Origin of the sequence: Corallococcus llansteffanensis (genome assembly GCF_003612055.1) — a bacterium.
GTDB lineage: Bacteria > Myxococcota > Myxococcia > Myxococcales > Myxococcaceae > Corallococcus > Corallococcus llansteffanensis.
The window spans coordinates 1-44,255 of sequence record NZ_RAWB01000012.1 but is presented as its reverse complement, the minus strand read 5'-3'; the positions used below and the strand labels follow the sequence as shown (position 1 = coordinate 44,255).

Sequence of the window (44,255 nt, the reverse complement as noted above, 5' to 3'; positions counted from 1 at the left end):
GCCTCCGCCAGCGCCTGGCCGCACAGCACGCAGGTGGCCGAGCGTGGCGGGTTGTAGCCGTCACAGTTCGGGCAGACCACCGGGAGCGCGGACAGCAGGAGCTGAGACATGGGCGGGGCGCCAATCTAGGGGGGCGTGAAACGTCGGGTCAATGAAAGCCGGCGGGGCTGGAGGCCCGCGCCCCGGGCTCCAACGCCCGTGAAGGAAGTGCGATGTTCCAGGGTAACGTTGCCCCTGCTGTTTGGGGCAGTTACGATTGCCACCGCCTCGATGATTCGCCTGAACGACATCTTGCAGCGGGTTGCGTCGTACCACCCGGACCCCGACCTGGACATCATCAAGAAGGCGTACGTCTACTCGGCCAAGGTCCACCAGGGGCAGCTCCGGAAGTCCGGTGAGCCCTACCTGATTCATCCCCTGGAGGTGGCGGGCATCCTCGCGGAGCTCAAGCTGGACGAGGCGTCCATCGTCACCGGTCTGCTCCACGACACCATCGAGGACACGCTCGCCACGGCGGAGGAGCTCACGGAGCTGTTCGGGCCGGAGGTCGCCCAGCTCGTGGACGGCGTGACGAAGCTGTCCAAGTTCTCCGCGTCCGCGACGCTCTCCCAGGAGGAGAAGCAGGCGGAGAACTTCCGCAAGATGATCATCGCGATGGCGCAGGACATCCGCGTCATCCTCGTGAAGCTGGCGGACCGCACGCACAACATGCGGACGCTGGATCACATGTCCGAGGAGAAGCAGGCCCGCATCGGACAGGAGACGCTGGACATCTACGCGCCCCTGGCCAACCGGCTGGGCATCTCCTGGATCAAGACGGAGCTGGAGGACCTGTCCTTCCGCTACGTGAAGCCGCAGGAGTTCTTCGCGCTGGAGGAGCAGCTCAACAAGCGCAAGAAGGAGCGCGAGGCGTACATCGAGGACACCTGCGACCTGATGCGCGCCAAGCTCCAGGAGCGCGGCCTCAAGGGCGACGTCAGCGGCCGCTTCAAGCACGTCTACAGCATCTGGAAGAAGATCAAGTCGCAGGGCATCGACTTCGATCAGATCCACGACATCATCGCCTTCCGCATCATCGCGCCCGCGGTGCCCGCCTGCTACGAGGCGCTGGGCATGGTGCACCAGATGTGGAAGCCGGTGCCGGGGCGCTTCAAGGACTTCATCGCCATCCCCAAGCCCAACATGTACCAGTCCCTGCACACCACGGTGATTGGTCCGTTGAGCGAGCGCGTGGAGGTGCAGATCCGCACCGCGGAGATGCACAAGATCGCCGAAGAGGGCATCGCGGCGCACTGGGCCTACAAAGAGGGCCGCGCGCCCATCTCCAAGGACGACGAGAAGTTCGCCTGGCTGCGCCAGCTCATGGAGTGGCAGCAGGACCTCAAGGACCCCAAGGAGTTCCTGGAGACGGTGAAGGTGGACCTCTTCACCGACGAGGTCTTCGTCTTCACCCCCAAGGGCGACGTGCGCAGCCTGCCGCGCGGCGCGACGCCGGTGGACTTCGCGTACGCCATCCACTCGGACGTGGGCGGCCGGTGCGTGGGCGCCAAGGTGAACGGGAAGATCGTCCCGCTGCGCTACAAGCTGAAGAACGGCGACACGGTGGAGGTCCTCACCAGCCCCCAGGCGCACCCGTCCAAGGACTGGCTCACCTTCGTCAAGACGAGCCGCGCACAGCAGCGCATCCGTGGCTTCATCAAGCAGCAGCAGCGGGACAAGAGCCTGCAGCTGGGCCGCGAACTGGTGGAGCGCGAGTTCAAGCGCTTCCAGCTCAACTTCAACAAGCAGATGAAGTCCGGCGAGCTCAAGAAGGTCGCCGAGGAGCTGGGCTTCCGCGTCGAGGAAGACCTGCTGGTGGCCATTGGCTACGGCAAGGTGACGCCACAGCAGCTGGTGCAGCGCATCGTGCCGCAGGACAAGCTGGCGCAGGCGGAGCCGCACCCGCGCCCCACGGACGGCAACGGGACAGGCAACGGCAACGGCGGCGGGACGGGCAGCAACACGTCCATGCTGCCGGGCCTGTCGCGCATGACGGACCTGGCCAAGCGGCTGGTGGGCCGCAACAGCCGCAGCGGCGTCCAGATTGGCGGCGTGGACGACGTGCTGGTGCGCTTCGGGCGCTGTTGCAACCCCGTTCCCGGGGACCCCATCGCGGGGTTCATCACCCGGGGCCGGGGCGTGACGGTGCACACGGTGGGGTGTGAGAAGGCGCTGGCCACGGACCCCGAGCGACGCGTGGACGTGTCCTGGGACGTGAAGGGGGACTTCAAGCGGCCCGTCACGCTGCGGGTGCTGACGGCGGACCGGCCGGGCCTGCTGGCGGACATCACCCACACGTTCTCCAAGAAGAGCGTCAACATCTCCCAGGCGAACTGCCGGGCCACCGGCGATGACCGGGCGGTGAACACCTTCGAGGTCACCATCTCCGACCTCAAGCAGCTCACGGACCTGATGCGCTCCATCGAGCGTCTCACCGGCGTCTACTCCGTCGAGCGAATCTAACTTCAGGCCGGATGTGCTACAGCGCGCGGCGGACCCGCGGCCCCTGGTGCCCCCAGGGCCGCCTCACCCGAGGTGTGCTGCATGGCGCGCAAGGCAATCCACTCCGACGACGCCCCCAAGGCCATTGGCCCTTACTCCCAGGCGGTGCAGGTGGACGCCGGGAAGCTGACGTTCCTGTCCGGCCAGATTCCGCTGGATCCCAAGACGATGGAGATCGTCCCCGGTGACGTCGTCGCGCAGGCCGAGCGCGTGATGGAGAACCTCAAGGCCGTGCTCGCCGCGAGCGGCCTGGACTTCTCCCACGTCGTGCGCTGCACCATCTTCCTCACCGACCTGGGTGACTTCGCCAAGGTGAACGAAGTCTACGGCCGCTCCTTCACCGGGGCCCCGCCGGCCCGCGCCACCGTGCAGGTGTCCGCGCTGCCGCGCGGCTCCAAGGTGGAGATCGACGCCATCGCCGTCTCCTGAGGTTCCCGACGTCGGGGACGCAAGGCCCCTGGAAACACGAAGGCCGTCGGTTCCCGCTGAGGGAGCCGACGGCCTCGGTGCTTTCAGACGACGGTGGAGCGGGGGCGGACTACTTCGCGTCCGCCGCCATCACCACGCCGGCCTTCTTCAGCTCCTCGTCGATGACCTTCTTGAAGGCATCGAAGGGCTGGGCGCCCACGAGGGTGCGACCGTTGATGAAGAAGGTGGGGGTGCCGTTCGCGCCCAGGGCGGAGCCGGCGGCCATGTCCGCTTCGATCTGCGCGTCGAACTTGTTGCTGTCCAGGGCGGACTTGAACTTCGCCATGTCCAGCTTCAGCTCCTGCGCGTACTTCTCCAGGGACGCGCGATCCAACGCGCGCTGGTTGGCGAAGAGCTTGTCGTGCATCTCCCAGAACTTGCCCTGCTCGTGCGCGGCCATGGAGGCCTGCGCGGCGAGCTTCGCGTGCTGGTGGAAGGACAGGGGCTGGTGCTTGAAGGCCACCTTCACCTTGCCCTTGTACTCCTTCTCCACCTGCTCGAGGGTCGGCACCGCGCGGCTGCAGAACGGGCACTCGAAGTCGGACCAGGCGACGATGGTCACGGGCGCCTTGGCGGGACCGCGCACCGGGGCGTTGCCCACGTCCACCTTCTGCACGGCCGGCTCGGCGGGGGCCGCGGGAGCGGCAGGCGCGGCGTTCACGTTGTCCTGGTTCAGCTTCGCGTAGAGGTCCTCCGCCTTCGTCCCGGCGGCGAGCGCCTTGTCGGCCTTGGCGATCTCCTCGTCGATGATGGGCTTGAAGGCCTCGAAGGGCTGCGCGCCCGACAGGAAGCGGCCGTTGATGAAGAAGGCCGGCGTGCCGTTGGCGCCCACCGCGGAGCCGGCGGCCATGTCGGCCTCCATCTGCGCGTTGAACTTGTTGCCATCCACCGCCGCCTTGAAGCGGTTCATGTCCAGCTTCAGCTCCTCGGCGTACTTGTCCAGGGAGGCGCGATCCAGCGCGCGCTGGTTGGCGAAGAGCTTGTCGTGCATCTCCCAGAACTTGCCCTGCTCGTGCGCGGCCAGCGCGGCCTGCGCGGCGTCCTTCGCGTGCGAGTGCATGGGCAGCGGCTGCTGGCGGAAGACCACGCGCACGTCCTTGCCGTAGGTCTCCTTGATGCGGTTGATGGTCGGCACCGCGCGGCTGCAGAACGGGCACTCGAAGTCGGACCACTCCACGATGGTGACCTTCGCGGTCGCCGGGCCGAAGGACGGGGCGTTCGCGGGGATCTCAATCTTCTTCGCGGTGGCCTGGGGCTCCTGGCCCTGGGGGGCGCGCGACGGGGCGCGCTCGACGCCCTTCTCGATGGTGCGCGCGTACACCTGGGAGGGGGCCACGCCGCTCTTCACGAGGCCCTCGGCCTTGGAAAGCTCCTCGTCGATGAGGCCCTTGAAGTTCTCGATGGGCTGCGCGCCCGACAGGAAGCGGCCGTTGATGAAGAAGGCCGGCGTGCCGTTGGCGCCCAGCTGCGTCGCCAGGGTCTGATCCTTGGAGATGGTGTCGGACAGGCGCGACTCCGCCATGTCCGCCTTCCACTTCGCCACATCCAGGCCGATCTGCTTCGCGTAGGACTCCAGGCTCTCCGCGTCCAGCTTCTTGTTGTTGGCGAAGAGCAGGTCGTGCATGTCCCAGTACTTGCCCTGCTCACCGGCCGCGAGCGCCGCGAGGGACGCGGGCTTGGCGTGCGGGTGGAAGGACAGCGGGTTCTGGCGCATCACCACGCGCAGCTTGCTGCCGTAGTCCTTCTGGAGCTGCACGACGGTGTTGTGCGCGCGGCTGCAGAACGGGCACTCGTAGTCGGAGAACTCCACGATGGTGACGAGCGCGTTGACGCTGCCCTTCACCGGGGCGCCTTCGACGGGCACCTTGAAGACGGTGGGGTCCACCTGGCGCGCCGGCTTGGCGGCCTGAGCTACGGTGGGGGTGTTGCCGGGGGTGGTGGCTTTCGAGCCGCTGGCGGCACGGCCGCCAACGAACCCGAGCACCAGGCCCACCAACAGGGCCACGATGACATTGGGCTTCATGGGTTGGGAATGCTCCTGCGCCATAGGTCCGACTCCGGGGGCCCAAGCGGGTGTCTGGGTAGGGAAAGGGCGGGGTACTTAACAGAGGGATTTCCAGACACGCAAGCCGCTACGACAGCCTGCGTCCGCCGCATCCAGAGGCCCCGAAGGGGCGGACAACGACGCGGTGTGGATCGAAATTCCCTCTCAAGGCGTGTCCACGGTCGTCCGGCGCGCATGTCAGGATGCGAGGCCATGGAAGCCGGTGTGCGAGTGGATACGTCCGGGGCGCTGTGCCCGGTGCCCATCCTGGAGATCGCCAAGGCGATGCGGCGGCTGGCGCCCGGGACGCTGGTGGAGCTGGTGTCCACCGACCGCGGGCTGGAGGCGGACCTGCCCGCGTGGTGCGAGGCCACCGGGAACGTGCTCGTGCGCCTGGAGCGCCAGGGCGCCCACTACGTGGGCTGGGTGCGCAAGGCGGGGTAAGCGCTCGTAGGCCAGAGGCCTACAAGCCCTGAAAGGCCAGAGGCCTACAGCAGCTGCAGGACGCGGTCCTCCAGGCGGCGGCCCCGGCTGACGCCGAGGATCAGCACCTGGTGCTGGAGGAGGTGGCCGACGGTGCGGCTGATGACCTCTTCGGCCTTCTGGGCCTGACCGTCGAAGCGCACGCGCAGCACGTCCGGGCCTTCCATGCGCGCGTCGGTGACGCCGGGCAGGGCGTTGATCTCCGGGATGATGACGTCGCCCCGGGCGATCTGGACGCGGAACTCGGCGCCCTGACCGGTGAGCTCGGCCATGGTGCCGGCCTGCGCGAGCGAGCCCTTGTCGAGGATGGCGGCCGCGTCGCACAGCTCCTCCAGCTCCTGGAGGTTGTGGCTGGAGACGACGACGGTCTGCGTGCCCTTCATGTCCTTGATGAGCTGACGCACCTGCGCGGCGATGCGCGGGTCGAGCCCCGCGGTGGGCTCGTCCAGGAGCACGAGGGGCGGGCGGCCCATGAGCGCCTGGGCCATGGCGGCCCGCTTGGCCATGCCGTGGCTGAGCGCCTGCGTCTGGACCTTCCAGGCCTCCATCAGCCCTACCTTCTCCAGGGCGCCGCGCGCCTCGTGTTCGGGCTGGGGCAGGGCGGACAGGCGGGCCCAGTACGTGAGCAGCGCGCCCACCTCCCAGCCCGGCGGCAGCACCGCGTCCTGGGGCAGCGCGCCCACGCGGCCCTTGAGGGCGCCGGGCGTGGTGGGCGACACGCCCATCACCTGGAGCGAGCCCTCGGTCGGGTAGAGGTAGCCGCACATCATGGAGAAGGTGGTCGTCTTGCCGGCGCCGTTGGGGCCGATGAGGCCGAACACGTCGCCCTGTCGCACCTGGAGGCTCACCGCGTTGACGGCGACCTTGGGGCCGAAGTGCTTGGAGACGCGGGTCAGTTCGATGGCCAGCTCGCTCACAGGTCCCTCGTGCGCAGGACGCCGTAGGCGCCCACCAGGAAGATGGCCGCGAAGGCGGCATAGGCCGCTCCGCTCGCGGCGAACTCGGCGAGCCTCGGGTGCAGCAGGTTGCCCGAGTAGTTGGACGGGGACAGGTAGCGCAGGAAGCGCAAGGGGTTGGTGTCGCTCGAGGCGCGCGCCACGGAGTCCATCAGCCAGAAGACGAACAGCAGGATGAAGTTGAAGACGAGGCTCACGGCCGGGCTGCGGAAGAGGCTGGAGCACAGGGTGGTGAGGGCCACGTACGAGACCGAGAAGACGATCGTGGCAATCCAGAACTTCAGCAGGTTGAGCACCAGCACCCCGAAGCCGAAGTCGGGGTTGAGGATGCGCGCGTAGATGAAGATGGCCAGGTCGATGACCAGCACCAGCGCCAGCAGCAGCGTGGCCTGGGAGAGGAACTTGCCCATCAGCACCGACGAGCGGCGCGCCCGCACGGTGAGGTAGCGGATGGAGCGCGGGCCCACCTCGCCGCTCACCTGGTCGAAGCCCATCAGCGCGATGTAGGCCGGCAGGAAGAAGAGGGAGATCTTGAAGACGACGAGCACCACGATGGGCACCTGCGCCAGGGCCTCCATCATCGCGGTGTCGTTGCTGGTGAGGAAGCCCAGCACCCCGCGGTGCAACTCGTCCGCTGCGCGCGCGGTGGCCTCCGCGTCGGCGCCGACCTCCTGCAGCTTGACGTTCACCTGGCCCTGCAGCTCGCGGGTCACGAAGCCCACCACGAGCAGCACCAGCGCGGAGAACATGCTGTAGAGGCCGAGCAGCACGAGCGCGCGCCCGCTGCGCACGGCCCTGCGCAGCTCCGCCGCCCAGATCACCACCATCTCTTTAGGTCCGTCCAAGGTGCACAGGACCCTACTGGACCTCCAGGCCCCTTCCCAGGTTTCTCCCCGACATAGCGAGCAGTCGAGGGAGCAGGCCGTGGACAGCGAGCCCTCAGCGACTAGGATTCGACGGCTTGCTCCCTGCCCCCCCAAGGAGAGCCCCGTAGCATGACGATTCGCCGCTTCCTCGCCGCCCTGCCGCTGCTCCCTCTCACGATGTTGCTGGGCGCGTCGGCGCCGAGCCCCGACGCGGGCTCTGCTCCGTCGGTGACGACTCCCGCCGCGCTTTCCGACGCGGACGCCCAGACGCTGGCGACGGCCGTGGAGGCGGTGGGCACCGACGCGGGCCCCGTGGGGGCCCGGGCACTGGTGGAGCGGGTGGAGGCCGAGGCCGCCCCCGCGCCCCCGCCGGAGGAGGCACGCCCCGTGGATGCTCGCGCGCTGGCGGAGGCGCTCACGGCGAAGGGAGACCTCACGTTCGAGCCCGGCATGGTGCCGCCGCAGCCGGTGCCGTCGCGGGAGAAGGCGCCGCCGTTCGGCAAGCTGCAGGGCCTGCCCCGCGCGCAGGACCTGGTGGCGCGCGCGAAGCTGGAGGGCGGCAAGCTGGTGGTGAAGGGCGGCAAGAGCGCGCCGGATCAGGTGCTCACCATCGACCCGGGCCTCCAGGCGTCGCTCACGAAGATCATGCAGAACTACCAGGTGCCCTACGGCGCCGCGGTGGTGCTGGAGCCCTCCACGGGCCGCGTCCTCGCGATGGCGGAGCATTCCGAGGCGAAGCCGGAGCTGCGCGGGCTGCCCGTGCGCGCGGTGTTCCCCGCCGCGAGCATCTTCAAGATCGTCACCGGCAGCGCGCTCCTGGAGGCCGGCGTGTCCCCCGACACGGAGGCGTGCTTCCACGGCGGCAAGCGCAGCCTGTCGGAGCGGCAGCTGGAGGACAGCGACCGCGACGGCGCCTGCTATTCGCTCGCGCTGGCCATGGGCAAGAGCGCCAACGTCATCTTCGCGAAGATGACGAACAAGCACCTGAGCGCAGACACCCTCAAGCGGATGGCGGCGCGCATGCGCTTCAACCGTGAGATCCCCTTCGCCCAGCCCCTGGACGTGTCGCTGGCGTACATCCCGGAGGACGGCTTCGCGCTGGCCAACACCGGCGCGGGCTTCGGGGACGTGTACCTGTCGCCGCTGCACGGCGCGCTCCTGGCCGCGGTGGCCGCCAACGAGGGCCGCTGGGTGGATCCGGTGCTGGTGGAGCCCGAGTCCTTCATGCCGCTGCCGGAGCCGGAGCCCGTGCTCACCCCCACCACCGCGCACGCCCTCACGCGCATGCTGGAGGAGACCGTCACCCACGGCACCGCGCGCCACGTCTTCCGCGAGCGCGGCTTCCAGGTGCAGGACGCCGTGGGCAAGACGGGCACGCTCGCGGACCGCGAGCCCTTCCGCGACTACTCGTGGTTCGTGGGCTTCGCGCCCAAGGACAACCCGCGCGTCGCCGTGGCCGCGCTCATCGTCAACGAGCCCAAGTGGCGCATCCGCGGCTCCTACCTGGGCCGCGAGGCCCTGCGCCTGGCCCTGGAGCGCATCCCCGCGCCCGTGGAAGTGACGGCCCCGGCCGGCGCCGCCGGCAAGCACTGAGGCTCCGGGCGGAAGCGGCTCTCAGGACGCTCAGGACAGGGGACGCGAGGTGAGCTTCACGAGCCCCGTGTCCACGAAGCCCTGGAAGAACTTCAGCGCTTCCAGCTCCTGCAGCGGCGAGACGTGCACGATGGCCGCCACGTCCCGCTTCCCGTCGATGCGCGACAGCAGGTAGCGCTCCGGGGACGTCAGGGGCAGCGTCTTCAGGTGCGGCGCCGACACCAGCAGCGCCGGCACCCTCGAGGGCTCCATCAGCGCCTTGCGCAGCTCCGACAGCAGCCGGGCCTCCGCGTCGCGCAGCAGCTTCTGGGTGTGCTCGGACGGGGCAATCTCATGCGCCCGGCGGGCCAGCGCCTCGCCGTCGCGCAGGTTGCCCGCGTCGAGGAAGAGCTGGGCGGCCTGGAGCACCTCGTCCGACGAGGACTCGGAGCCGATGACACCCCCGGCCTCGTCGTCGTCGTCCTCTTCCACCACCACCACGGTGGGCGCACCGCGCTCCGGCGCGGGCAGGGGGGCCTCGTCCGACACCTTCACCGCGTCCTGCCGGTAGAGCGCGTAGAGGCGCTGGTAGAGGAAGAAGTCGGTGGCGTGCAGCGCCAGCGCGATGCCGTCGATGCTGTGCCCCTCGCGCGCGAGCTGGACGATGCGGTCGTCCATGCTGCCCGCCTTGAGGCCCGTCAGCTTGCGCTCGTTGATCTCCAGCCGCACCCCGCCGGAGGGGAACACCGCGCGGATGGCCTGCCACGCCGTCTCGCGGAACTCGCCCTCGCGGTGCACGTCCAGCAGATCCACGCTGACGTCCAGGCCCTCCAGCTCCGGGGCGTCGTCCGTGGCGCGGAAGTCGAAGCCGCCTTCCTCCCAGGTGAAGGCGTCCAGCAACATCTCCCGGAACTTGTGGGAGAGCGTGGTGCGCACGGTGGCCTCCGTCACCGACCCCGTCATGATGAGGATCTTCCCCAGGAGGATGTGCGTCTCCGCCTGGGTGGCGAACGCCCGGTCCAGCTGGTCCTCTGTCAGGTGCCCCATGTTGATGAGGAACTGACCGAAGTACTCGCGCGGCTGGTTGGAGCTGGCGGTGATGACGTGCCCGTCGCGCAGGAGCAATTGCTTGCGCACGTCTCCCCGCTCCACGTTCAGGGTGCCGGTGGCCCGGCGATTCCCGAGGTGGACGACCAGGTCCTTGAGGGGCATCGTCGAAAAATCACCAGACACGCCGCGCATCGAGCGCCCATCCTGCAACGCATGCGTGTTGATATCTACTCGAAACCCAGTTGCTCCCTCTGTGAGAAGGCGCTCGCCGTGGTGGAGGAAGTGCGGGCGCGACTGCCCTTCGAGCTCTACATCACGGACATCCGCCAGAGCCCTGAGTTGTTCGAGACCTGGCGCTACGACATCCCGGTCGTCCTCATCGAGGGCGTGCCCGTCTTCAAGCACCGCGTGGATCCCGGCGAGTTGGAGGTCCGCCTGCGTGGGGTGATGAATGGCACACCCATTGCTAAAACCGTGGGCCAGGATGGGTAACAAAGTGCCCTTCTTCAAGAATTCCGGGGGGATACGAAGGGCACGGAAGTAACGGGGCTGTAAATCTGGGCGGTCGGGAGGAGCGGTGGGGAAGAAAATGCTGGAAAGGAGGGCACGGCGGTGAGCTTGAAGCGGAAGCGGACAGGAAAGTCGGGCCAGCCTCCTACGGTGTTGCTGGTGGAGCCGCGGGCGGAGGACCTGGAGCGCACCCGGGCGCTCCTGGGCGAGGCAGGCTTCCGCGTGGTGCCGCTGACGCGCTTCGACGCGGCGGTGCCGCTCTTCGAGGTGATCCGCCCGGACGCGGTGCTGCTCGCCGCGCAACCGCCGGACTACGGCGCGGTGCAGACGGCGCGGCGGCTGCGGCAGGTGAGCCGGGGCACGGTGCCGATGATGTACCTGGTGGATTCGCACGACCGGGACGCCTGGCGCTTCTGCGTGGAGAAGGGGCAGTGCGTGGACGTGGTGGCGCGCACGGTGGACGGCGCGGAGCTGTCCATGAAGCTGCATGCGCAGATGAGGCTCAAGCAGGCCGTGGAGCGCGCGGCGGCGGGTGAGGAGGCCGGCACGGCGCTGGCGCTCCATGATCCGGTGACGGGGCTCTACAACCGGCCCTTCCTGCTGGCCCTCATCGGGCTGGAGGCCCGCCGCACCGAGCGCTACGGGGGCAGCTTCTCCGTGGTGGCGGCGGAGGTGAGCGGGTGGAACGCGGTGCGCAAGGAGCACGGCAAGGCGATGGCGGAGCGGCTGCTCGTCTACAGCGCGGTGGTGCTGGGGCAGACGGTGCGCGAGGCGGACGCGGTGGCGCGGGTGGGGGACAGTGAGTTCGCCATGCTGCTGCCGGGGACGCCCGCGGAGTCGGTGCCCGAGGTGCTGTCGCGGGTGGAGGCCCGGTTCGAAGCGGCGAGGTTCCAGATGGAGGGTCGCGTGGTGCGCACGGCGCTGGAGCTGGGAGCGGTGAGCTTCCCGGACACGGTGGGGGCTCCCACCCAGTTGCTGAGCGCGGCACTGCAGACCTTGAGGCGTACACGCGAGATTCGGCGGGCGGCCGGTCCGGCCCGGCTGTTGTCGGTTTGATGCTGATCACGAGGGTTTGATGCACAGGGCGAGCGGAGGCGTGGGGATGGATCGGATCGCGGTGCTGGTGGTGGATGACGAAGAGTCGGTGCGCACGTTCCTGTCCGAGCTGTTGGGCAGCTCGGGTTACCAGGTGCGCTGTGCGTCGAGTGGCTCGCAGGCCCTGGAGATGCTCTCCGGAGGCTCCTTCGACGCGGTCCTCCTGGACGTGGTGATGCCGGAGATGAGCGGCCTGGAGGTGTTGCGCCGCTACCGGGGCAACGGCGGCAACGCCCCGGTCATCGTGCTGAGCGCGCTGTCCGGCGCGGACGACGCGGTGCGGGCCCTGAAGATGGGCGCCTCCGACTATCTGGCGAAGCCCTTTGGCAACGACGAGCTGCAGGACGTGCTCGCGCGGGCCCTGGGGACCCGCGTGCCGGAGCGGCAGATCACCGCGCCCGCGCCCCGCGTGGTGCTGACGCAGGCGGAGGCCGCGGCGGAAGCCCGCGTGCTCATCTCCACGTCGCCGGCCATGCGCCGGGCCCGCGCGCTGGTGGAGCGCATCGCGGACACGGACGTGCCGGTGCTGCTGCTGGGCGAGTCCGGCACGGGCAAGGAGGTGATCGCGCGGGAGATCCATGCGCGCAGCCAGCGCCATGGCCGTCCCTTCATCAAGGTGAACTGCGCGGCGCTGCCGGGTGAGTTGCTGGAGAGCGAGCTGTTCGGCCACGAGCGCGGCGCCTTCACGGGTGCCACGGCGGAGAAGCCGGGCAAGTTCGAGCTGGCGGACCAGGGCACCATCTTCCTGGACGAGATTGGCGAGATGGCCATCCGCCTCCAGGCGAAGCTGCTCCAGGTGCTGCAGGACGAGGAGTTCTTCCGCGTCGGTGGCAAGAAGAGCGTCCGCGTGGACAGCCGCGTGGTGGTGGCGACGAACCGCGACCTGGAGAAGGAGATCGCGCTCGGCAACTTCCGCGAGGACCTCTACTACCGCCTCAACGTCGTGGCCATCCGCCTGCCGCCCCTGCGCGAGCGCCGCGAGGACGTGGTGCCGCTCACCGACCACTTCCTGCGCAAGTACGGCAAGGGCTTCATGTCGGGTGTCTCCGAGCTGCCCACCGAGGTCCTCCACGCCTTCACCGACTACGAGTGGCCGGGCAACGTGCGCGAGCTGGAGAACATGGTTCGCCGCCTGTGCGTGCTGAAGGACCCGACGCTGGTGCTGGATGAAATCCGCGGCGGTGGCCGGACGCCCGCGAGCGCCCCGTCGCTGCCCACGTCCTTCGGCGGTGATGACTTCAGCCCTCCGCCGTCGCGCCACCATCACCACGAGGAGTCCGCGCGCGTCTTCGCGTCCCCTCCGTCGCAGTCGCATGGCGCTTCCTCGAACTCGGGCGTGCAGGTGCTGGAGATGCCCGCGCGCGGCACCTCGATGACGCCCGCGCCGGTGGCCCTGGTGTCGGACGCCAACCCGTTCAACGCGGTGGCGCCGCCTCCGCAGCGCTACGCCAACCCGTTCGACGCGCCGCAGCCGCCGCCTCCGCCGCCTCCGACCGGGGAGCTGTCGCTCAAGGACATTGGCAAGCACGCCGCGATGCTCGCCGAGCGCGAGGCCATCCTGGCCATGCTCCAGCGCACCGCGTGGAACAAGCGCCGCGCCGCCGGCAAGCTGCGCATCAGCTACAAGGCGCTGCTCTACAAGATCAAGGAGTGCGGCATCATCGATCCGCGCGCGAGCGCTGAGTTCTAGCGCCCCGCCTCCTGCCTCATCGCGAAGCACCACGGCCCTTCTTCCGGATGACGGAAGGAGGGCCGTTTGCTTGCGCGCGACGGGGGTTGCCCGGTATCGCGTGGGCCATGATCGCTCCGCTCGTCCTGCTTGGCTGTGGTTACACGCTCACCCGGTGGGCCCTCGTGGAAGCCCGGTCCGGGCGCGAGGTGATCGCCACCACGCGGGAGGCCTCGCGCCGCGCGCTGCTGGAGGGCGCGGGCGTGCGGGTGCTGCCGCTCGAGGACGCGCTGTCGCGGACCGAAGGGGCGCACGTCGTCGACTCCGTGCCTCCGGACGCCGGGCTGGATGCGCACTTCGCGCAGGTGCTGTCGCGGGCGCGGCCCGCCCGGCTCGTCTACCTGTCATCCACGGGCGTGTATGGCGCCGCGCGGGGGCGGGTGGATGAGACGACGCCCGTGGACCCGACTTCGGTCGCCGCGCGGGCCCGGCTGGAAGCGGAGGCTCGCTTCCTGCCGCTGGGCGCGAGCGTGCTGCGCATCGCGGGCATCTACGGTCCGGGGCGCGGCACCTCGGGCCGGTTGAAGGCGGGCACGCTGCGCATTCCTGAGTCGGGTGGAGGAAGGCTGTCCCGCGTCCACGTGGATGACCTGGTGGACGCCGTGCGCGTGGTGCTCGAACGGGGCGCTCCGGGCCAGGTGTACTGCGTGGCCGACCGGCGGCCCGCGACGCAGGAGGAGACGGCGGTCTGGCTCAGCCAGCACCTGGGCCTCCCCATGCCGCCCCGCGTTCCACTGGAGTCGCTCCACGAGTCCCTGCGCGGGGACCGGGCCATCCTCGCCGCGAAGCTGGAGGCGCTGGGCTGGACGCCGCGCTACCCGGACTTCACGACCGGCTTCATCGCCGCCCTGGAGGAAGAGGCGCGGGGGTGACACTCCTCCCAAAGCGCGGTGTTGGGTTGCTCGTGCGACGAGGAGACCCACGTGGACGACACCTTGCGACCGGAGGATGACCTGACGCCCCACGCCCGCCTGCCTGGCTGGCGACTGGAGCGATTCCTCCTGGGGGAGCTGTCGTCGCAAGACCGCGCGGAGGTGGAGGCGCTGCTGGCTCGGGACCCCGACGCCCGGGCGTGGCTGGACGCGCTGCGCGCCGACACCCGCCGCATCCTGGAAACGTATCCGCCCACCCGGGTCGCGGCCGAGGTCGAGCGCCGCCGCCGGGGACAGGCCCGGAAGCACCAGACGGCTCCGCCATCGCACGCGTGGGCGGATGGGGGCCGGTGGTTCGCGCTCGGGACCCCCGTGGCGGCGATGCTGGCGGTGCTCGTGTGGGACGCGTCGCGTGGGCTTCCCCAGGACTTCGTGTCAGCGCCTCCCGTTGCGTCCGTGCTGGGGGAGACGGTGCGCATCAAGGGCGATGCCCGACTGCGGATCCATCGCCAGGGGACAGGGGAGGCGGAGCTGCTCTCCGACGGCGCCTTCGCCCGGGCAGGGGATGTGTTGCAGTTGAGCTACCTCGCGGCGGATCAGGCGCATGGGGTGGTGGTGTCGCTCGATGGACGCGGGGTCGTGACGCTGCACTTCCCGGTGCATCCCGGCGACTCCACCGCGCTCCAGCCCGGCGGCGCGGTGCCCCTGTCCCAGGCCTATGCGCTGGACGATGCGCCCGGCTTCGAGCGCTTCATCCTCGTGACCGGGGACCGCCCCCTCGATGTCGCCGCCATCCTGGAGGCCGCGCGGCGTCTGGCATTGCACGGCGCCCGGGACGCACGACTGGAGGTGCCAGATGCCTTGCGGCAGGCCTCCGTCACGCTTCGCAAGACACCGTAGGTCGGGGTGCCCTCAGAGGCCGGACGCCTCCGCGCGCAGCAGCTGCTGCAGGTCGAGCTCCGACCAGTCCAGCTCCTGCTCCACCTGCTGGAACGCGGCATCCCCGATGGTTCCATTCGCGCGCAGCTCGAGCAGGCGCTGGCGTTCGGCGGACATCGCGGTGCGCACCAGGTCCGCGTCGGCGGAAGGGGGACCCCATGGCGCCGTCACGCTATCCGGGCGGGAACCAGAGCCTTCGCCCGCGTGGCCCTCCAACACCTGCTTCGCCCGCCGCAGTTGAAGCTCGTAGCGCCGCCGCACGAGCGTAGCCATCTCCGTGCCGGACGACGAGGTCTCCATCGCCTCCAGCGCCGCGCGCAGCATCGCGACCCGGGCGACCCTCACCTCGTGTTCGACCTCGTCGTCGTCGCCCAGCTCCAGGCGCGACATCAGCGGCCGCAGCGTCATGCCCTGCAACACGAGCGTGCCCAGCACCACCGCGAAGGCGGTGAAGAGGATGAGGTCGCGGTAGGGGAAGGGGGCGACGCCCTCGCCACCCGTCGGCAGCGCGAGGGCCGCCGCGAGCGTCACGATGCCCCGCATCCCGCACCACCCCACCAGCATGGAGGCATGCGGCGAGAGCGAGACCGCGTTGGCGCCTTCCGGGGACGCCGCGGCCCCAGGCTTTCGCCGCCACCGGCGGATCGCCGTGATGCCCATCACCCAGGCGATGCGCGCGACAATCGCGGTGACGGTCACCACCGCCGCGATCCCGGTGTAGTCCAGCCAGGTGGGCCGGTCGAACCGCGCGACGATGGACTTGAGCTGGAAGCCCACCAGGATGAAGGCGAGCACGTTCAACACGAACACGGCCACCTCCCACACCGCGTACGTCGGGATGCGGATCCGCGCGGGGACGAGGCTGGACGCGGTCCGCGAGGCCGTCATCGCGTAGACGACCGTGGTGAGGATGCCGGACAGGTGCAGCCGCTCCGCGAGGATCCACACGGCGAACGTGCTGCCGAACTGCACGATGGCGGCCGTGGCCACGTCGTCGATGAACCTGTTCGCGAAGAGGGTGAACCGCGCGAGCACGTACCCGAGCAGCACGCTGCCCACCGTGACGACGAGCAGCATCGGCACCGCGCCCCAGCCCACGATGCCGCCCGCGGCCGTGGCCCCCAGCGCGAGCCGGTAGATGAGCAGCGCGCTCGCGTCGTTGAACAGGCTCTCCCCTTCGAGGATGACGAGCAGCCGGTGCGGGGGCCGCAGCTGCGTCAGCACCGCCGTGGCCGCCGCCGCGTCCGGAGGCGCGACGATGGCGCCCAGCGCGATGGCCGCGGCCCACGGCATGGCCGGCACCATCCAACGCACCGCCACCGCCACCGCGATGACCGTGAGCACCACGGCGCCCAGGGCGAGGCTGGCCACGGGGCGCCAGTTCGCGCGCAGGTCTCGCGGTGAGGCGTCGAACGCCGCGTCCAGCAGCACCGGCGCGACGAAGAGCGTGAGCGCCAGCTCCGGATCCAGCACCAGCTCCGGCGTCCCCGGCACGAGCGCCAGCACGGCCCCCGCGAGCGCCACCATGGCCGGATAGGGCGTGCCAATCCGCCGCGACAGCGCGGCCAGCCCCGCGCCGCCCAGCAGCAGAGCGATGACGATCTCGAAGACGTGCATGGTGCTCCCGGTGGGAGGTGCCCTGGAACCAGCGGCGTAGCGCAGGACGGCGGGGTCCGGACAGGGGCAAACGCGATGGATGCCATCAGCAGGGGAGGGGACGCGTCTTTGCAGGGCGGACACCCCCGGTGACAGGCTTGCGCCTTTCGGGCCGCGTGCGGACGCGCGGCCCGCAACCCTGTCCCCTGGGGGATCGATGTCCAGGTCGTTGTTGTTCGCGGCGTTCAACGAGGGCGTCCACCGTTCCATGGCCGGCGACCACGAGGCCGCGCTCCAGTCCTTCGAACAGGTCCTCGCCGTGGATCCGCGTCACTTCCCCGCGCTCACCGCGAAGGCGTTCGCCCTCAAGCAACTGGGGCGGACGGAAGAGGCGCTGAAGGGCTTCCAGCGCGCCATCGAGCTGGACCCCTCCGCGGCGGACCCCCACCGCGAGGCCGCGCTGTGCCAGCTGGCGCTGGGGGAGCCCGAGGCTGCCGCCCTCCTGATGGAGCGTGCGGTCCAGATCAACCCCACCCCCGGCTACCGCGAGGCCGCCGCCATCGAGGTCTACCACCTGGGTAACGCGCTCCTGACTCAGGGCCGGCGGCCGGACAAGGCCCGCTACCGGCTGGCCCGACAGACCTTCGAGCTGGCGCTCGAGCTGTCCCCCGCCTACGTCGAGGTCGCCAGGGCCCTGTCGGACGTGTGGGAGCACCTGGGCGACCCTACCCAGCAGGGGCATTACGCCCTGCTGGCGACCCGGCTGCGGCCCGCCTCCTCCTGAGCTTGTTCCGCATAATTTTCCAATAAAAGCGGAGGGAATGGGCGCATCGACGGTGTTGAATGCCGAGCGGTCGCCCTTCTTCAGGAGAACCCTTCGCATGATCGTGATGCTCGAGCCGGATTCCCCGGAATCCGTCGTGAACGCCGTCCTCCACCTCGCTTCGCAGTACGAGGGCGTCACCCCCCGCGCGCACGTGGTCCAGGGTGCGGAGTCCACCATCACGGAGCTGTACCTGCTGGGCTCCACCGCGCAGGTTCCGCTGGAGCCCTTCCAGCAGTTGCCCGGCGTGCGCCAGGTGGTGCGCGTGTCGCAGAAGTACCGGATCATCGGCCGGCACGGCGGTCAGCGCACCACGGCGGGCTTCGAATACAACGGCGTCACCTTCGACGACCGCTCGGTGAACATCTTCGCGGGCCTGTGCGCGGTGGACTCGCTGGAGAGCGTGGATTCGATGATGGCGGCGCTCGCGCGCTGCGGCATCAACACCACGCGCATGGGCGCGTACAAGCCGCGCACCAACCCCTATGAGTTCCAGGGCCTGGGCGCCAAGTGCCTGCCGTGGGTGTTCGAGTCCGCGGGCAAGCACGGCATCAAGGTCGTCGCGATGGAGGTGACGAACCCGCGCCACATCGACGAGATCAACGACGCGCTCAAGCAGGCGGGCAACCCCACGGGCGTCATGCTCCAGGTGGGCACGCGCAACGCGCAGAACTTCGAGCTGCTCAAGAGCATTGGCCAGCAGCGCGCCTTCCCGGTGCTCTTCAAGCGCGGCATGGGCATCACGCTGGAGGAGTCCCTCAACGCGTGCGAGTACGTGGCGAGCGAGGGCAACCCGAAGATCGTCTTCTGCCTGCGCGGCGTGAAGACGCACCTGGGCGACCCGCACCGCAACATGGTGGACTTCGCGCACGTGCCCGTGGTGCGCAGGCTCACCCGCATGCCGGTGTGCGTGGATCCGTCGCACGCCATCGGGCGCGCGGAGGCCCCGCCGGACGGGCTGCCGGACATCTTCCACGCCATCGGGCAGGGGCTCATCGCGGGCGCGTCCATGGTGCTGGTGGACTTCCACCCGCACCCGGAGATCGCCCTGTGCGACGGACCCCAGGCGCTGCGCCTGGAGCAGCTGGGCGCGCTGCAGCGCTACACGACCATCGTGCGCGGCGCGTACATGGAGGCCGTGAAGAACGGCGACGGGCTGGGCACGAAGGCCGCGGCCGCGCAGGTCAGTCGCTGACCGTGTAGCTGCCGAGGACCTGGAGCGACGTGGATGCGCTCCGGGCCTCGTCCAGGGCGGCGCGCACGTCGGGCACGTCCTGCGCGCCGTCCACGTCCAGGCACCAGCGGTAGTCCCAGGCGCGGACGCCGCCGGGGCGTGACTCCAGCCGCGCGACGTTGACGCCTCGCGCGGCGAAGGCCCCCAGCACGACCGCGAGCGAGCCGGGCCCGTCGTTCAGGGTGAGCACGAGCGAGGTCTTCCACCGCGTGCCGGGCCGTGACGGCAGGGCCGGGCCCACGGCGAGGAAGCGGGTGGCGTTGTCCGGCGAGTCCTCGATGCCCTCCGCGACGACCGCGAGGCCGTAGAGGTCCGCCGCGGCCCGGCTGGCGATGGCCGCCGTGCCCGCCGGGGCCTCCTCGCCCACGCGCCGCGCCGCCACCGCGGTGTTCACCTCCGGCACTGGCTGCAGGTGGTGCCTGCGCAGCCAGCCCGCGCACTGCGCCAGCGCCTGGGGATGGGACAGCGCGCGGGTGAGGCTGTCGAGCGAACTGCCCGGTGGGGCCAGCAGGCAGTGGCGCACGCGCAGGCGCAGCTCACCGGACAGGCGCGGGGTGAACTCCAGCACCAGGTCCACCACCTCCGCCACCGGTCCCGCGAGCGCGCTCTCCATGGGGACGACGCCGCCGTCCACGCGACCCTCGGCCACCGCCTCGAAGACGGCGCGGAAGGTGGGGCAGGGGACCAGCACCGCCGAGGCGCCGAAGAAGGCGCGCGCGGCCTCGTCTCCGTACGCGCCGCGCTCGCCCTGGAAGGCGATGCGGGGGGCGTCGTCAGCCATCGATGGGCTCCGCGCGCGGGTACGTGCCCAGCACGCGCAACGACGAGGTGAGCGGGCGCAGATCCTCCAGCGCCGCCGTCACCGCCGCGGACGCGGCATGGCCCTCCACGTCCAGGTAGAAGCGGTACTGCCACGGCGCGCCGGGGATGGGGCGCGACTCCAGCTTGGAGAGGTTCACCCCGCGCTGCGTGAGCCGTTGCAGCACCTGGCCCAGCGCGCCCGGGCGGTGCTCCAGCACCACCATCAGGGACGTCTTGCAGGGCACGTCCGGCGCGAGCGGCGTGGGCTGGCGCCCCACCTCCACGAAGCGCGTGAAGTCCGCGCCGGGCTGCAGGTCGCTGGCGAGCACCACGAGGCCGAAGCGGTTCGCCGCAGACTCGCTGGCGATGGCGGCCACCGTCACGTCGTTGCGGTCCGCCACCGTGCGGGCGGCGACGCCGGTGTCAGGCCCCAGCACCGCGCGCGCCCAGGGCACGTGCGTGCGCAGGTAGTCCTCGCACTGCGCCAGCGCCTGGGGATGCGACAGCACCTCGCGCAGGTCCTCCAGCTTCGCGCCCTTCACGCCCAGGAGCCGGTGGTCCACCTGGCTCACCACTTCGCCGGTGATGACGCCATCGCCGGCGGCGAGCACGTCGTAGGTCTCGTTCATGCTGCCCGCGGTGGTGTTCTCGATGGGCAGCAGCAGCAGGTCCTGCTCGCCGCGCTTCAAGGCCTCCACCGCGTGCCGCGCGGAGTCGAAGCCCGTGAGGAGCACGCCGCCCGGACGTTGGGCGTAGCGCTGGCGCGCGGCGAGGTGGCTGTAGGAGCCCTCGACGCCCAGGTACCCCACGCGCAGCGGTGTGGTGTCCAGCCGGGTGACCAGCGCCTGCTGGCGGGCCACGGACATGTCCAGGATGACGCGGTAGAGGCGCTCCACCTCGTGGGGATCGAGGCCCCGCTCCGCTGCCCGCCCGCGCAGCTTGCGCAGGAGCAGGTCCTCGCGCTGCGGGTCCCGGAAGGGCCAGGCCGTCGCCAGCTTGGCGCGGGCCACGTCGTCCGCCAGGGCCATGCGCCGCTGGAGCGCGTCCAGGATGTCCTCGTCGACGCGCTCGAGCGCCGTCCGCAGGGTGTCCAGGTCGGGGATGTCCGTCATCGCGAGAAGATAACAATTCGCGTCAGGGAGCGGACCACCTGCGTCACACCCCCAGCAGGCGGGTGGCCTGATCCGCGACCTTCGTCCAGGTGCATGCACGGCCTCGAAGTCGCACGGCTCGTGATGCGAGACGAGTGGCGTGGATTTCGAGACGTCTGGCGTGGATCCGCTGATCCGAGGTCACCCGTAGAGGGACGGAAGACCAACGAGTAACGGGATAATCGTACTTTACGTGATGCTTGTGCGGTTAGACGCGTTGGCCCATAGTTCACCCCGGGTCAAGGAAGTGGGGGACAGGGTGTCAGTGAACGGAAAGTTTCATGTCACGGTCGAGGGTCGCGAGGCAGTCTCCTCCGGCACGCGAGACCCGGAAATCGGGACATGAGGGGAGCGGAAGCAGGTCTGCGGCAAGTTCCATCCCCCCATCCATCCGCACATTCCAGGAGATCATGGTGACGGCTCAAAACGACCCCCCCGAGAAGGCGCACAGTGCCGCCACTGTGACCGAGCCGCCTGCCGTGACGACTCGCCGCACCCCGTGCTGCACGACGGGGACCCGCGACCGGCTGTGCGACATCGCCATCGCCTACGCCCAGCAGAAGGGGCTGAGCGCCCGTGAGAGCGAGGTCTTCACGCGCTTCGTCTCGAAGGGGCGGACCAGCAAGGAGATCGCGGCCGAGCTCGGCATCGCCTACCCGACCGTGAAGCTCTACTGGACGCGCATCTACCGCAAGCTCAACTGCGATGACGCGGTGGGCGCGCTCGTCGCCTTCGTGCGCGAGATGACCGTGCACCTGCAGTGCAAGAACTGTGGCTCGGACGCGGTCATCCTGTAGGCCGGGCGGCTGGCTCAGACGCGCGTCCAGTTGGAAGTGTGCTGCGCGCCCAGCGTGAAGCGCGTGGCGGCGTGCTTCAGGTGCTCCTGGTAGACGGCCGTCTCCGGCCGCTCCAGGTACTCCGCGAAGGGGCACGAGAGCTGGGTGAGGAACAGGGCCCCCGGCTCCGTGCTCAGCACGGAGTGGTAGGCGGAGAAGCCCACCACCTGGCCGTGGCCGCGCACGGTGGGGAACAGGCTGTCGCGGCGCCACGCGTGGTAGTCCTGCAGCGCCGCCGGAGCAATCTCACTGCGCATGAGCTGCAGGTGCTCCGCGTCCGGCACGGGGGAGGAGACCTTCACCACGTCGCGCAGCTCGTGGAGCTGCCGGCGGTAGTCCACGGACAGCCGGGGCCGCACCACGGCCTCGACCTCCCGCCAGGCCGCATCCCCCAGGAGGTCGCCCAGCCCGGACGGATCCGGGAGGGCGACGAACTCCATCAGCCGGTCCCCCGCCTCGTGCCGGTAGACGGCGCGCGGGAAGCGCGCGTCGGTGGGCCGGGGCTGGCGCAGGACGGAGACCACGTCCGGGACGTCCCGGACCTCCAGCTTCATGTAGTTCAGCAGCAGGTACCGCGCGGGCCCTGGTCCACTCATGACACGTGCTCCGTTCTTCGGGGATGGGGACTCAAGGGGCTCAGGCGGCCCTGCTGGCAGCGGGACGCAAGGCGGGGAACAGCTCGTCCACGAGCGCCTGGATGCTGGCGCCCTGCAGCAGCTTGGCGAGTGGCACCGGCACGCCCAGCGCGGGCTCCAGCCGGTTGACCAGGTTCACCGACACGAGCGAGTCCAAGCCGAAGCCCACGAGCGGTGCATCCGTGGCGATGGGCTCGTCGGCGCCGAGCACGTCCGTCACCTGCTTGCGCACCACCTCCACGATGACGTCGCGGCGCTCGGCCTCCGACGCGGCCTGGATGCGCTGCCGGAGCAGGCGCGGATCCTCTCCCGCCCGCTGCGTCCGGCGCTTCTGCGTGCCGCCCTTGCCCAGCGACGAGTAGAGCGCCGGGGCGCCGCCCTTGAACTGCTGGGTCCACACGGCCCAGTCCGTGGTCGTCACCGCGGCCTGCTCGAGGTCGTGGCGCAGCAGGTAGTCCAGCGCCTCCAGGGCATGACCGGACTTGAGCGCCTGGACGCCATGGGCCGCCTCGCCCTGCGCGTGGGTCCGGCCGGGCAGGTCCCACGCGCCCCAGTGGATGACCGTGGCGGGGAGGCCCTGCGAGCGTCGCAGGTGGGCGAGCGACTCCATGAACGCGCCGCCCGCGGCCTCGTTCGCGCCGGTGTCGGAGCCCAGCCAGCTCTGGGTGGAGGAGAAGAGGACGAAGTGGTCGAGCTTGAGCGTCCGCGTGTGCTCGTGCAGCAGCCACGCGCCCCGCGTCCTGGGCGCGAGTCCCGCCGCGAACTTCTTCCAGACGATCATGTCCAGGAAGTCCTCCTGCCGCGCGGAGGCGCAGTGGAAGACGCCCTTGAGCGCCGGCATCCCTTCCAGTCCCGCGAACACGCGCCGCGTGTCGGCCTCCTGGGTGAGGTCCGCCTGGGTCACGTGGACCTTCGCGCCCCGCTTCGTCAGCGCCTCGATGGCACGCGCCTTCGTGTCATCCAGGGGCTTCGCGTCCGCCAGCACCAGGTTCCGCACGCCGGCCTGGGCCACCATCCACTCCGCCAACTGGAGGCCGGTTGCGCCCAATCCTCCGGCGATGAGGTAGGTCGCGTCGCCCTTGAACAGCGGCGTGCCCTGTTCCGGACGGGGCTTCTGGGCCCGGGTCAGCCGGGGCGCGAAGCGCTTGCTGCCGCGGAGGACGACCTGGTCCTCGCCATCCGGGTTCCACATCTCCGCCAGCAGGGCGGCGGCGTCGTCCGCCGTGCCTCCGGCCGCGTGACGCTCGAGGTCCACCACGCCGCCCCACAGGTCCGCATGGCGCAGGGCCATGGCGGAGCCGAGCGCCCACAGCGGCGCCTGCGCGACCTCCACGGCACCGACGCCGGGCGTGGGGCCCTGGGCGTTGCGCGTGGCGAACCACAGCCGGGGCGCGGCGCCCGTCACCGAGTTCACCACCGAGACGGCCTGGATGAGCAGCAGCGCGTTGCCGACGGTGCTCGCCTCGCTGCCCGCGAGCTGCTCCAGCGCCATCCGCTCGGAGGAGGGCGCATCCAGCCCCCAGAGGTAGACGACGTGGCGGTAGGAGATGCCGGGGACGCCGAAGTAGTCGCGGATGAGCCGGTGGAAGAGCTTGGGCTCGTCCGGCGCGATGGGCTTGTGGCGCTCACCGTCCACCAGCGTCACGTCCGGATGCACCAGGTGGCACTTCTCCCCCAGCGCGCGCAGCTGCTCCGCGAGCGCGCGGCCCACGCCGCCCCGGTCCGCGAAGATGAGCCAGCGGTTCGGCAGCGCGTCCTTGTTGCGGGCCGGCACGGCGAGCGACGGGCGCTCCTCCCAGTTGCGCTGGATGATGGAGTCCACCAGGGGATCGCCCGACGACACGGAGGCGGGCTGCATGGCCTCCTGCGTGAGGCGCTTGACCTGCAGGCCCTCCATCACCGCGAGCAGGCGCCCATCCTCCGCGTGGAGCCGGAGGTCCACGACCATCGTGTCCGCGGTGTCACCCGGACGGCGCTGGGCGTGCACCCACGCCTCGCGAACGCCCGTCTCCAGCGAGACGAAGCGCTCCATGCTCAGCGGCAGGAACGTGCGCCGCAGGTCGTCCGGCGGCACGGTGAAGTCGCCGTAGGCGTCCGCCAGGGCCGGGTAGATGTGGAGGCAGGCGTCCAGGAACGCGGGCTGGAACGCGTAGGGCTCCGCCGCCACGTGCTCCGGCAGCCGGACACGGCTCAGCGCCTCGTCCGCGCCCTGCCACAGCTCCTGGATGCCACGGAACGCCGGGCCGTACTCCAGGCCCATGTCGCGGATCGCCGGATAGAAGCGCTCCACGGGGATGGCCTTCGCGCAGCGCTCCTTCAGGGCCGCGAGCGCCGCGGCCGGAGCCTGCGCGTCCTCACCGACCGCGGCCTGCCGAGGCATGAGCTCGCCCTCGATGTGCTGGACCCAGGGCGCGCCCGGCCGCTCGTCGGTGCTGAAGACCTTGAACGCGGCGCGCTTCTCGTCCAGCGGGGTGATGACCAGGTGGATGACGCGGCTGCCTTCCTCGGGCAGCACCAGCGCCGCGCCGTAGAGGAAGCGCTCCATCACCACGTCGTTGACGCCGAAGTGGGCGCGGGCGCCCGACGTCACCAGCTCCAGCGCGGCCGTGGTGGGCAGCACCGGCAGACCGAAGATGCGGTGGTCATCCAGGTACGCCAGCTCGTCCAGGCTGTAGTGGGCCTCGAACTGGGCCTCCTTCAGCGTGGAGCGCAGCCGCTCGCCCAGCAGGGGATGCGAGGCCTTGCCGCGGCGCACGGGGCCCGTGGCGCTGGCCTCCTTCACCCAGTAGCGCTTGTGCTGGAAGGGGTAGGTGGGCAGCGGCAGCCGCTGGCGCGCGAAGGGCGCGTCGAAGCCCGTCCAGTCCACCGCGTGGCCGCCCACGTAGAGCGCGCGCAGGCTCTCCGACAGCACCTCCCAGTCGCCCTTCTGGCGGCTGAGCGACGCAAGCCACTGCGCCGGGCCTTCCGACACGCACTGCCGCCCGAGCCCCAGGAGGCTGGAGCCGGGGCCCACCTCCAGGAACAGCTCGTAGCCGGCCTCGCGCAGCGTCTGCATGCCCTGCGAGAAGCGCACGGCGCCCCGCGCATGGTCGCGCCAGTAGCGGGCGGTGGGGGCCTCCTCCATGAAGCGGCCGGTGAGGTTGGACACCACCTTGAGCGTGGGCTTCTGGAAGCGGATGCCAGCGGCCACGGCCTCGAGCGGGTCGAGGATGGGGTCCATCAGCGCCGAGTGGAAGGCGTGCGAGACGACCAGCTCCTTGAAGTCGATGCCCTGGCGGGTCAGCTCCTGGAACAGCTCGGCCAGGGCCTGCTTGTCACCGGAGACGACGGTGCTGCGGGGCGCGTTGCTGGCCGCGATGGACAGCAGGTCGCCGTGGGGCGTGATCAGCTCCAGGACCTGGGCCTCGGTGGCGAACACCGCCGCCATGCCGCCCGTGCGGGGCAGGCCCTGCATCAGCCGGCCCCGGTGGGAGATGAGCTTGAGCGCGTCCGCGAGGCCCATGACGCCCGCCACGCAGGCCGCCGTCACCTCGCCCACGCTGTGGCCCATGACGACGTCGGGCTTCACGCCCCACGAGCCCCACAGGGCCGCGAGCGCGTACTCCACCGCGAAGAGGGAGATCTGCGTGTAGCCCGTCTCGTTCACCAGCTTCGCGTCGTCGCCCTCCGCGAACAGCACGCTCAGAAGAGGCCGGTCCATGTGCGGCCGGGACAGGGCGTCGCACTCGTCCAGGGCCGCGCGGAAGACGGGCTGCGTCCGGTAGAGCTCCGCGGCCATGCCCGGGTACTGCGCACCCTGGCCCGTGAAGAGGAAGGCCACCGGGCGCTGCCGGCCCGTGCCCTTCGCGACACCCGCGACAGGCTCATCCCCGCCGGCCGTCGCGAGCCGCGTCGCCAGCTCCTGCACGGAGCGCGCGGACACCGCCAGGCGGTGCTCGAAGAACGTGCGGCTGGTGCTCGCGGTGAAGCAGACGTCCGCGAGGTCCGCGTCGGGGTGGGCCGAAAGGTAGCGCGCGAAGCGCTCCGCGCTCTGGGCGAGCGCCGCCTCGTTGCGGGCGGACAGCGCCAGCGTGTGGAGGGGACGCTCGACGAAGGGGGCCTTCTCCCGCGGCGGCCGGACCGGTGCCTCCTCCAGCACCACGAAGGCGTTGGTTCCGCCCAGGCCCAGGCCGTTGACGCCCGCGCGGCGCGGGTGCCCTTCCGGGGCGGGCCAGTCGCTCAGCTGGGTCTGGATGAAGAAGGGGCTGCTCGGCAGGCCGAGCTTCGGGTTCGCCTTCTGGAAGTTGATGGTGGGCGGGATGCGCTGGTGGTGCAGCGTCAGCGCCGTCTTGATGAGGGCGGCCATGCCGGCCGTCTGCTCCAGGTGGCCGATGTTCGTCTTCACCGAACCGATGCCGCAGAAGTTCTTGCGCGCGGTGCCGGTGCGGAACGCGCGCGTGAGCGCCTGGACCTCCAGCGGGTCGCCCACCGTCGTGCCGGTGGCGTGGCACTCCACGTAGCCGAGCGTGTCCGGGGACACGTCCGCCAGCGTCATCGCCTCCAGCATCGCCATGGCCTGGCCGGGCACGCTGGACGCGCCGTAGCTGACCTTCTGGCCACCGTCGTTGTTGATGGCCGTTCCCTTGATGACGGCATAGATGGTGTCGCCGTCCTCCATCGCCGCGCGCAGGGGCTTGAGGAGGACCGCGGCCACGCCGCTGCCGAAGATGGTGCCCTGGGCCTTCTCGTCGAAGGCGCGGCAGTGCCCGTCCGGAGAGAGGATGTCCTCGCTCTGGTACACGTAGCCGTTCTTGTGCGGGAAGCGGATGGTGGACGCGCCCGCGAGCGCCATGTCGCACTCGCCGTCCAGCACGCTGCGGCAGGCCAGGTGCAGCGCCACCAGCGAGGTGGAGCACGCGGTCTGGATGTTGATGCTGGGCCCCTTCAGGTCCAGCTTGTAGGACACGCGCGTGGCGACGAAGTCCTTGTCGTTGCCAATGTGCTGCACGCTGCCCGTGGGCCCGAGCAGCTCCGGCGCGCGCTGCTGGTAGGCGGCCAGGTAGCTGGTCACCACGCCACCGGAGCCCGCGAACACGCCCACGGGGGAGCGGATGGACTCCGGGTGGTAGCCGGCGTTCTCGAAGGACTCCCACGCCACCTCCAGGAAGAGGCGCTGCTGGGGGTCCATGAAGGTGGCTTCCCGCCCGGTGTAGCTGAAGAACCCGGCGTCGAACTTGTCCACGTCCTCCAGATACGGCGTGGCGGGGACGAAGCCGGGCGTGTCCAGCACCTGCTCGGGGATCCCGGCTTCCGCCAGCTCCTCCCGGCTGAAGAAGGAGATGGACTCCTTGCCTTCGCACAGGTTCTTCCAGAACGAGTCAAGGTCCCTGGCGCCCGGGAAGCGGCACGCCATGCCAATGATTGCGACGCCTTTGAGATGATCAAACGAACTCATGACGGTTCTTCCGGAAGCAGCAAGGGAGCGATGGGAGGGTGAAGCCAGGAAACGACGGGGATTACCTGCGGCGGGCCTCGGCGCGACGCTTGCTCTCGAGCAGCGCGTCGGACGGGCCTTCCGCGGCCTTCTCTCCGGAGAAGAACCGCTCGTAGGCGCCGCACAGGTCGGCCACGGTGCGGACGCTGGTGATGGGCACCAGCTCCTGGAAGGGGTCCGCCTTCAGGCGGATCTCCAGCGAGGCCACGAGCTGCGCCAGGTCCAGGGACGACAGCCCCAGGTCCGGGCCCAGCCGGTTCTCGCGGGTGACCTGGGGCACCTTGCCCTCCTCGGCCGCCTTCTCCTCGAGGATGGAGGAGATGTGCTCCACGACAAGCTTCTGCAACTCCTGCGCGTTGGGACCCTGGCTCAGCATGTGATTCCCCCGTCGACAACGATGGTTTGACCGGTGATGAAAGACGCCTGCGGTGACAGCAGGAACTGGACGACCTGCGCCATGTCGTCCGCCGTGCCCAGCCGCCCCAGCGGCGTGCGGCGGATGATGCGCTGCTTGGCCTCCGGCGTGAGGTCCGCGACCATCTCGCTCTCGAAGTAGCCCGGGGCCACGGAGTTCACGCGGATGTGCTTGGGCCCCAGCTCGCGCGCCAGGCTGCGCGTCAGTCCGTCCAGCGCCGCCTTCGTCGCGCTGTACACCGCGACGCCGGAGTGGCCCCGCACGGCGTTGACGGAGGAGACGTTGATGATGCTGCCGGACTGCTGCTGCAGCATGTGCTTGGAGCACGCCTGGATGAGGTAGATGGCGGACTTGAGGTTCAAGTCGATGCCCTGCTCGATCTGCGAGGTGCGCATCGTGGTCAGGATGCCGTCGATGCCCACCCCGGCGTTGTTGACGAGCGCATCCACCCGCCCATAGGTGGACGCGACCTTGTTGACGAACGTCTTCAACGCGGCCGGGTCGGTGGCATCCACCGACTCCCACAGGAAGCGCTGGTGCTCCGGATCCTGCTTGAGCAGGTTGGTGACGAACGGGCTCTCCGAGCGGCTGAAGGTGGCGACGATGAAGCCGCGCTCCAGACAGCTGGTCACCAGTGCCTGGCCCAGCCCCCGGCTTCCGCCGCTGACGATGACGACCTTGGAACGACTCTCTGCGTTTGTGGACACGTTGAACCCCCTCTCAATGCTTGTCAGCCGACCCGGGCCTTCTTGAACCGGTCCCCATGCAGCCGTCCCTCCACCACCTCGACGGCCACCGGAATCTTGTACGCGTCCAGCCGGCTGCGGCAGAACTGGCGCAGCCGCTTGGTGAGGGCGGACACGTCCTCCGGCTCGCGCACGGTGACCTTGGCGACCACGACGTTGCCGGTGATGGGGCTGGGACGCCCGACGACGGTCGCGTCCGTCACGTTGGGCAGCTGCAGGAGGATGCTCTCCACCTCCGCGGGATAGACCTTCTCCCCGCCCACGTTGATGATCTCCGACTTGCGCCCGAGGATGCGCATGTACTCGCCGTCCACCTCCACCGCGTCACCGGTGTTGAACCAGCCCTCGTCGTTGAAGGGCGAGGGCGCGTTGAGGTAGCCGACCATCGCGGACTCGGCGCGGATCCACAGGATGTTGTCGATGACCTTCAGCTCGTAGCCTTCGCCGCCGACCTTCACCCAGAGGGACGCGTCGTCCTTGGACTTCGTCTGGAGGATGCCCAGCTCCGACAGCCCGTAGGTCTGCTTGAGCTTGATGTGCGGAAACACCTCGTGCAGGTGCTTGAGGGTCGCCGCCGGCATGGGCTCCGTGCCGTAGGTGATGACCTCCAGCGACGACAGGTCGTACTGACGATACGCCTCCGACATGAGCAGCATGTTCAGGAAGGTGGGCGTCGTGGGCAGCAGCTGGACCCGGTGCTTCTCGATGGTGGAGCAGACCGACTGCGGCGAGCGCTCCGTCAGCGGGATGATGGTGCCGCCGGACGTGAGCGCGTGCAGCATCGTGTTGATGCCACCAATGTGATCCAGCAGCAGGAAGGTGAGGGTGCGGCTGCCGGCCCGGGCCTTCTTGAACTTGCGGAGCATCTTCTCGAAGTCGAGCAGCGACGCCTTGCTGCGGCCCGTGGACCCGGAGCTGAACAGGATGAGCCCCGGGACGCCCTGCTCCTTGAGCCAGGTGTTGAGCGGGTGCTGCGTCGCGGGTGACAGCTTGGTCACGCCGAGCAGCTCCGTGCCCTGGAACTCGAACAGCGCATCGCACTCGGCGATCTCCAGGAACTCCTTCAGTGTCTTGACCGTGGGGGCCAGCGGCACCGCGATGTTCCGGTTGAGCACCAGCGCGACCAGCAGCGCGCACGTCTCCGGGTTGTAGTCCCCGCGCAGCGCCACGGAGGTGCCCGGCGTCAGGGAATGCTTCTGGAGCTCCGCGAGCCAGCCCTTTACCCGCGTCACAAGCGCGGTATAGGAGACCTCCTGGCCATCCCAGATCAACGCAGGTCGCGAGCCCTGGGACTCCAGACGCTCCAATAGCCACTGCACATCGGTCTTTTCCCCAAGCATTTCTCTCATCCCCTCTAGATAATCCCGATCCCGGGCGCCACGCGGAGACAGACAAGTCCCCGGACGCTCCCTGAATCGTGCTGAGACACTAGAAAACTTTTTGAAAGACAACACGCACGCCTGTTCATGTCATCCGTTCGCTGACGCAGGATGGCGCTCACGGCTCGCGTGTTGCCTGGCTGTCTACAAATGGGTGTGATTCATTTCACAGGGTGTGATTCATTTCACAGGGCGCCAGGAATTGCTTCTGACATCTTGGAAGGTGATTCCAGGCCGGCCATGCCCTACGCCCGATGTCATCCCGTGGAGGACATAAACGGGTGAACGTGCATCCTGACGCGGCTCGTAGCAAAGCATCCCGAGTCGTTGGTTGCAGGACAGATGGGGAAGAAGGGGGAAACGCATGTTTACAGTTGATCCTACGCGCCGGAAGGCGCCCCTGACCGATTTGGTTGACGCCCCGAGCGCCAACGAGGTGCCGGCCCTGGCGGAGCGGCCGGTCCAGGTCACGCCGCTGCCGCTGCACGTCGTGGGTGACAAGTTCGTCTCCTTCGCGGGAGAGAACCCCGGCGTCATCACCGTCTCCAACCTGGAGCGCCTGCTGGCGCAGGACGCGCTGGAGCGGCCGGCCGCGCTCATCGTGGGACAGGGTGTGTCCCTGGAGCGGCTGACCCTCCTGGAGGAGCGGATCCGGCAGAGCCCCGCGCGCGACCGCGTCTCCATCCAGGAGGCCCGCATCCGCGACCGCTGCCCCGGCAAGTACACGCACAAGCACTACGACCGGAACACCATCATCACCAACCCCTTCAAGGACGAGGCGGAGAACCTCTACCGCTCCTACCTGGTCCTGGATGACGACTGCGCGGAGATGGGTGACCACGTCACCGGGCACCACCTCCAGGGCGTGGTGTTCTTCGAGGCGTCGCGCCAGATGCTGCTGGCGGCGACGGAGAAGTTCTGGCTCGAGCAGATCGGCCGGCCCTACTACTTCGTCCTCAACGAATACAACATCACGTACCACACCTTCGGCTTCCCCCTGCCGACCGACATCACGATGAAGGTGGTGGCGGAGCGCGGTGACACGCGCCAGACGGGCGCGGTGTTCCTCGACATCAAGGTCGAGTTCTTCCAGGTCGGGGTGTGCATCACCGAGGTCTTCGTGAAGTACGCCGCCTTCGACAAGGCCCTCTTGAGTGCGCGTGAAGGGCTCTTGTCCCGGCTCGCGCTCGTCAAGCTCGCGCCCGGTCTTTCTCCTCTCAACGAAATCGACGCCTGAACCAGGACTTCCGCCACCATGAGCAAGAACTACATCGTTTTTTCGGACATCGATGAGACGTTGATCCGCTTCAAGAGCATGATCACGTTCATGGATTACTTCCTGTACAAGACGCCGTACGCGTCGCGGCCGGAAGCGGAGCAGAAGCGCAAGGAGTTCCAGGCCATCAACGAGGCCAACACGCCCACCGCGGACCGGGCTGCCCTCAACAAGCGCTTCTACGAGATGTTCGCGGGCATCTCCCAGGCGGAGCTGCAGGCGGCGGCGAAGACCTGGCTCCAGGAGGTCATGGACCGGGGCGACCTGTTCGTGTCGTCGGCGTACTCCGAGCAGAAGGAGCACAAGTCCCGCGGCGCGGAGCTGGTGCTCGTCTCCGGGTCGTTCAAGGACATCCTCGGCCCCATCTGCTCCTACGTCGGCGCGGACCTGCTGCTGTGCTCGGAGCTGGAGGTCAAGGACGGCCTCTACACCGGCACGCTGCTCCAGCAGGTGATTGGCGACGGCAAGTGGGAGGTCATCTCCCGCTACATCGCGGGCAAGGGCATCCAGCTGGATGCGTGCTACGCCTACGGCGACCACGTGTCGGACATCTGCTTCATGGAGAAGGTGGGCAACCCCGTCGTCGTGGGTGACTCGCCGGCCATGCTCAAGGTCGCGCGCGAGCGCAGCTGGCGGGTTCTTTCGGCCCACTGAGGATTGGAATCAAACGCCATGCCTACCCAGAAACACGTCTCCGCCCTCAAGCTGACGACGCAGGGCCCTCCCTATCCTCCCAGTGAGATCATGGACAAGGATGGGAACTTCATCGTCATTGGCAATGTCATCCAGGAAGACCTGACGATGAAGTGGACCGCGGCGGTGGTCGCCGTGGACAGCCCGGTGCCGGAGTTCGGGAAGCTCGCGCCCTACAAGGTGGTGCGCCAGCTCTCCTCGGACGAGCTCGCGACCAGCGAAGAGGTGTTGCACACGGTGTCGCTGCCGCTGGCGTGCAACAACTACAAGCTCGTCTTCGCGCCGGAGCAGATGCCCCACGCGCACAGCGTGGTGCGGCCGTCGCTGCCGCTGCACGAGGCGTACATCCCGGACTACCGCCCCATCGACGGGCGGAAGATCACCTCGCCCATCACGCTGGGGCAGTGGTGCAAGGCCAAGGGGACGATGACCATCGAGGTGGGGGACACCTACGCGGACTTCTCCTTCGTGTTCGAAGGCATGATTCCCCACAGCCTCTACACGGTGATGGGCCTGCGCCGGCATGAGATCCGGCCCCAGGACACCGTGCGTCCGGGCCCCCTGGGCATTCCCAACGTCTTCATCGCGGACGCGGAGGGCAAGGCGACGTACTCCGCCCGCATGCCCAACCCGTTCCCGCCGGGGCCGCAGTCCAACCGCATCATCGACGTCATCGTCCTGTGGATCAGCTCCCAGATGAGCTTCGGCGGGGCCATTGGCCACCACGGGCTCGGCGGGGATGTCCATGCCCAGCTCAAGTCGGGTCCCGCGCCGTTCGAGGGACTCGAGACGAGAGGGTAGGGGGACGCGATGAGCACCGACTCGAACACGAAGTGGCAGGTGGTGACGCCGTTCACCGCCATCCTGCTGGCGCTGGGCTCCATCATCATGGTGCAGCCCATCTTCCAGCAGATCGGCGCCGACTTCGGGATTCCCATCACCGACGTGCGCGTCTCGTTCAGCTACTGCAGCCTCACGTACGCGGTGGCGTTCTTCCTGCTGGGGCCGCTGACCGACCGGGTGAACCTCACGCGCATGGCCATGTTCAGCGCGCTGGGGCTCGCGGGAAGCGTGGCACTGTGTGGCGCGGCGCCCAGCTTCCTGCTCTTCAACGTGGGCATGGGGCTCATGGGCGCCTTCGCCGGCGGCATGGTCAGCCCCATGTTCCCGTACATGGCGCGCATCGCTCCGCCGGGGAAGGCGGGCGCCTACCTGGGCCTGTGCCTCAGCGCGACGGTGACGGGCCTCATCGTCGGCCGCACGGTGCTGGGCATCCTGACCGGCATGTTCGGCTGGCGTGCGGCGATGATGGGCTACAGCGTCCCCGTCATCCTGCTGGCCGCGGCGCTCTTCCGCGCCCGGGCCCTGCCGGCGCTGCCCGGACAGAAGCCGTCGCTGGGGGCGCAGTACGGGCGGTCGCTGAAGCTGCTGACGATGCCGCACATCGTGCGCCGCTACGTGGCGGGCTTCCTGCTGTTCTTCGCCTACCTGGGCGCGCTGACGACGCTGACGTTCTACCTGGTCGCTCCTCCGTTCGGCCTGACGGTGGGACAGATTGGCTGGCTGAGCCTCGCGGGCCTCGGTGGGGCGGTGATTGCCCCCAAGGCTGGCGCACTGGCGCAGGCCTATGGCGCCAGCCGCGTGGTGCGCACCGGCGTGGTGCTGGTGCTCGCCTCGTTCGGCATCATGTTGCTGTTCCAGAACGTCGTCGCGGTGATGCTGGGCGTGCTCGTCCTCTACACGGGCGTGTATGCCTGCCAGCCGGCGGTGTTCTATGACGTCACCACCGCCATCCAGCCGCAGCAGATGGGGGCCGCCTCGTCGCTGTACCTCTTGAGCTGTCTTTCGGGAGGCAGCCTGGGCAGCTACGCGCTCGGGTCGGTGTGGCAGCGCTGGGGCTGGAAGGGCGTCATGGCCGCGGCCGGGGCCGCCACGCTGGGCACGCTGGTGCTGGGCGCGGTGGGCAGCAGCCCCCGCCCGAGCCTGGCTCGGACCGCGACGTGATGCGCAGGCAGGGCGTGGAAGAGCATTCCGTGGAGAGGGAACACAATGACTGACGTCCGCAGCACGGTGTCACTGGGGAAGCTGGGCAGCACGAGCCTGCCGCGCGTGGGCTTGGGTTGCATGGGCATGAGCGAGTTCTACGGCCCGTCGGACGACACCGAGAACCTTCGCATCCTGGCCCTGGCGAACGAGCTGGGCTACCGGCACTTCGACACCTCCGACATGTATGGCGGCGGTACCAACGAGGAGCTGCTGGGGCGCTTCATCAAGACGGTGCCGCGCGAGCGCGTCTTCCTGGCCACCAAGTTCGGCATCGTGCGCGACGCGGCGGGCGGCCTGGCGCGCAGCGTGGACAACAGCCCCGAGTACGTCCGCGCGGCCTGCGAGCGCAGCCTCAAGCGGCTGGGCGTGGACCACCTGGACCTGTACTACGTGCACCGCAAGGACCCGTCCGTGCCCATCGAGGACACGGTGGGGGCCATGGCGGAGCTGGTGAAGGCCGGCAAGGTGCGCCACCTGGGGCTGTCCGAGGTCAGCGTGGACACGCTGCGCCGGGCGCACAAGGTGCACCCCATCGCCGCGCTGGAGACCGAGTACTCGCTGCTGTCGCGGGACCCGGAGGCGGAGCTGCTGCCCACGTGCAAGGAGCTGGGCGTGGCGTTCGTGGCCTACAGCCCGCTGAGCCGGGGGCTGCTCACCACGTCCCTCAACGCCTCGGACGTGAAGCAGAGCGGGGACGTGCGGCAGTTCATGCCGCGCTTCGCCGGGGAGAACTTCCAGCGCAACGTGGCGCTGCTGGAGAAGCTCAAGGAGATCGCCGCCGAGCGGCAGTGCACCCCGTCCCAGCTCGCCCTCGCCTGGGTGCTGTCGCGCGGAGAGCACATCCACATCATCCCCGGCACGCGCCGGGAGAAGTACCTGCGGGAGAACTTCTCGGCGGGAGCGCTGGCGCTCAGCGCCGCCGAAGTCGAACGCATCACCACGGCCATCGACGCGACCCAGGTGGCGGGGACGCGCTATCCGGAAGCCGCCATGAAGGGCATTGGCCGCTAGGCCAGGAAGAGGACTACGCGATGTCTGACGAACGAGTGGAGATGACCGCCTTCATCACGGCGAAGCCCGGCAAGGAAGTGGAGATCAAGGCCGCGCTCAACAAGCTGGTGACGGAGACCGTCAAGGAGCCGGGCTGTGTGTTGTTCCGCATCCTGGAGGACCTGGAGAACCCGGGCCGGTTCGTGCTCTGGGAGATCTTCCAGAACCGGGATGCGCTGCGCGTCCACATGGAGCTGGAACACACCCGGAACTACTTCTCCCTGGGGCTGACGGCGGGCACCCAGGTCATGAAGCTCAAGACGGTCTGAGCCCCTTCAAGGCTCCCAGCGAGACGCCGCCGCCATGAACATGCATCGTGCAGTGAGAGTCCTTTCCACCCGGGTGGCGCTCGCAGTGCTGGGGCTTCCCCTGGGAGCCATGGCGGCGCCCGAGCCGGAGGCAACGCCTGCCGTCGCGCAGGACGTGGCGCCGGCCCCGCCCGCGCCACCGCCCCTGGTGTTCCGCCTCCAGGCGCGGCTGGACTCCCGCGTCCTCGTGGGGCGGCAGGCCCGGCTGGATGACTACACCCTGGACTCCATCCTCGTGGTCCCCGGGGTGGGCGGGCAGCTCACGCCCTGGTTCTCGTATGGGTTCAGCGCGGTGGCCTACGCGCAGAGCTTCGAGAACGCGCAGCCCCGGATCCTGGACACCGTGGGCATGTTCAAGCTGGCGGAGCCGTTCCAGATCTGGGCGGGCCGCTTCGTGGTGCCGTTCGATCGCTTCAACTTGAGCGGCCCGTTCCGCAACCTCATCTGGAGCTATCCCGGCATCTACGACGGGGTGCGCCGCATCGGTGGGGAGAACGGCCCCTTCGGGCGCGACACCGGCCTCTCCATCTGGGGCTCCGTGGGCCAGGGTTTCTTCAAGTACCACCTGATGGCGCACCAGCTGGAGCTGGGCCAGGCGGCGCCCCGGCTGACGGGCCGCGTGAGCTTCAGCTTCCTGGACCGGGAGCCCGGCTACTTCGTCTCCACGTCGTACCTGGGGGAGAAGGACGTGGTGTCGGTGGGCGTGGCCATGCAGTACCAGCACGACGGCCGCACCTGGACGCCCGTGGCGGGCGCGGGGGCCTCCAGCGTGCTTCCCCTCGCGGTGGACGCGGCGCAGGTGCAGCCCCTGCCCACGCGGGTGGACAACCTCTGGGCGGTGACGGCGGACCTGTTCGCGGAGAAGCGGCTCGGGCCCGGCCTGGGCACGGCCACCTTCGACGTGGGCTACTACGAGTACGACGAGCACCGCTCGTACCGGCGCGCGTATGCCATCACGGCCGCGTACCTGCCGCACCTCCAGCTGGGCCCGGGGCGGACGCAGGTGGGCATCCGCTGGGAGCAGGCCTACGCCAGCCCCCTGCAGCCGCAGCTGTCCAACCTCAAGGCGGCGGACCTGTCGGTGTCCTACCACCTGAGTGGCTACAACCTGCGCCTGGGGCTCGACGCCGCCCGGCAGTGGCTGGGCTCCCGCGTGGCGAACAACGTCGCCATGGGGCTCCAGTACTCGCCTCCCTGAGCGCTCCGTGGCCCCGCGCGGGGGGCCTTCAGCCCTCCGCCATCGGGCGGGGGCGCTCGGCCTGTTCGGGCATGGCGTCCATGCGGTAGCGCCCGGGCGACACGCGCAGGTGGCGCTGGAAGGCCTTGCCGAAGCCGGTGGTGGAGTCGTAGCCGACGCGCGTGGCGACCTCGTCCACGGACTCGCGGGTCGTCTTCAAGATCTTCGCTGCCAGGCTCATCCGCCAGCGCGTGAGGTACTTGAGGGGGGGCTCTCCCACCAGCTCGCCGAAGCGCCGGGCGAAGGCCGCGCGAGACAGGGCGACGCGCGCGGCCAGGCTCTCCACCGTCCACGGCTGCTCCGGGCTCTCGTGGATGAGGGACAGGGCGCGGCCAATCTGCGGGTCGCGCAGCGCGCCGAACCAGCCCCCCGCGCCCACGGGCTGGCTGTCCAGCCAGGCGCGGACGATGAAGACGAACAGGCTGTCCACGAGCCGGGGGATGATGATCTCCGAGCCCGGCAGCTTGCGGCCGGACTCGTGGGACAGCAGCCGCACCAGGGCCTGGAACTGGCCGCTGTCGTCGGACGAGTCCACGTGGAGGCGGATGAGCTGGGGCAGGAGCGCCAGCAGCGGGTGCTGGCCGTCCTGTTCGAACTCATAGGCCGCGCACAGCAGCGAGGTGCAGTCCGCGGTCGAGGAGGGCGGCTCGGCCGCGAGCCGGTCCTTCATCCGCGTCAGCGCCTCCTCCCAGGGCTCCACGGGGCCGTGGGGGGAGTCGGTGAGGAAGTGGCGGACGCCGGAGCCCACGAGGGCCAGGTCTCCCGGCACCAGCCGCATGGGCTCACCGCCTTCCAGGTGCAGCCAGCAGACGCCGCGCTGCACGAGGTGGACGGCCGTCTTGGTGTGGGCGTTGATGTCCAGCCCCCACGGCGCCAGCAGCTCCGACTGGCAGAGCATCGTGTTTCCCAACTGGGTCACACCCAACACGTTCGCCAGGACGTCCATGCGCACCCCTCCTCGGGCTTCAGGCCTCGACGGGTCAATCATAACGCCATCCTCCCAGGCATCCACTGGCGTGAGACGTTTGGACTGAAAATCGAGCGTTTCGCTCATTGTTCGTGGCGTTCGTTGTCCCTTATCTAGACGACAGTCGAGCCCACCCCCCAGCGGGACCTCTCGCCCACGCGCGACTCGACCGGGACAGCGGTTGTTCCCGGGTGCGCGTCCCACTCACTCCTCAGGAGCCATACCCATGAAGGCACGTCTTTCGCTGACCGCCCTCGTTTTCGCCCTCACCCTGTCCACCCAGGCCGCCGCGGAGGGCACCAAGCCCGCGGCCGCCACCACCAAGAGCAAGACCATGACCGCTGCTGCCACGACCACCACCAAGAGCTCCGCCGAGGTCCTGAAGAGCTTCTTCGACGCGTTCGGCAAGGGCGATGCCGACGGCGTCATCAACACCTTCCACCCGGACGCGGCCATCACCGCGGTGCGCAAGGCGTCTGACCGCAAGGGTGAGCAGCTGCACGGCTCCTACACCGGCAAGGCCGGCGCCAAGGAGTTCGTCACGAACATGGGCAAGGCTTTCGACACGAAGGCCTTCTCGGTGGAGCACCTGATCGGCGAGGGCGACGTGGCGTACGCCAGCGGCTCCTTCGTGCACAACATCCGCTCGACGGGCAAGCCGTACGCCAGCGACTGGGCGCTGAAGATCATCGTCAAGGAAGGCAAGATCCTCGAGTACCACTTCTACGAGGACTCTGCCGGCTTCATCGACGCGAGCAAGAAGTAAGCAATTGCTCCAACATCGCGTCCCAGGAGGGCTTGTCCTCCTGGGATGCGGTGGCCTCATCCAACGGTTGTCCTTGAGAGCCCCCGCTACATCCCCAGCCGGTGGGTGAGCTCCGGCGGCACCGGGTAGACCGCCTCCTTCGGCAGCAGGCGCGTGGCCTGATCCGCGCGGCCGTCGTCCAGGTGTTTGCGCAGCTTCCGCACGAGCGGCGTCAGGTCCGTGATGGAGACGGTCCATTCCTCCACGAAGCGCTGGATGATGGCGCGGCTCAGTCCCACCTGGATGCTGTCGTGGGGCAGGCCGGCGCCTCTCAGCGTGCGCTCTGGATCCCACTGGACGATGACGGGCGCGGCGTCGAACGCCTGGCGCCACGCGTCCTTCGAGCCGTGGACCCTGGGCTCGTAGCTGGTGAGGACGGCGCTGGCCAGGGCCTCTTCCCAGCCTGTGCGTTTGATGCGCACCGCGAGCGTGCGCTCCTGGCCGCTCTTGCGGCCCCAGTTGGAGCGCTCCATCAGCCACAGGAAGCTGGGTTTGATCCACGTCATCCGGCCCAGGGAGAACGGCGGGCCGAACTTCTGCTGCGCCACCGCCACGTCCGCGATGGCGTCCGGATAGGCCTGGTACACCACGATGGACGCGCTGTCGAAGTCGGCGCGGACCTCTCTCGCGGCGCTCACGGCCGGGCTTTGGGTTTCGGCAGCTTCGTGCGGCCCATCTTCAGGAGCAGCTGGAAGTGCTCCGTGGGGGTGGGCGTCACGCTCAGGCGGCTGCGGGTGAGCAGCGGGAAGTCCTTGAGCGCGGGCGTGGCCTTGATGGTGGCCAGCGTCACCGGGGCGGTGAAGGCCACGACGGGCCCCACGTCCACGCAGGCCCAGTCCTCACCGGGCGCGGTGGGATCCGGCCCCGGCTTCGTGAGCACGCACGCGACGCCCACGACGGCCTTGTCCTCGTTGGAGTGGTAGTAGAGGCACAGGTCCCCGGGCGTCATGGCCCGCAGGTTGTTGCGCGCCTCGAAGTTGCGCACGCCCGTCCACTGCGTCCTTCCGTCCGCCGCGAGCTGCGCGTACGCGTAGACGGAGGGCTCGCTCTTGATCAACCAGTACCGCGGAGTCGCCATGACGGCGCACCCTACGCAGGGCGGGGTGGGCGAGGCCAGCGACGAGTGGTCAGGGGCGCTGGCGCTGGAAGAGCTCGAGCAGCTGCCCGTTGTCCATCGCCGTGACCTCACGCCGGGTGGGATCCTCCTCTGTGTAGCCCACCCGGAGTGCCGCGTCGTTGATCCCGGGATGGAGCTTCCTCACCGCGGCCCAGGTGCTGCGGTCGTCCTGGGCCAGGGAGCAGGGCAGGGGCGTCAGCAGGCCGGCCGTCCGGCCCGGCTCCAGTGCGTCCGGCATCTCCTGGAAGGACAGCCAGGTGTCCCGGGGGATGTCCACGGGGACCGTCGGGTCGATGAAGCGGGCCTCCACGGGGAGCGTCCGCACGTCGACGCCTCCCATCAATGTCGGAGTGGAGCGCGTGGGCCGGCCGTAGGTCAGGGTCGACATGTCGATCTGCACGGCGCACAGGTCCGGATGAACGGACAACAGGAGGTTGTCGCCCGCGCGGATGTCGATGATGAAGCGCTGTGATTCGTTCATCGCCGCGTCCCTGAGCGCCACGACGTGGCGCCCGCTCGACACCGGAAAAGCGAGGTGCTGGCTGACGTGCAGGGTCGGCACCGCCCGCGCCTGATCCACCCACAGCCAGACATCCTGCTCGGGGTTGGAGCTGACGGCCACGACGTGGAGCTGGCCCCCGTCGTCGCGGTGGATGACCATGGCGACCCCGAGCGCCAGCATCGGTCCCGCCGCGAGGAGCACCAGGGCGGCCTTCCACTTCCCCAGTGCGGCGAGCCCCTGCGTCGGAGGCGGCAGTTCGGCCGGGTCCTGCTGGAAGGCGCCCAGGAGGGTGTCGTTGGCGGACTCCGTGGGCCCCCTGGGCGTTGGAGTGGAGTCCTCGTGCTTCGCCCGCTCCTCCGACGAGGAGACGAGCCAGGAGATGAAGATGCCGAGCGCCAGGAGTCCCAGCACCAGGGGCCAATTGCCTTGGTGGATGAGTTTGAGCAGTTTGAACACGGGTCCCCCCTGGGTGACGTCCTCCACCACCCAGAGAGCGTTATAGTCACGTCGGGAATTGGGACGTCAACCCGGCGTGAGCTTCCACAGGCGGCCGTTCGAGTCGTCCGTGAGCACGTAGAGCGCACCGTCGGGGCCCTGGACCACCTCGCGGATCCGCTCGCCGCGCTCCGTGAGCAGGCGCTCCTCGCCCACCACGCGGTCGTCCTTCACCACGAGCCGCACGAGCGCCTGACTGGACAGGCCACCGATGAAGAAGTTCCCCTTCCACTCCGGGAACAGCGCTCCCGAGTAGATGGTGAGCCCCGAGGGTGAAATCACCGGGTCCCAATAATAGACAGGCTGCTCCATGCCGGCGGCCTGCGTCGTCTTGTGAATGGGTTCGCCGGAATACTCCTCGCCATAGCCAATCGTGGGCCAGCCGTAGTCCTTGCCGGCCTCGGGACGGTTGAGCTCATCGCCGCCGCGCGGTCCCATCTCCACGGTCCAGAGCCGCTGCCGCGAATCCAGCGCCGCGGAGAGGACGTTGCGGTGGCCGGAGGACCAGATCTCCGGCCGCGCGTCCTTGCGGCCCACGAAGGGATTGTCCTGGGGGATGGAGCCATCCGGGTTGATGCGGACGATCTTCCCGAAGTCGCTCTTGAGGTCCTGCGCCTGGACGCGGCCCGGGAGGATGGAACGCTCGCCCAGCGTGACGAAGAGCTTGCCGTCCGGCGTGAAGACGAGCCGCCCGCCCGCGTGAAGCGTCGACTCGAGCGTGGGCTGCATGCGGAAGATGATCTGGAGGCCTTCGAGGCGCGGCTTGGGGCCGTCCACCAGCCGCGCCCGCGCCACCGCGAGCCCGTTGCCGCCTTCACGCGGCTCGTAATAGGTCCAGTAGATGAGCCCGCTCTTCGCGTAGTCAGGCCCGACTTCGACGTCGAGCAGCCCGCCCTGTCCCCGACCATCGACCTTGGGGACGCCCGCCACCGGGGGCGACTTCTTCCCCGCGGCGGTGACGATGAGGAGCGAGCCCGTGGGCTTCTCCGTGACGAGGAAGCGGCCATCCGGCAGGAAGGCAATGGCCCAGGGCTTGTTGAGTCCCGCGGCAAGCTCCGTCACCACGAGGGGCGTGCGCGTCTTCACCGCGGGCGCGCGCGTCTGTCCCGGAAACGCGGGCTTGAACTCCGGGACGTTGGGCGGCGCCGTCTCCACGGGGGCGCCCGGAGGGATGTCACCCTGTCGCGGCACGGACTGCTGACTGTCGCCAGCGCGGCCCGGGGCCAGGTTGCCTTCCTGGCCCGCCTTCGGTCGGGCCGTCTGTCCATTCGCTTCGGGGGCGGTGCTCAGCAGGAGGGCGGCGAAGGCCGCGGTCGCGAGTCCAGTGCGCATGGCGTGCAACTCTCCGTTGAAATGGTCCGAGCGTCACCCGAGATTCGTCTTGCTGAACACCCGCAGCGCTTCCGCCACGCTCCACGCCTGGGCGAAGCAGCCGCGCGGCCGGTAGGGCTCCGTCGCGTCGAAGATCTCCGAGATCTGCCCGATGCCCGCATGCGACAGGTGGTCCTCCATGCCCGCCAGCAGCGCGCGCGCCGCCTTCAGGTCCGGCGTCACCTTCAGCGTCGCGTCCACGTAGTGCCCGATGAGCCAGCCCCACACCGTGCCCTGGTGATAGGCCGCGTCGCGCGTCCTGAGGTCGCCGTCGTACTTCGGTTTGTAGTCCTTGCTCCCGGGCGCAAGGCTCCGCAGCCCCACGGGCGTCACCAGCTCTCGCCGCACCACGTCCAGCACCTGCGCCCACCGCTCGCGCTTCAGCACCGGGTGCCGCAGGGAGATGGCGAACACCTGGTTGGGCCGCACATGCGGGTCCTCGCGGCCGTCCTCTCCGTCCACCACGTCGAAGAGACACCCGCGCGCTTCATTCCAGAAGCGCTGGTTGAAGCTGGCCTGAGCGCGCTCGGCGGCGGCCTGGTAGGGGCCCGCGTCCTGGCCCAGCCGATGCGCCCAGCCCGCCATCAGGCGCAGGGCGTTGAACCACAGCGCGTTGATCTCCACCGCCTTGCCCCGGCGTGGCGTCACCACCCAGCCGTCCACCTTCGCGTCCATCCAGGTGAGCTGGTAGCCCTCCTGGCCCTGGCGCAAGAGCCCGTCCGCCGGGTCCACCCCGATGTTGAAGCGCGTGCCCTTCTGGTGGTGCGCCACGATGTCGCTCAGCGTGGGGAACAGGTCGCGCAGGAGCGACTCGTCCCCGGTCGCCTCCAGGTAGCGGTCCACCGCGTGGAAGAACCAGAGCGTCGCATCCGCCGTGTGGTAGACGCCCTCGTTCTCCCCGTCCGGGAAGTAGTTGGGGATGAGCCCGTCGCGAACGTAGTGCTCGAACGTGCGCAGGATGGCCGCAGCCTCGCGGTGGCGCCCCGTGGCCAGCGTCAGCCCGTCCAGGCTGATCATCGTGTCCCGGCCCCAGTCGGTGAACCACGGGTAGCCCGCGATGACGCTTCGCGCGTCCAGTCCCATCGACCGGGCCCAGGCCGCGTCCGCCGGGCGGGGCGGATCGATGATGAATTGATCCGCCGCCAGCACCAGCCGCGCCGGCACGCCCGTGCGCGCGGACTCCGGGGCGCGCTCCAGGAGCCGCTGCTGCCGCGTCAGCTCGCGCTCGAACACCACGGCCGGCTCCCGCTCCAGGTGCGCCGCGCTCTCCGTGGTGAGTCCAAAGCCCAGCGTGCCGCCCGGCTTCAGCGTGGCGGTGAAATAGCCCGGCGAGTGCTGCACCTCCGTGAAGTCATATCCGCGTGCCTTCTCCACGCGCAGGTGCTGCGGCCGGGACGTCTCCCCCAGGCTCACGAAGGGCGTGGGCCCGTCCGAATACAGCCGCAGCCGCATCCGCGGACCGTCCTCCCCGTTGCGCAGCTCCACCCGCGGGCCGCGCAGCGTGACGATGGCCTCCGGAACGCTCGCGAGCAGTGGCCCGTCGTGGGGGCGCAGCACCGGGAAGGGGCGCAGGTGCAGGGTGACCTCCGGGCCGGACAGGTGCTCCCACTGGAGGAACACCGTGTCCTCGCCGTGCACCATCACGAAGCGCCGCCGCAGCCGGGCCTTGCCCAGCGCGAAATCCCAGACGGGGATGAGCCCCTCCAGGTGGAAGTGCCGCAGGTGGCGGGCGCCGTCCTCCACGGCCGTGCCGTCCGCGTGCTCCTCGGACGACAGCCGGTAGCGCTGCCCCTCCACGAGGGCCACCTCCTCCAGCCGCGCCATCAACACCGTGCGGCCCAGCTTCTCCAGCGTGGGGATGAACAGGCCGTGGTAGCGGCGCGTGTTGCAGCCCACCACCGTGCCGGAGGCGTAGCCCCCGCGGCCGTTGGTCATCAGCCACTCGTGGTACACGCCGACGCCGAAGTCAGCGCCGTCCTTCCAGTCGAATGACAGGCGGGGCAGGGCAGGGGCATTCACGCCTTCGTCTCCTCCTCGCCCGTCAACACGAGCGCGGTCTGTCCGGGCAGTGGCCGCCGTCCCTCATCCGGAACCGTCGGCGTGCCCATCCCGCCTTGGCGGGCCCGTCACTGGACACCACGGTATGGGAGAGGGTGCTCACGGAAGCCCCCGCC

General features: G+C 69.5%; 38 protein-coding genes. 20 read left to right on the top strand and 18 right to left on the bottom strand.

Translation table 11 applies throughout. From position 1 onward, the window contains the following. Positions 1-270 precede the first annotated feature (270 nt). Both D7V93_RS02250 and D7V93_RS02245 read left to right on the top strand, forming a co-directional pair. On the top strand, positions 271-2,502 hold the full coding sequence (locus tag D7V93_RS02250; RefSeq protein ID WP_120641768.1) for a RelA/SpoT family protein: 2,232 nt from the start codon (positions 271-273) through the stop codon (positions 2,500-2,502). An 81-nt stretch (positions 2,503-2,583) separates the two neighbouring features. After that, a complete protein-coding gene (locus D7V93_RS02245) occupies positions 2,584-2,970 on the top strand; it encodes a RidA family protein (protein WP_120615792.1) in 387 nt (128 codons plus the stop codon). 109 nt (positions 2,971-3,079) lie between these two features. Here the strand turns inward: D7V93_RS02245 and D7V93_RS02240 are convergent, their stop codons facing one another. After that, on the bottom strand, positions 3,080-5,032 hold the full coding sequence (locus tag D7V93_RS02240; protein ID WP_120641771.1) for a DsbA family protein: 1,953 nt from the start codon (positions 5,030-5,032) through the stop codon (positions 3,080-3,082). 234 nt (positions 5,033-5,266) lie between these two features. Between D7V93_RS02240 and D7V93_RS02235 the strand changes: the two genes are divergently transcribed. After that, on the top strand, positions 5,267-5,497 hold the full coding sequence (locus D7V93_RS02235) for a sulfurtransferase TusA family protein (RefSeq protein ID WP_120641767.1): 231 nt from the start codon (positions 5,267-5,269) through the stop codon (positions 5,495-5,497). Positions 5,498-5,541: 44 nt separating this feature from the next. On the opposite strand, the gene D7V93_RS02230 is transcribed toward D7V93_RS02235, so the two are convergent. Continuing rightward, a complete protein-coding gene (locus tag D7V93_RS02230; RefSeq protein WP_120641766.1) occupies positions 5,542-6,453 on the bottom strand; it encodes an ABC transporter ATP-binding protein in 912 nt (303 codons plus the stop codon). Then, positions 6,450-7,319 (bottom strand): ABC transporter permease, encoded by an 870-nt coding sequence (locus D7V93_RS02225; RefSeq protein ID WP_120641765.1) that lies wholly within the window; start codon positions 7,317-7,319, stop codon positions 6,450-6,452. Before D7V93_RS02225 ends, D7V93_RS02230 begins: the two co-directional genes overlap by 4 nt. 168 nt (positions 7,320-7,487) lie before the next feature. Here D7V93_RS02225 and D7V93_RS02220 point away from each other — a divergent pair, with 168 nt between their 5' ends. Continuing rightward, on the top strand, positions 7,488-8,951 hold the full coding sequence (locus D7V93_RS02220; protein WP_120641764.1) for a penicillin-binding transpeptidase domain-containing protein: 1,464 nt from the start codon (positions 7,488-7,490) through the stop codon (positions 8,949-8,951). 30 nt (positions 8,952-8,981) lie between these two features. On the opposite strand, the gene D7V93_RS02215 is transcribed toward D7V93_RS02220, so the two are convergent. Further along, the gene (locus D7V93_RS02215) at positions 8,982-10,172 is read right to left on the bottom strand and encodes a DUF4388 domain-containing protein (RefSeq protein ID WP_120641763.1); all 1,191 of its coding nucleotides are present in this window, start codon (positions 10,170-10,172) and stop codon (positions 8,982-8,984) included. 21 nt (positions 10,173-10,193) lie between these two features. Between D7V93_RS02215 and D7V93_RS02210 the strand changes: the two genes are divergently transcribed. The 5 genes from D7V93_RS02210 to D7V93_RS02190 all read left to right on the top strand — a co-directional run bounded on the left by D7V93_RS02210 (position 10,194) and on the right by D7V93_RS02190 (position 15,086). Beyond that, positions 10,194-10,472: a glutaredoxin family protein gene (locus D7V93_RS02210; RefSeq protein WP_120641762.1), complete on the top strand. Its 279-nt coding sequence runs from the start codon at positions 10,194-10,196 to the stop codon at positions 10,470-10,472. Between the two features lie 120 nt (positions 10,473-10,592). Next, complete coding sequence (locus tag D7V93_RS02205; RefSeq protein WP_208722890.1) at positions 10,593-11,546, top strand: GGDEF domain-containing protein; 954 nt, start codon at positions 10,593-10,595, stop codon at positions 11,544-11,546. A 46-nt stretch (positions 11,547-11,592) separates the two neighbouring features. Next, complete coding sequence (locus tag D7V93_RS02200) at positions 11,593-13,275, top strand: sigma-54-dependent transcriptional regulator (protein ID WP_120641760.1); 1,683 nt, start codon at positions 11,593-11,595, stop codon at positions 13,273-13,275. Positions 13,276-13,382: 107 nt separating this feature from the next. Continuing rightward, on the top strand, positions 13,383-14,186 hold the full coding sequence (locus tag D7V93_RS02195; RefSeq protein WP_120641770.1) for an NAD-dependent epimerase/dehydratase family protein: 804 nt from the start codon (positions 13,383-13,385) through the stop codon (positions 14,184-14,186). Positions 14,187-14,237: 51 nt separating this feature from the next. Next, a complete protein-coding gene (locus D7V93_RS02190; RefSeq protein WP_244237059.1) occupies positions 14,238-15,086 on the top strand; it encodes an ActD protein in 849 nt (282 codons plus the stop codon). Positions 15,087-15,098: 12 nt separating this feature from the next. Here the strand turns inward: D7V93_RS02190 and D7V93_RS02185 are convergent, their stop codons facing one another. Further along, positions 15,099-16,742 (bottom strand): Na+/H+ antiporter, encoded by a 1,644-nt coding sequence (locus D7V93_RS02185; RefSeq protein ID WP_120641759.1) that lies wholly within the window; start codon positions 16,740-16,742, stop codon positions 15,099-15,101. Between the two features lie 196 nt (positions 16,743-16,938). On the opposite strand from D7V93_RS02185, the gene D7V93_RS02180 reads away from it, so the two are divergent. Then, positions 16,939-17,505: a tetratricopeptide repeat protein gene (locus tag D7V93_RS02180; RefSeq protein ID WP_120641758.1), complete on the top strand. Its 567-nt coding sequence runs from the start codon at positions 16,939-16,941 to the stop codon at positions 17,503-17,505. A 97-nt stretch (positions 17,506-17,602) separates the two neighbouring features. After that, the gene (locus tag D7V93_RS02175) at positions 17,603-18,739 is read left to right on the top strand and encodes a 3-deoxy-7-phosphoheptulonate synthase (protein ID WP_120641757.1); all 1,137 of its coding nucleotides are present in this window, start codon (positions 17,603-17,605) and stop codon (positions 18,737-18,739) included. On the opposite strand, the gene D7V93_RS02170 is transcribed toward D7V93_RS02175, so the two are convergent. Further along, positions 18,729-19,559: a prephenate dehydratase gene (locus D7V93_RS02170; RefSeq protein ID WP_120641756.1), complete on the bottom strand. Its 831-nt coding sequence runs from the start codon at positions 19,557-19,559 to the stop codon at positions 18,729-18,731. The genes D7V93_RS02175 and D7V93_RS02170 overlap by 11 nt on opposite strands. Further along, on the bottom strand, positions 19,552-20,691 hold the full coding sequence (pheA, locus tag D7V93_RS02165) for a prephenate dehydratase (RefSeq protein ID WP_120641755.1): 1,140 nt from the start codon (positions 20,689-20,691) through the stop codon (positions 19,552-19,554). Before pheA ends, D7V93_RS02170 begins: the two co-directional genes overlap by 8 nt. A gap of 518 nt (positions 20,692-21,209) precedes the next feature. Between pheA and D7V93_RS44740 the strand changes: the two genes are divergently transcribed. Continuing rightward, positions 21,210-21,527 carry a response regulator transcription factor gene (locus D7V93_RS44740; RefSeq protein ID WP_158623624.1) on the top strand — a complete coding sequence of 106 codons (318 nt, stop codon included), beginning with the start codon at positions 21,210-21,212 and terminating at the stop codon, positions 21,525-21,527. Between the two features lie 14 nt (positions 21,528-21,541). Here D7V93_RS44740 and D7V93_RS02155 read toward each other — a convergent pair whose 3' ends face one another. The 5 genes from D7V93_RS02155 to D7V93_RS02135 form a co-directional block, all read right to left on the bottom strand. After that, complete coding sequence (locus tag D7V93_RS02155; protein WP_120641753.1) at positions 21,542-22,162, bottom strand: hypothetical protein; 621 nt, start codon at positions 22,160-22,162, stop codon at positions 21,542-21,544. A 40-nt stretch (positions 22,163-22,202) separates the two neighbouring features. After that, entirely contained in the window at positions 22,203-27,635 is a 5,433-nt protein-coding gene (locus D7V93_RS02150; protein ID WP_120641752.1) for a type I polyketide synthase, read from the bottom strand. Positions 27,636-27,696: 61 nt separating this feature from the next. Next, entirely contained in the window at positions 27,697-28,050 is a 354-nt protein-coding gene (locus tag D7V93_RS02145) for an acyl carrier protein (protein WP_120641751.1), read from the bottom strand. After that, positions 28,044-28,796 (bottom strand): SDR family NAD(P)-dependent oxidoreductase, encoded by a 753-nt coding sequence (locus D7V93_RS02140; RefSeq protein ID WP_120641750.1) that lies wholly within the window; start codon positions 28,794-28,796, stop codon positions 28,044-28,046. Before D7V93_RS02140 ends, D7V93_RS02145 begins: the two co-directional genes overlap by 7 nt. A gap of 23 nt (positions 28,797-28,819) precedes the next feature. Next, complete coding sequence (locus tag D7V93_RS02135) at positions 28,820-30,175, bottom strand: class I adenylate-forming enzyme family protein (RefSeq protein ID WP_120641749.1); 1,356 nt, start codon at positions 30,173-30,175, stop codon at positions 28,820-28,822. Positions 30,176-30,623: 448 nt separating this feature from the next. On the opposite strand from D7V93_RS02135, the gene D7V93_RS02130 reads away from it, so the two are divergent. Genes D7V93_RS02130 through D7V93_RS02100 form a run of 7 tightly spaced genes read left to right on the top strand, consistent with a single transcriptional unit; the run spans position 30,624 to position 36,785 of the window. Further along, positions 30,624-31,451, top strand: coding sequence for an AfsA-related hotdog domain-containing protein (locus D7V93_RS02130; RefSeq protein WP_158623623.1), 828 nt, complete (start codon positions 30,624-30,626; stop codon positions 31,449-31,451). Positions 31,452-31,469: 18 nt separating this feature from the next. Then, on the top strand, positions 31,470-32,144 hold the full coding sequence (locus D7V93_RS02125; protein WP_120641747.1) for an HAD family hydrolase: 675 nt from the start codon (positions 31,470-31,472) through the stop codon (positions 32,142-32,144). Between the two features lie 18 nt (positions 32,145-32,162). Next, positions 32,163-32,984: a hypothetical protein gene (locus D7V93_RS02120; RefSeq protein ID WP_120641746.1), complete on the top strand. Its 822-nt coding sequence runs from the start codon at positions 32,163-32,165 to the stop codon at positions 32,982-32,984. Positions 32,985-32,993: 9 nt separating this feature from the next. Then, complete coding sequence (locus D7V93_RS02115; RefSeq protein ID WP_120641745.1) at positions 32,994-34,187, top strand: MFS transporter; 1,194 nt, start codon at positions 32,994-32,996, stop codon at positions 34,185-34,187. Between the two features lie 45 nt (positions 34,188-34,232). Next, positions 34,233-35,240 (top strand): aldo/keto reductase, encoded by a 1,008-nt coding sequence (locus D7V93_RS02110; protein ID WP_120641744.1) that lies wholly within the window; start codon positions 34,233-34,235, stop codon positions 35,238-35,240. Positions 35,241-35,260: 20 nt separating this feature from the next. Further along, positions 35,261-35,548, top strand: a complete 288-nt coding sequence (locus tag D7V93_RS02105) for a putative quinol monooxygenase (RefSeq protein WP_120641743.1) — start codon at positions 35,261-35,263, stop codon at positions 35,546-35,548. A 52-nt stretch (positions 35,549-35,600) separates the two neighbouring features. After that, positions 35,601-36,785: a hypothetical protein gene (locus D7V93_RS02100; protein ID WP_147451010.1), complete on the top strand. Its 1,185-nt coding sequence runs from the start codon at positions 35,601-35,603 to the stop codon at positions 36,783-36,785. Positions 36,786-36,813: 28 nt separating this feature from the next. Here D7V93_RS02100 and D7V93_RS02095 read toward each other — a convergent pair whose 3' ends face one another. Next, positions 36,814-37,770 carry an AraC family transcriptional regulator gene (locus D7V93_RS02095; protein ID WP_158623622.1) on the bottom strand — a complete coding sequence of 319 codons (957 nt, stop codon included), beginning with the start codon at positions 37,768-37,770 and terminating at the stop codon, positions 36,814-36,816. 247 nt (positions 37,771-38,017) lie between these two features. On the opposite strand from D7V93_RS02095, the gene D7V93_RS02090 reads away from it, so the two are divergent. Next, on the top strand, positions 38,018-38,557 hold the full coding sequence (locus tag D7V93_RS02090; protein WP_120641740.1) for a nuclear transport factor 2 family protein: 540 nt from the start codon (positions 38,018-38,020) through the stop codon (positions 38,555-38,557). A gap of 86 nt (positions 38,558-38,643) precedes the next feature. On the opposite strand, the gene D7V93_RS02085 is transcribed toward D7V93_RS02090, so the two are convergent. From D7V93_RS02085 to D7V93_RS02065, 5 genes are all read right to left on the bottom strand, one after another. Beyond that, the gene (locus tag D7V93_RS02085) at positions 38,644-39,234 is read right to left on the bottom strand and encodes a DUF4291 domain-containing protein (protein ID WP_120641739.1); all 591 of its coding nucleotides are present in this window, start codon (positions 39,232-39,234) and stop codon (positions 38,644-38,646) included. Then, complete coding sequence (locus tag D7V93_RS02080; RefSeq protein ID WP_120641738.1) at positions 39,231-39,674, bottom strand: EVE domain-containing protein; 444 nt, start codon at positions 39,672-39,674, stop codon at positions 39,231-39,233. Before D7V93_RS02080 ends, D7V93_RS02085 begins: the two co-directional genes overlap by 4 nt. A gap of 49 nt (positions 39,675-39,723) precedes the next feature. Continuing rightward, the gene (locus tag D7V93_RS02075) at positions 39,724-40,671 is read right to left on the bottom strand and encodes a hypothetical protein (RefSeq protein WP_147451009.1); all 948 of its coding nucleotides are present in this window, start codon (positions 40,669-40,671) and stop codon (positions 39,724-39,726) included. Positions 40,672-40,737: 66 nt separating this feature from the next. Beyond that, positions 40,738-42,042, bottom strand: a complete 1,305-nt coding sequence (locus D7V93_RS02070) for a PQQ-dependent sugar dehydrogenase (RefSeq protein WP_120641736.1) — start codon at positions 42,040-42,042, stop codon at positions 40,738-40,740. A gap of 33 nt (positions 42,043-42,075) precedes the next feature. Beyond that, the gene (locus D7V93_RS02065; protein WP_120641735.1) at positions 42,076-44,100 is read right to left on the bottom strand and encodes an amylo-alpha-1,6-glucosidase; all 2,025 of its coding nucleotides are present in this window, start codon (positions 44,098-44,100) and stop codon (positions 42,076-42,078) included. Between the last annotated feature and the right edge of the window lie 155 nt (positions 44,101-44,255).

Excerpts from the sequence above, each read along its gene's own strand:
- D7V93_RS02135 (WP_120641749.1), bottom strand. The coding sequence starts at position 30,175 with ATGCTTGGGGAAAAGACCGATGTGCAGTGGCTATTGGAGCGTCTGGAG.
- D7V93_RS02210 (WP_120641762.1), top strand. The coding sequence starts at position 10,194 with ATGCGTGTTGATATCTACTCGAAACCCAGTTGCTCCCTCTGTGAGAAG.
- D7V93_RS02070 (WP_120641736.1), bottom strand. The coding sequence starts at position 42,042 with ATGCGCACTGGACTCGCGACCGCGGCCTTCGCCGCCCTCCTGCTGAGC.
- D7V93_RS02240 (WP_120641771.1), bottom strand. The coding sequence starts at position 5,032 with ATGAAGCCCAATGTCATCGTGGCCCTGTTGGTGGGCCTGGTGCTCGGG.
- D7V93_RS02155 (WP_120641753.1), bottom strand. The coding sequence starts at position 22,162 with ATGAGTGGACCAGGGCCCGCGCGGTACCTGCTGCTGAACTACATGAAG.
- D7V93_RS02125 (WP_120641747.1), top strand. The coding sequence starts at position 31,470 with ATGAGCAAGAACTACATCGTTTTTTCGGACATCGATGAGACGTTGATC.
- D7V93_RS02090 (WP_120641740.1), top strand. The coding sequence starts at position 38,018 with ATGAAGGCACGTCTTTCGCTGACCGCCCTCGTTTTCGCCCTCACCCTG.
- D7V93_RS02095 (WP_158623622.1), bottom strand. The coding sequence starts at position 37,770 with ATGGACGTCCTGGCGAACGTGTTGGGTGTGACCCAGTTGGGAAACACG.
- D7V93_RS02080 (WP_120641738.1), bottom strand. The coding sequence starts at position 39,674 with ATGGCGACTCCGCGGTACTGGTTGATCAAGAGCGAGCCCTCCGTCTAC.
- D7V93_RS02200 (WP_120641760.1), top strand. The coding sequence starts at position 11,593 with ATGGATCGGATCGCGGTGCTGGTGGTGGATGACGAAGAGTCGGTGCGC.
- D7V93_RS02250 (WP_120641768.1), top strand. The coding sequence starts at position 271 with ATGATTCGCCTGAACGACATCTTGCAGCGGGTTGCGTCGTACCACCCG.
- D7V93_RS02120 (WP_120641746.1), top strand. The coding sequence starts at position 32,163 with ATGCCTACCCAGAAACACGTCTCCGCCCTCAAGCTGACGACGCAGGGC.
- D7V93_RS02150 (WP_120641752.1), bottom strand. The coding sequence starts at position 27,635 with ATGAGTTCGTTTGATCATCTCAAAGGCGTCGCAATCATTGGCATGGCG.
- D7V93_RS02105 (WP_120641743.1), top strand. The coding sequence starts at position 35,261 with ATGTCTGACGAACGAGTGGAGATGACCGCCTTCATCACGGCGAAGCCC.
- D7V93_RS02110 (WP_120641744.1), top strand. The coding sequence starts at position 34,233 with ATGACTGACGTCCGCAGCACGGTGTCACTGGGGAAGCTGGGCAGCACG.
- D7V93_RS02180 (WP_120641758.1), top strand. The coding sequence starts at position 16,939 with ATGTCCAGGTCGTTGTTGTTCGCGGCGTTCAACGAGGGCGTCCACCGT.
- D7V93_RS02225 (WP_120641765.1), bottom strand. The coding sequence starts at position 7,319 with ATGGTGGTGATCTGGGCGGCGGAGCTGCGCAGGGCCGTGCGCAGCGGG.
- pheA (WP_120641755.1), bottom strand. The coding sequence starts at position 20,691 with ATGACGGACATCCCCGACCTGGACACCCTGCGGACGGCGCTCGAGCGC.
- D7V93_RS02170 (WP_120641756.1), bottom strand. The coding sequence starts at position 19,559 with ATGGCTGACGACGCCCCCCGCATCGCCTTCCAGGGCGAGCGCGGCGCG.
- D7V93_RS02245 (WP_120615792.1), top strand. The coding sequence starts at position 2,584 with ATGGCGCGCAAGGCAATCCACTCCGACGACGCCCCCAAGGCCATTGGC.
- D7V93_RS02115 (WP_120641745.1), top strand. The coding sequence starts at position 32,994 with ATGAGCACCGACTCGAACACGAAGTGGCAGGTGGTGACGCCGTTCACC.
- D7V93_RS02235 (WP_120641767.1), top strand. The coding sequence starts at position 5,267 with ATGGAAGCCGGTGTGCGAGTGGATACGTCCGGGGCGCTGTGCCCGGTG.
- D7V93_RS02195 (WP_120641770.1), top strand. The coding sequence starts at position 13,383 with ATGATCGCTCCGCTCGTCCTGCTTGGCTGTGGTTACACGCTCACCCGG.
- D7V93_RS02220 (WP_120641764.1), top strand. The coding sequence starts at position 7,488 with ATGACGATTCGCCGCTTCCTCGCCGCCCTGCCGCTGCTCCCTCTCACG.
- D7V93_RS02185 (WP_120641759.1), bottom strand. The coding sequence starts at position 16,742 with ATGCACGTCTTCGAGATCGTCATCGCTCTGCTGCTGGGCGGCGCGGGG.
- D7V93_RS02175 (WP_120641757.1), top strand. The coding sequence starts at position 17,603 with ATGATCGTGATGCTCGAGCCGGATTCCCCGGAATCCGTCGTGAACGCC.
- D7V93_RS02215 (WP_120641763.1), bottom strand. The coding sequence starts at position 10,172 with ATGCGCGGCGTGTCTGGTGATTTTTCGACGATGCCCCTCAAGGACCTG.
- D7V93_RS02145 (WP_120641751.1), bottom strand. The coding sequence starts at position 28,050 with ATGCTGAGCCAGGGTCCCAACGCGCAGGAGTTGCAGAAGCTTGTCGTG.